This window comes from Pseudomonas sp. GD04158, from assembly GCF_029834875.1.
GTDB lineage: Bacteria > Pseudomonadota > Gammaproteobacteria > Pseudomonadales > Pseudomonadaceae > Aquipseudomonas > Aquipseudomonas hydrolytica.
Genome location: NZ_JAODYT010000030.1, coordinates 1 through 51,773, shown reverse-complemented (window position 1 = coordinate 51,773; position 51,773 = coordinate 1). Strand labels below are relative to the sequence as shown.

General features: G+C 61.0%; 58 protein-coding genes, 4 tRNA genes and 1 pseudogene. 60 read left to right on the top strand and 3 right to left on the bottom strand.

Features of this window, described 5'->3' with window-relative positions; genetic code table 11:
• Positions 1-96 precede the first annotated feature (96 nt).
• The 51 genes from birA (at position 97) to bfr (ending at position 39,072) form a co-directional block, all read left to right on the top strand.
• A complete protein-coding gene (birA, locus tag N7333_RS13455; protein ID WP_129484224.1) occupies positions 97-1,062 on the top strand; it encodes a bifunctional biotin--[acetyl-CoA-carboxylase] ligase/biotin operon repressor BirA in 966 nt (321 codons plus the stop codon).
• Positions 1,052-1,798 carry a pantothenate kinase gene (locus N7333_RS13450; RefSeq protein WP_012019785.1) on the top strand — a complete coding sequence of 249 codons (747 nt, stop codon included), beginning with the start codon at positions 1,052-1,054 and terminating at the stop codon, positions 1,796-1,798. Before birA ends, N7333_RS13450 begins: the two co-directional genes overlap by 11 nt.
• Positions 1,799-1,806: 8 nt before the next feature.
• Positions 1,807-2,484 carry an SPOR domain-containing protein gene (locus tag N7333_RS13445; protein WP_004373453.1) on the top strand — a complete coding sequence of 226 codons (678 nt, stop codon included), beginning with the start codon at positions 1,807-1,809 and terminating at the stop codon, positions 2,482-2,484.
• Positions 2,485-2,625: 141 nt separating this feature from the next.
• Positions 2,626-2,710 (top strand) — tRNA-Tyr (locus tag N7333_RS13440).
• Positions 2,711-2,734: 24 nt separating this feature from the next.
• A tRNA-Gly gene (locus N7333_RS13435) sits at positions 2,735-2,808 on the top strand.
• A gap of 26 nt (positions 2,809-2,834) precedes the next feature.
• Positions 2,835-2,910, top strand: a tRNA-Thr gene (locus N7333_RS13430).
• Between the two features lie 84 nt (positions 2,911-2,994).
• Positions 2,995-4,188 carry an elongation factor Tu gene (gene tuf, locus N7333_RS13425; protein WP_004373450.1) on the top strand — a complete coding sequence of 398 codons (1,194 nt, stop codon included), beginning with the start codon at positions 2,995-2,997 and terminating at the stop codon, positions 4,186-4,188.
• A gap of 53 nt (positions 4,189-4,241) precedes the next feature.
• A tRNA-Trp gene (locus N7333_RS13420) sits at positions 4,242-4,317 on the top strand.
• A gap of 42 nt (positions 4,318-4,359) precedes the next feature.
• On the top strand, positions 4,360-4,728 hold the full coding sequence (gene secE / locus N7333_RS13415) for a preprotein translocase subunit SecE (RefSeq protein WP_004373448.1): 369 nt from the start codon (positions 4,360-4,362) through the stop codon (positions 4,726-4,728).
• 9 nt (positions 4,729-4,737) lie between these two features.
• Complete coding sequence (nusG, locus tag N7333_RS13410; RefSeq protein WP_004373446.1) at positions 4,738-5,271, top strand: transcription termination/antitermination protein NusG; 534 nt, start codon at positions 4,738-4,740, stop codon at positions 5,269-5,271.
• Between the two features lie 119 nt (positions 5,272-5,390).
• Positions 5,391-5,822 (top strand): 50S ribosomal protein L11, encoded by a 432-nt coding sequence (gene rplK / locus N7333_RS13405; protein ID WP_004373444.1) that lies wholly within the window; start codon positions 5,391-5,393, stop codon positions 5,820-5,822.
• Complete coding sequence (gene rplA / locus N7333_RS13400) at positions 5,822-6,517, top strand: 50S ribosomal protein L1 (RefSeq protein ID WP_024309661.1); 696 nt, start codon at positions 5,822-5,824, stop codon at positions 6,515-6,517. Before rplK ends, rplA begins: the two co-directional genes overlap by 1 nt.
• A 211-nt stretch (positions 6,518-6,728) precedes the next feature.
• Positions 6,729-7,229: a 50S ribosomal protein L10 gene (gene rplJ, locus N7333_RS13395; protein ID WP_003463333.1), complete on the top strand. Its 501-nt coding sequence runs from the start codon at positions 6,729-6,731 to the stop codon at positions 7,227-7,229.
• An 80-nt stretch (positions 7,230-7,309) separates the two neighbouring features.
• Positions 7,310-7,681: a 50S ribosomal protein L7/L12 gene (rplL, locus tag N7333_RS13390; RefSeq protein WP_004373436.1), complete on the top strand. Its 372-nt coding sequence runs from the start codon at positions 7,310-7,312 to the stop codon at positions 7,679-7,681.
• Positions 7,682-7,903: 222 nt separating this feature from the next.
• Complete coding sequence (rpoB, locus tag N7333_RS13385; protein ID WP_252576692.1) at positions 7,904-11,977, top strand: DNA-directed RNA polymerase subunit beta; 4,074 nt, start codon at positions 7,904-7,906, stop codon at positions 11,975-11,977.
• 63 nt (positions 11,978-12,040) lie between these two features.
• The gene (gene rpoC / locus N7333_RS13380) at positions 12,041-16,240 is read left to right on the top strand and encodes a DNA-directed RNA polymerase subunit beta' (RefSeq protein WP_004373432.1); all 4,200 of its coding nucleotides are present in this window, start codon (positions 12,041-12,043) and stop codon (positions 16,238-16,240) included.
• A gap of 146 nt (positions 16,241-16,386) precedes the next feature.
• Complete coding sequence (gene rpsL, locus N7333_RS13375; RefSeq protein WP_004373429.1) at positions 16,387-16,758, top strand: 30S ribosomal protein S12; 372 nt, start codon at positions 16,387-16,389, stop codon at positions 16,756-16,758.
• 104 nt (positions 16,759-16,862) lie between these two features.
• On the top strand, positions 16,863-17,333 hold the full coding sequence (gene rpsG, locus N7333_RS13370) for a 30S ribosomal protein S7 (protein WP_003246741.1): 471 nt from the start codon (positions 16,863-16,865) through the stop codon (positions 17,331-17,333).
• A gap of 30 nt (positions 17,334-17,363) precedes the next feature.
• Positions 17,364-19,511 carry an elongation factor G gene (fusA, locus tag N7333_RS13365; RefSeq protein ID WP_129484233.1) on the top strand — a complete coding sequence of 716 codons (2,148 nt, stop codon included), beginning with the start codon at positions 17,364-17,366 and terminating at the stop codon, positions 19,509-19,511.
• Positions 19,512-19,541: 30 nt separating this feature from the next.
• The gene (tuf, locus tag N7333_RS13360; RefSeq protein WP_004373450.1) at positions 19,542-20,735 is read left to right on the top strand and encodes an elongation factor Tu; all 1,194 of its coding nucleotides are present in this window, start codon (positions 19,542-19,544) and stop codon (positions 20,733-20,735) included.
• A gap of 155 nt (positions 20,736-20,890) precedes the next feature.
• Positions 20,891-21,202 (top strand): 30S ribosomal protein S10, encoded by a 312-nt coding sequence (rpsJ, locus tag N7333_RS13355; RefSeq protein ID WP_003243886.1) that lies wholly within the window; start codon positions 20,891-20,893, stop codon positions 21,200-21,202.
• An 83-nt stretch (positions 21,203-21,285) separates the two neighbouring features.
• A complete protein-coding gene (rplC, locus tag N7333_RS13350) occupies positions 21,286-21,915 on the top strand; it encodes a 50S ribosomal protein L3 (protein WP_003243888.1) in 630 nt (209 codons plus the stop codon).
• A 14-nt stretch (positions 21,916-21,929) separates the two neighbouring features.
• Positions 21,930-22,532 carry a 50S ribosomal protein L4 gene (gene rplD, locus N7333_RS13345; protein ID WP_003243889.1) on the top strand — a complete coding sequence of 201 codons (603 nt, stop codon included), beginning with the start codon at positions 21,930-21,932 and terminating at the stop codon, positions 22,530-22,532.
• On the top strand, positions 22,529-22,828 hold the full coding sequence (rplW, locus tag N7333_RS13340; RefSeq protein WP_252576690.1) for a 50S ribosomal protein L23: 300 nt from the start codon (positions 22,529-22,531) through the stop codon (positions 22,826-22,828). The genes rplD and rplW overlap by 4 nt, the downstream gene beginning before the upstream one ends.
• 14 nt (positions 22,829-22,842) lie before the next feature.
• Positions 22,843-23,667: a 50S ribosomal protein L2 gene (gene rplB, locus N7333_RS13335; RefSeq protein ID WP_003243893.1), complete on the top strand. Its 825-nt coding sequence runs from the start codon at positions 22,843-22,845 to the stop codon at positions 23,665-23,667.
• A 16-nt stretch (positions 23,668-23,683) separates the two neighbouring features.
• A complete protein-coding gene (rpsS, locus tag N7333_RS13330; RefSeq protein ID WP_003243896.1) occupies positions 23,684-23,959 on the top strand; it encodes a 30S ribosomal protein S19 in 276 nt (91 codons plus the stop codon).
• Positions 23,960-23,970: 11 nt separating this feature from the next.
• Positions 23,971-24,303 carry a 50S ribosomal protein L22 gene (gene rplV, locus N7333_RS13325; protein ID WP_003103908.1) on the top strand — a complete coding sequence of 111 codons (333 nt, stop codon included), beginning with the start codon at positions 23,971-23,973 and terminating at the stop codon, positions 24,301-24,303.
• Between the two features lie 13 nt (positions 24,304-24,316).
• Entirely contained in the window at positions 24,317-25,003 is a 687-nt protein-coding gene (gene rpsC / locus N7333_RS13320) for a 30S ribosomal protein S3 (protein ID WP_003243898.1), read from the top strand.
• A gap of 12 nt (positions 25,004-25,015) precedes the next feature.
• A complete protein-coding gene (gene rplP / locus N7333_RS13315) occupies positions 25,016-25,429 on the top strand; it encodes a 50S ribosomal protein L16 (RefSeq protein WP_003243901.1) in 414 nt (137 codons plus the stop codon).
• A complete protein-coding gene (rpmC, locus tag N7333_RS13310) occupies positions 25,429-25,620 on the top strand; it encodes a 50S ribosomal protein L29 (RefSeq protein WP_003243902.1) in 192 nt (63 codons plus the stop codon). Before rplP ends, rpmC begins: the two co-directional genes overlap by 1 nt.
• Before the next feature lie 2 nt (positions 25,621-25,622).
• A complete protein-coding gene (rpsQ, locus tag N7333_RS13305; protein ID WP_003243904.1) occupies positions 25,623-25,889 on the top strand; it encodes a 30S ribosomal protein S17 in 267 nt (88 codons plus the stop codon).
• Between the two features lie 23 nt (positions 25,890-25,912).
• On the top strand, positions 25,913-26,281 hold the full coding sequence (gene rplN / locus N7333_RS13300; RefSeq protein ID WP_003243907.1) for a 50S ribosomal protein L14: 369 nt from the start codon (positions 25,913-25,915) through the stop codon (positions 26,279-26,281).
• A gap of 11 nt (positions 26,282-26,292) precedes the next feature.
• Positions 26,293-26,607, top strand: coding sequence for a 50S ribosomal protein L24 (rplX, locus tag N7333_RS13295; protein WP_003243909.1), 315 nt, complete (start codon positions 26,293-26,295; stop codon positions 26,605-26,607).
• 19 nt (positions 26,608-26,626) lie between these two features.
• Positions 26,627-27,166 carry a 50S ribosomal protein L5 gene (gene rplE, locus N7333_RS13290; RefSeq protein ID WP_003243911.1) on the top strand — a complete coding sequence of 180 codons (540 nt, stop codon included), beginning with the start codon at positions 26,627-26,629 and terminating at the stop codon, positions 27,164-27,166.
• 14 nt (positions 27,167-27,180) lie between these two features.
• Positions 27,181-27,486, top strand: a complete 306-nt coding sequence (gene rpsN, locus N7333_RS13285) for a 30S ribosomal protein S14 (RefSeq protein ID WP_003243912.1) — start codon at positions 27,181-27,183, stop codon at positions 27,484-27,486.
• Between the two features lie 192 nt (positions 27,487-27,678).
• The gene (gene rpsH / locus N7333_RS13280; protein WP_003243915.1) at positions 27,679-28,071 is read left to right on the top strand and encodes a 30S ribosomal protein S8; all 393 of its coding nucleotides are present in this window, start codon (positions 27,679-27,681) and stop codon (positions 28,069-28,071) included.
• A gap of 12 nt (positions 28,072-28,083) precedes the next feature.
• Entirely contained in the window at positions 28,084-28,617 is a 534-nt protein-coding gene (gene rplF, locus N7333_RS13275) for a 50S ribosomal protein L6 (protein ID WP_003243917.1), read from the top strand.
• A gap of 11 nt (positions 28,618-28,628) precedes the next feature.
• The gene (gene rplR / locus N7333_RS13270; RefSeq protein WP_003243919.1) at positions 28,629-28,979 is read left to right on the top strand and encodes a 50S ribosomal protein L18; all 351 of its coding nucleotides are present in this window, start codon (positions 28,629-28,631) and stop codon (positions 28,977-28,979) included.
• Positions 28,980-28,982: 3 nt separating this feature from the next.
• Complete coding sequence (gene rpsE / locus N7333_RS13265; RefSeq protein WP_003243920.1) at positions 28,983-29,483, top strand: 30S ribosomal protein S5; 501 nt, start codon at positions 28,983-28,985, stop codon at positions 29,481-29,483.
• Between the two features lie 2 nt (positions 29,484-29,485).
• Complete coding sequence (rpmD, locus tag N7333_RS13260; RefSeq protein WP_003243922.1) at positions 29,486-29,665, top strand: 50S ribosomal protein L30; 180 nt, start codon at positions 29,486-29,488, stop codon at positions 29,663-29,665.
• Between the two features lie 2 nt (positions 29,666-29,667).
• Entirely contained in the window at positions 29,668-30,099 is a 432-nt protein-coding gene (gene rplO / locus N7333_RS13255; protein WP_003243924.1) for a 50S ribosomal protein L15, read from the top strand.
• Entirely contained in the window at positions 30,100-31,428 is a 1,329-nt protein-coding gene (gene secY, locus N7333_RS13250; RefSeq protein ID WP_003243925.1) for a preprotein translocase subunit SecY, read from the top strand.
• A gap of 28 nt (positions 31,429-31,456) precedes the next feature.
• Positions 31,457-31,573 carry a 50S ribosomal protein L36 gene (rpmJ, locus tag N7333_RS13245; protein WP_002555468.1) on the top strand — a complete coding sequence of 39 codons (117 nt, stop codon included), beginning with the start codon at positions 31,457-31,459 and terminating at the stop codon, positions 31,571-31,573.
• Positions 31,574-31,706: 133 nt separating this feature from the next.
• Positions 31,707-32,063 (top strand): 30S ribosomal protein S13, encoded by a 357-nt coding sequence (rpsM, locus tag N7333_RS13240; RefSeq protein WP_012019780.1) that lies wholly within the window; start codon positions 31,707-31,709, stop codon positions 32,061-32,063.
• A 30-nt stretch (positions 32,064-32,093) separates the two neighbouring features.
• Entirely contained in the window at positions 32,094-32,483 is a 390-nt protein-coding gene (gene rpsK / locus N7333_RS13235) for a 30S ribosomal protein S11 (RefSeq protein WP_003243933.1), read from the top strand.
• A 17-nt stretch (positions 32,484-32,500) separates the two neighbouring features.
• The gene (gene rpsD, locus N7333_RS13230; RefSeq protein ID WP_003243935.1) at positions 32,501-33,121 is read left to right on the top strand and encodes a 30S ribosomal protein S4; all 621 of its coding nucleotides are present in this window, start codon (positions 32,501-32,503) and stop codon (positions 33,119-33,121) included.
• 22 nt (positions 33,122-33,143) lie between these two features.
• Positions 33,144-34,145 (top strand): DNA-directed RNA polymerase subunit alpha, encoded by a 1,002-nt coding sequence (rpoA, locus tag N7333_RS13225; RefSeq protein ID WP_003243938.1) that lies wholly within the window; start codon positions 33,144-33,146, stop codon positions 34,143-34,145.
• A 44-nt stretch (positions 34,146-34,189) separates the two neighbouring features.
• Positions 34,190-34,576 carry a 50S ribosomal protein L17 gene (rplQ, locus tag N7333_RS13220; protein WP_003243945.1) on the top strand — a complete coding sequence of 129 codons (387 nt, stop codon included), beginning with the start codon at positions 34,190-34,192 and terminating at the stop codon, positions 34,574-34,576.
• A gap of 201 nt (positions 34,577-34,777) precedes the next feature.
• On the top strand, positions 34,778-36,157 hold the full coding sequence (locus tag N7333_RS13215; RefSeq protein ID WP_129483037.1) for a Na+/H+ antiporter NhaC family protein: 1,380 nt from the start codon (positions 34,778-34,780) through the stop codon (positions 36,155-36,157).
• A gap of 182 nt (positions 36,158-36,339) precedes the next feature.
• The gene (gene katG / locus N7333_RS13210; protein WP_129483036.1) at positions 36,340-38,490 is read left to right on the top strand and encodes a catalase/peroxidase HPI; all 2,151 of its coding nucleotides are present in this window, start codon (positions 36,340-36,342) and stop codon (positions 38,488-38,490) included.
• Between the two features lie 117 nt (positions 38,491-38,607).
• Positions 38,608-39,072 (top strand): bacterioferritin, encoded by a 465-nt coding sequence (gene bfr, locus N7333_RS13205; RefSeq protein WP_003243949.1) that lies wholly within the window; start codon positions 38,608-38,610, stop codon positions 39,070-39,072.
• A 151-nt stretch (positions 39,073-39,223) separates the two neighbouring features.
• On the opposite strand, the gene N7333_RS13200 is transcribed toward bfr, so the two are convergent.
• Positions 39,224-40,492, bottom strand: a complete 1,269-nt coding sequence (locus N7333_RS13200; RefSeq protein ID WP_012019777.1) for a M14 family zinc carboxypeptidase — start codon at positions 40,490-40,492, stop codon at positions 39,224-39,226.
• 98 nt (positions 40,493-40,590) lie between these two features.
• Entirely contained in the window at positions 40,591-43,431 is a 2,841-nt protein-coding gene (gene uvrA, locus N7333_RS13195) for an excinuclease ABC subunit UvrA (protein ID WP_129483035.1), read from the bottom strand.
• Between the two features lie 134 nt (positions 43,432-43,565).
• Here uvrA and N7333_RS13190 point away from each other — a divergent pair, with 134 nt between their 5' ends.
• Genes N7333_RS13190 through N7333_RS13175 form a run of 4 tightly spaced genes read left to right on the top strand, consistent with a single transcriptional unit; the run spans position 43,566 to position 47,274 of the window.
• On the top strand, positions 43,566-44,960 hold the full coding sequence (locus tag N7333_RS13190; RefSeq protein WP_129483034.1) for an MFS transporter: 1,395 nt from the start codon (positions 43,566-43,568) through the stop codon (positions 44,958-44,960).
• Between the two features lie 9 nt (positions 44,961-44,969).
• Entirely contained in the window at positions 44,970-45,458 is a 489-nt protein-coding gene (locus N7333_RS13185; protein ID WP_003243957.1) for a single-stranded DNA-binding protein, read from the top strand.
• A gap of 18 nt (positions 45,459-45,476) precedes the next feature.
• A complete protein-coding gene (locus N7333_RS13180; protein ID WP_129483033.1) occupies positions 45,477-46,361 on the top strand; it encodes a sugar nucleotide-binding protein in 885 nt (294 codons plus the stop codon).
• Complete coding sequence (locus N7333_RS13175; RefSeq protein WP_129483032.1) at positions 46,354-47,274, top strand: NAD-dependent epimerase/dehydratase family protein; 921 nt, start codon at positions 46,354-46,356, stop codon at positions 47,272-47,274. Before N7333_RS13180 ends, N7333_RS13175 begins: the two co-directional genes overlap by 8 nt.
• Positions 47,275-47,534: 260 nt before the next feature.
• Here the strand turns inward: N7333_RS13175 and N7333_RS13170 are convergent, their stop codons facing one another.
• Positions 47,535-48,218, bottom strand: a complete 684-nt coding sequence (locus N7333_RS13170) for an OmpW family outer membrane protein (protein ID WP_003243965.1) — start codon at positions 48,216-48,218, stop codon at positions 47,535-47,537.
• Positions 48,219-48,410: 192 nt separating this feature from the next.
• Here N7333_RS13170 and N7333_RS13165 point away from each other — a divergent pair, with 192 nt between their 5' ends.
• From N7333_RS13165 to N7333_RS13145, 5 genes and pseudogenes are all read left to right on the top strand, one after another.
• Positions 48,411-49,184, top strand: coding sequence for a DUF3450 domain-containing protein (locus N7333_RS13165; RefSeq protein WP_129483031.1), 774 nt, complete (start codon positions 48,411-48,413; stop codon positions 49,182-49,184).
• Positions 49,181-50,530: a MotA/TolQ/ExbB proton channel family protein gene (locus N7333_RS13160; protein ID WP_129483030.1), complete on the top strand. Its 1,350-nt coding sequence runs from the start codon at positions 49,181-49,183 to the stop codon at positions 50,528-50,530. Before N7333_RS13165 ends, N7333_RS13160 begins: the two co-directional genes overlap by 4 nt.
• Positions 50,523-51,071: a MotA/TolQ/ExbB proton channel family protein gene (locus N7333_RS13155; protein ID WP_003243970.1), complete on the top strand. Its 549-nt coding sequence runs from the start codon at positions 50,523-50,525 to the stop codon at positions 51,069-51,071. The genes N7333_RS13160 and N7333_RS13155 overlap by 8 nt, the downstream gene beginning before the upstream one ends.
• An 11-nt stretch (positions 51,072-51,082) precedes the next feature.
• Entirely contained in the window at positions 51,083-51,493 is a 411-nt protein-coding gene (locus tag N7333_RS13150) for a biopolymer transporter ExbD (RefSeq protein ID WP_012019771.1), read from the top strand.
• Positions 51,493-51,773, top strand: a pseudogene (locus N7333_RS13145) (energy transducer TonB); the annotation flags it as partial. The gene N7333_RS13150 and the pseudogene N7333_RS13145, both read left to right, overlap by 1 nt.

Here is a 51,773-nt window from a genome sequence, read left to right as displayed (position 1 = left end):
ACGTTTTGTCCTGAGATCCTGGTGGCAGAGGCTGTTTTCTATGCAAGCGCGGGGCTCGTCGTTATCATGCCAGCCTTGTTCTTGGCGGGGCCTGGCATGCTGGCATTGTTGAAACTTCTGCAGGATGGGCGCTTTCATTCCGGCGAGGCCTTGGGGGGCGTGCTGGGTATCAGTCGTAGCGCGATCTGGAAGCAATTACAGAGTCTGGAGGCTGAGCTGGGGATCGAAGTGTTCAAGGTTCCCGGTCGCGGTTACCGGTTGTCTGCCCCTATGACATTGCTGAATGCCAAAGAGATTGAGCGAAACGCCGGTGATACGGGGTGGCCTGTTTTCGTTGAGGCCAGCCTGGATTCGACCAATGCGGAAGTGTTTCGCCGTCTCGAGTCCGGCTGTGGAGCGCCCTTCGTCCTGCTTTCCGAGCGACAGACCGCCGGACGTGGGAGGCGAGGGCGTGCCTGGGCGAGCCCCTTCGCGGAAAATCTTTACTGCAGTTTGGCGTTGCGGGTCGATGGCGGTATGCGCCAGGTCGAGGCTCTCAGCCTGACGGTCGGCTTGGCGGTGGCAAAGGCGCTGCGGGCCAGCGGTCTGGAGGCTGCCGGACTCAAATGGCCGAATGACATTCTGGTCGATGGCCAAAAGATTGCCGGCATACTGCTGGAGCTTTCCGGAGATCCGGCAGATGTCTGTCATGTCGTCATAGGCGTTGGGATCAACGTGAACATGGCGGTCGATGCGACGGCGGCGATAGATCAGCCTTGGACGTCGATGCGTCAGCATCTAGGGCGAATGATCGATCGAAATGAGCTGGCGGGCGAGGTGCTTCGTCAGTTGACGCGCTATGTGTCTCTTCATTGGCAGAGTGGTTTTTCCAGCGTGCGCGATGAATGGGAGGTGCTCCATCTGTGGCGCGGCCGTCCGGTGGCGCTACTGGCTGGCACCAACGCGACGCTGGGGGTGGTGCTGGGTGTCGACGATCGTGGCGCCATTCGTCTCGAGGTGGATGGTGTCGAACAGGTTTTCAGTGGCGGTGAGTTGAGCCTGAGGTTGCAGCATGATTCTTGAGCTCGACTGCGGTAACAGTTTCATCAAGTGGCGAGTGATTTCGCCTGGCGGCCGTGAGCGTATCTGTGCAGGCATCGTCGACTCCGACGACGGGCTTTTCGAGGCTCTTGCCGGTTCCGGTGTGAAGGTACAGCGCTGCCGCCTGGTCAGCGTGCGCAGCGATGCAGAGACCGAGCAGTTGGTCACTCGATTGAAAGCCTCACTAGGTGTCGAGGTGGTCTGCGCGCAGTCCTCCAGCCAGGTGGGTGGCGTTCGCAACGGCTATCACGACTATCAGCGTCTGGGGTTGGACAGGTGGTTGGCGCTGCTTGGTGGTTATCATCTGGGGCAGCGGGCCTGCTTGGTGGTCGACTTGGGCACCGCTGTGACGGCTGATTTCGTTTCCGCCGATGGCGAGCATCTCGGAGGGTTCATTTGCCCGGGGCTGCCCCTCATGCGAGATCAGTTGAGCACCCATACCCGGCGCATTCGCTATGACCGGGAGGTTGCGCTGGCAGCATTGCAAGAGCTCGAACCTGGTCGCTCAACTGCAGAGGCTGTAGAGCGTGGCTGCTTGCTGATGTTGAGAGGGTTCGTCGCCGAGCAGCTGGCTCAGGCGCGCTCGCGCTTTCCCGGTGGCTTCGAGGTCTTCCTGACGGGAGGGGACGCTGAGCTGGTGCGGGATGCGGTGCCAGAGGCTCAGGTCGTTCCTGATCTGGTTTTCGTTGGGCTGGCTATCGCCTGCCCCTTGAGTTGAGACAAGGCATGCGCTGGATTCTTCTGCTGCTCATATTGCTCAATGCCTTTTATTACGTGTGGCATCAACAGCAGGCTCCCTTGCGGGCCAAGGAAGTGGCGCCGGCGGGCGCCTATCAGGGTGCGAGGCAGGATATTCGCTTGCTGAGCGAGTCCAGCTCGCCGCGCGCCAGGGCGGATGAATCCGCGTCTGCCAGTGCATCTGCTGCTGTGTGTCTCTATCTCGGAAGCTTCGAGGCAGAAGAGAAGGCCAGAGTGGTCGAGCAGCGCCTGTTGAGTCTGGATATTCAGGCCGAGGTGCGTAGTGTTGATGCTGCGGCCGGGGTCGAGTATTGGGTCTATCTGCCGCCGCTCGCCTCCAGGCAGGCATCTCTTCGTCAGTTGCGAGAGCTTCAGGCGCGGCGCATCGACAGTTACATCATTACCCAGGGCGAGCTGGCCAATGGCATTTCTCTCGGGATATTTCCTCGCGGCGATTCGGCTGGCAGTGTCATGCAGCGCTTGCGGGAGGCGGGGTACGAGCCCCAGATGCGCGAACTGTCGCGTGCGCATCGCAGCTTCTGGGTGCGTGTAGCGCCTGAAAGCAGGCGCTTGGCCGATGAGTTTTTACTTGGGCGTTTGGCTGGAGACTTTGCTGGTTTGCAGCATCAATTAATGCCGTGTGAAGGCGTTGCATTGCTCCAGTAGTTTGCATAGAATGGCGCCCGCTTCGCAGGGTGGTCAAAGTTGGTTCCCGACGAAGATGTTGTCAAAGTAGCTAACCTCAAGATTTTAATGAGAAAAAGCTTGACAGCAGGGTGGCAGATCTAGAAAATGCCGCCTCACTTTGGAGGGGTTCCCGAGCGGCCAAAGGGATCAGACTGTAAATCTGACGTCATCGACTTCGAAGGTTCGAATCCTTCCCCCTCCACCAGATTCGGCGTGAGCTGCAGGCTCCGCGGGTATAGTTCAGTGGTAGAACCTCAGCCTTCCAAGCTGATGATGCGGGTTCGATTCCCGCTACCCGCTCCAGTTTGTGGTTGGCGCAATAGAGTTTGGCTCATGTAGCTCAGCTGGTAGAGCACACCCTTGGTAAGGGTGAGGTCAGCGGTTCAAATCCGCTCATGAGCTCCATCTAATGAAGGCAGATATGAAAGTATCTGCCTTTGTTTTAATGGCGGCATGGCTTGCTCAATTCTTCGCTAGGAGACGGTCAAGATGGCTAAAGAGAAATTCGAACGTAACAAACCGCACGTCAACGTCGGCACCATCGGTCACGTTGACCACGGTAAGACCACTCTGACCGCTGCCCTGACTCGCGTCTGCTCCGAAGTATTCGGTTCGGCTCGTGTTGATTTCGACAAGATCGACAGCGCTCCGGAAGAAAAAGCTCGTGGTATCACCATCAACACCGCGCACGTAGAGTACGACTCCAACATTCGTCACTACGCGCACGTTGACTGCCCGGGTCACGCTGACTATGTGAAGAACATGATCACCGGTGCTGCCCAGATGGACGGCGCGATCCTGGTCTGCTCGGCTGCCGACGGCCCCATGCCGCAAACCCGTGAGCACATCCTGCTGTCCCGTCAGGTTGGCGTTCCGTACATCGTTGTCTTCCTGAACAAGGCTGACATGGTTGACGACGCCGAGCTGCTGGAGCTGGTCGAGATGGAAGTTCGCGACCTGCTGAGCACCTACGATTTCCCGGGTGACGACACTCCGATCATCATCGGCTCCGCGCTGATGGCGCTGAACGGCGAAGACACCAACGAGCTGGGCACCAGTGCCGTCAAGAAGCTGGTTGAGACTCTGGATACCTACATTCCTGAGCCGGTTCGTGCCATCGATCGTCCGTTCCTGATGCCGATCGAAGACGTGTTCTCGATCTCCGGCCGCGGTACTGTAGTAACCGGTCGTGTCGAGCGCGGTATCGTCAAAATCCAGGAAGAAATCGAAATCGTTGGTCTGCGTCCGACCACCAAGACCACCTGCACCGGCGTTGAGATGTTCCGCAAGCTGCTGGACGAAGGTCGTGCTGGTGAGAACTGCGGCGTGCTGCTGCGCGGCACCAAGCGTGATGAAGTCGAGCGTGGTCAGGTTCTGGCCAAGCCGGGCACCATCAAGCCGCACACCAAGTTCGAAGCTGAAGTGTACGTGCTGTCCAAGGAAGAAGGTGGTCGTCACACCCCGTTCTTCAAGGGCTACCGTCCGCAGTTCTACTTCCGTACCACTGACGTGACCGGTTCGTGCGAACTGCCGGAAGGCGTTGAGATGGTAATGCCGGGCGACAACATCAAGATGGTTGTTACCCTGATCAAGCCGATCGCCATGGAAGACGGCCTGCGTTTCGCGATCCGCGAAGGCGGTCGTACCGTCGGTGCCGGCGTGGTTGCCAAGATCATCGAGTAATCGGTTGATCTGTTCCTCTCGGGCCGGCATAATGGTCGGCCTGATTTTGCTTTAGGTCAGTAGCTCAATTGGCAGAGCGGCGGTCTCCAAAACCGCAGGTTGGGGGTTCGATTCCCTCCTGACCTGCCATTTTCTAACGAATCTGGCGTGTCTTTCACAGGATCCTCTCGAATGAATGTTAAGGCTGAAGCCAAAGACTCTCGCTTTGATCTGGTCAAGTGGCTGGTTGTCGCTGCCCTGGTTGCTGTGGGTGTCGTGGGTAATCAGTACTTCTCTGCTGAGCCGGTTCTGTATCGTGTTCTGGGTCTGGTGGCGTTGGCTGCTGTTGCTGCGTTCGTGGCATTTCAGACTGCTCGTGGTCAGGCCTTTGCGGTGCTGCTGAAAGAAGCGCGCGTCGAGATTCGTAAAGTTGTTTGGCCGACCCGCCAGGAGACCATGCAGACCACTCTGATCGTGGTTGCAGTGGTTCTGGTAATGGCGCTGCTGCTGTGGGGGCTCGATTCCCTGCTCGGTTGGCTTGTTTCCCTGATTGTTGGTTAAGGGTGTCTCGTGGCTAAGCGTTGGTACGTCGTGCATGCTTACTCGGGTTACGAGAAGCATGTCATGCGCTCGCTCATCGAGCGCGTGAAGCTGGCTGGCATGGAAGATGACTTCGGTGAGATTCTCGTTCCCACTGAAGAAGTGGTCGAGATGCGCAATGGTCAGAAGCGCAAGAGTGAGCGCAAGTTCTTCCCTGGCTATGTTCTGGTGCAGATGGAAATGAACGAGGCGACTTGGCACTTGATCAAGGATACGCCGCGCGTCATGGGTTTCATTGGTGGCACTGCCGACAAGCCGGCGCCGATCACCGAAAAAGAAGCCGAAGCCATCCTGCGTCGTGTTGCCGACAGTGGTGACAAGCCCAAGCCGAAGACGCTGTTCGAGCCGGGCGAGATGGTTCGTGTTGTCGATGGTCCGTTCGCCGATTTCGGTGGCGTGGTCGAAGAAGTGAATTACGAGAAGAGCCGCATCCAGGTTGCTGTGACCATCTTCGGTCGCTCCACCCCGGTCGAGCTGGAGTTCAGTCAGGTCGAAAAGGCATAACTGACATAAGCATCCCTCACCCCGCAGCCTTAGGCTGCGGGGTTTTGTCGTCACTGGGATAAATGCGTAAGTAACCTCGGGGAGCCGTCAGGCGTTCGAACCCGAAATTGGAGTAGCTAATGGCTAAGAAGATTCAGGCTTATATCAAGCTGCAGGTTAAAGCCGGTCAGGCAAACCCGTCGCCACCCGTCGGTCCCGCTCTGGGTCAGCACGGCGTGAACATCATGGAATTCTGCAAGGCGTTCAACGCCAAGACTCAGGGCATGGAACCTGGTCTGCCGACTCCTGTGATCATCACCGTTTACAGCGACCGCAGCTTCACCTTTGAAACCAAGAGCACCCCGGCATCGGTACTGCTGAAGAAGGCCGCTGGCCTGACCAGCGGCTCCGCTCGTCCGAACACCGTCAAAGTAGGCACCGTTACCCGTGCTCAGCTGGAAGAGATCGCCAAGACCAAGCAGGCCGATCTGACTGCCGCTGACCTGGATGCGGCCGTGCGCACCATCGCCGGCTCCGCTCGTAGCATGGGCCTGAACGTGGAGGGTGTGTAATGGCTAAGTTGACCAAGCGCCAAAAGGCCATCGCGGCCAAGGTTGAAGCCGGCAAGGCCTACACCTTCGAAGAAGCTGCCAGCCTGCTGGCCGAGCTGTCTGCCGTCAAGTTCACCGAGTCCTTCGACGTCGCCGTGAACCTGGGCGTAGACCCGCGTAAATCCGACCAGGTCGTACGTGGCGCCACCGTTCTGCCGAACGGCACTGGCAAGACCGTACGCGTTGCCGTGTTCACCCAGGGTCCGGGCGCTGAAGCTGCCCTGGCTGCCGGTGCCGACAAGGTTGGTATGGACGATCTGGCTGCCGAAATGAAGGCCGGCGATCTGAACTACGACGTGGTCATCGCTTCCCCGGACGCCATGCGCGTCGTTGGCCAGCTGGGCCAGGTACTGGGTCCGCGCGGCCTGATGCCGAACCCGAAAGTCGGCACCGTGACTCCGGACGTCGCTACCGCCGTGAAGAACGCCAAGGCTGGTCAGGTGCGTTTCCGTACCGACAAGAACGGCATCATCCACACCTCCGTCGGCAAGGTCGGCTTCGAAGCCGCCGCGCTGAAGCAGAACGTGGAAGCCCTGCTGTCCGACCTGAAGCGTCTGAAGCCGTCGACCTCGAAAGGTATCTACGTCAAGCGCGTGACCCTGAGCACCACCATGGGTCCGGGTCTGATCATCGATCAGGCTTCGCTCGACGCGTAAGTGATTGGGCCGGCAGCCGTGTGCTGCCGGCTTTGAAAGATTGGGGTCCCTGCCTGGCGGGGGCTATCCAAGACCGTAGGTGACTCACGTTTTAAATGTCAGGTTCGCCTGATGGCCTACGCAGATGGTGCTCCCGATTCGTTACCGAATCAGACACCAAAACGCCGCCGAACCTCGGTTTGGCGAAACGGTAAAATCCAGGAGTAAACCCGTGGCAATTAAACTCGAAGACAAGAAGGCCATCGTCGCTGAAGTCAACGAGGCTGCCAAAGCCGGTCTGTCCGCTGTCGTGGCTGATGCCCGTGGCGTGACTGTCGGCGCAATGACCGGACTCCGTAAAGAGGCCCGCGAAGCTGGTGTGTACGTGAAAGTCGTGCGTAACACCCTGCTCAAGCGCGCCGTTGAAGGCACTCAGTTCGACGTGCTCAACGACGTGTTCAAAGGCCCGACCCTGATCGCTTTCTCCAACGAACACCCGGGCGCTGCTGCTCGTCTGTTCAAGGAGTTCGCCAAGGGTCAGGACAAGTTCGAGATCAAGGCAGCTGCGTTCGAGGGCAAGTACCTCGCAGCAAACCAGATCGACGTACTGGCAAGCCTGCCGACCCGCGACGAGGGCATCGCCCAGCTGATGAGCGTTATCCAAGGCGCCACCAGCAAACTCGCTCGCACTCTGGCAGCCATTCGCGACCAGAAAGAAGCTGCTGCTGCCTAAGGCGGCGTGAGCCCTTTCGAAATCAAACGTTTAATTTGATGGTCGCGTAGGCCGTCACCCCAATACAGGAATTGATAGTCATGTCTCTGACTAACGAGCAAATCATCGAAGCTATCGGCCAGAAATCCGTTATGGAAATCGTTGAGCTGATCAAGGCGATGGAAGAAACCTTCGGCGTTACCGCTGCTGCTGCCGTTGCCGCTGGCCCGGCTGCTGGCGCTGCTGCCGCTGTTGAAGAGCAAACCGAGTTCAACGTTGTCCTGGCTGAAGCCGGCGACAAGAAAGTGAACGTGATCAAGGCTGTTCGCGAGCTGACCGGTCTGGGCCTGAAAGAAGCCAAGGAGAAGGTCGACACCGCTCCTCAGGTCATCGCTGAAGGTCTGACCAAAGAAGCTGCTGAAGACGCCAAGAAGAAGCTGGAAGAAGCTGGCGCCAAGGTCGAGCTCAAGTAAGTTCGCACCTTGCGTCTACAGCCCGAGCGATTCGCACAAGGCTGACGGCTGGTGGCTTTTGCCACCGGCCTTTTTCCGTTCTAGGTTGGCTGTTCGTCAGCCGACCTGGAGCCGGGAAAGATCCCGCCCGAGAGGCGGTTGCAAACCGAGGGTTTGCACGATTTTCTGGTCATCGCCGCCGGCGCTGACCAAACAAGCAGGTGACCAAGCTGGGGAACGCTGATGGCTTACTCATACACTGAGAAAAAACGTATCCGCAAGGACTTTAGCAAGTTGCCGGATGTCATGGATGTGCCTTACCTCCTGGCCATCCAGCTGGATTCCTATCGCGAATTCCTGCAGCAAGGGGTGAGCAAGGAGCAGTTCCGTGACATCGGCCTGCATGCGGCCTTCAAATCCGTATTCCCGATCATCAGCTACTCCGGCAACGCCGCCCTGGAGTACGTCGGCTATCGCCTGGGCGAGCCGGCGTTCGACGTCAAGGAGTGCGTCCTGCGTGGCGTGACCTTCGCCGTGCCGCTGCGCGTGAAAGTACGTCTGATCATTTTCGACAAAGAATCGTCGAACAAAGCGATCAAGGACATCAAAGAGCAGGAAGTGTACATGGGCGAAATTCCGCTCATGACCGAGAACGGTACCTTCGTCATCAACGGTACCGAGCGCGTGATCGTTTCCCAGCTGCACCGTTCGCCGGGCGTGTTCTTCGACCACGACCGTGGCAAGACCCACAGCTCGGGCAAGCTGCTGTACTCCGCTCGCATCATCCCCTACCGCGGTTCCTGGCTGGACTTCGAGTTCGATCCGAAGGACGCGGTATTCGTGCGTATCGACCGTCGCCGCAAACTGCCGGCGTCCGTCCTGCTGCGCGCGCTCGGCTACAGCACCGAAGAGGTGCTGGATGCCTTCTACGACACCAACGTGTTCCACGTTAAGAACGAGAGCCTGAGCCTGGAGCTGGTGCCTCAGCGTCTGCGTGGCGAAGTCGCGGTTCTGGACATCAAGGACGCCAGCGGCAAGGTGATCGTGGAGCAGGGCCGTCGTATCACGGCTCGCCACATCAACCAGCTGGACAAGGCTGGCATCAAGGAGCTGGAAGTTCCGCTCGATTACGTCATTGGCCGTACCACTGCCAAGGCCATCGTGCACCCGGCTACCGGCGAGATCATCGCCGAGTGCAACACCGAGCTGACCGCCGACCTGCTGGCCAAGATGGCCAAGGCCAACGTCGTTCGCTTCGAGACCCTGTACACCAACGACATCGATTGCGGTCCGTTCATCTCCGATACCCTGAAGATCGACAGCACCACCAATCAGCTGGAAGCGCTGGTCGAGATCTACCGCATGATGCGTCCCGGCGAGCCGCCAACCAAGGACGCTGCCGAGACCCTGTTCAACAACCTGTTCTTCAGCGCCGAGCGTTACGACCTGTCCGCCGTGGGCCGCATGAAGTTCAACCGTCGTATCGGTCGCACCGAGATCGAAGGTTCGGGCGTGCTGAGCAAGGAAGACATCGTTGCCGTACTCAAGACCCTGGTCGACATCCGTAACGGCAAGGGCATCGTCGACGACATCGACCACCTGGGTAACCGTCGCGTGCGTTGCGTCGGCGAGATGGCCGAGAACCAGTTCCGCGTTGGTCTGGTGCGCGTCGAGCGCGCGGTCAAGGAACGTCTGTCCATGGCCGAAAGCGAAGGCCTGATGCCGCAGGACCTGATCAACGCCAAGCCGGTTGCGGCGGCGGTGAAGGAGTTCTTCGGTTCCAGCCAGCTCTCGCAGTTCATGGACCAGAACAACCCGCTCTCCGAGATCACCCACAAGCGCCGCGTCTCCGCACTCGGTCCGGGCGGTCTGACCCGTGAGCGCGCCGGCTTCGAAGTCCGCGACGTACACCCGACCCACTACGGCCGTGTGTGCCCGATCGAAACCCCTGAAGGTCCGAACATCGGTCTGATCAACTCGCTGGCTGCCTACGCCCGCACCAACCAGTACGGCTTCCTGGAGAGCCCGTACCGCGTGGTCAAGGAAGGCAAGGTCACCGACGAGATCGTGTTCCTGTCCGCCATCGAAGAAGCCGATCACGTGATCGCCCAGGCGTCCGCCACCCTGAACGACAAGGGTGAGCTGGTCGACGAGCTGGTAGCCGTACGTCACCTGAACGAATTCACCGTCAAGGCGCCGGAAGACGTCACCCTGATGGACGTATCGCCGAAGCAGGTAGTCTCGGTTGCCGCCTCGCTGATTCCGTTCCTCGAGCACGACGACGCCAACCGTGCACTCATGGGTTCGAACATGCAGCGTCAGGCTGTTCCGACCCTGCGCGCCGACAAGCCGCTGGTAGGTACCGGCATGGAGCGCAACGTCGCCCGTGACTCCGGCGTCTGCGTCGTGGCCCGTCGTGGCGGCGTGATCGACTCGGTCGATGCCAGCCGTATCGTGGTTCGCGTCAACGACGACGAAGTCGAGACTGGCGAAGCCGGTGTCGACATCTACAACCTGACCAAATACACCCGCTCCAACCAGAACACCTGCATCAACCAGCGTCCGCTGGTGAGCAAGGGTGATCAGGTAGCGCGTGGCGACATCATGGCTGACGGCCCGTCCACCGACATGGGTGAACTTGCGCTGGGTCAGAACATGCGCGTTGCGTTCATGCCGTGGAACGGCTTCAACTTCGAAGACTCCATCTGCCTGTCCGAGCGCGTGGTTCAGGAAGACCGCTTCACCACCATCCACATCCAGGAACTGACCTGTGTGGCGCGTGACACCAAGCTCGGCCCAGAGGAAATCTCCTCTGACATCCCGAACGTGGGTGAAGCGGCTCTGAACAAGCTGGACGAAGCCGGTATCGTCTACGTCGGCGCCGAAGTTGGTCCGGGCGACATCCTGGTCGGTAAGGTCACCCCGAAAGGCGAGACCCAGCTGACTCCGGAAGAAAAACTGCTGCGTGCGATCTTCGGTGAGAAGGCGTCCGACGTGAAGGACACCTCCCTGCGCGTGCCGACCGGCACCAAGGGCACCGTCATCGACGTGCAGGTCTTCACCCGTGATGGCGTCGAGCGCGACAGCCGCGCCCTGGCCATCGAGAAGCAGCAGCTGGACGAGATCCGCAAGGACCTCAACGAAGAGTTCCGCATCGTCGAAGGCGCGACCTTCGAGCGTCTGCGTTCGGCTCTGGTTGGCGCGATCGCCGAAGGCGGCGCGGGTCTGAAGAAAGGCACCGCGATCACCGACGAGTTCCTCGACGGTCTCGAGCGTGGCCAGTGGTTCAAACTGCGCATGGCCGACGACGCCCTGAACGAGCAGCTGGAGAAGGCCCAGGCCTACATCTCCGACCGCCGTCAGATGCTCGACGACAAGTTCGAAGACAAGAAGCGCAAGCTGCAGCAGGGCGATGACCTGGCGCCGGGCGTGCTGAAGATCGTCAAGGTCTACCTGGCCATCCGCCGTCGCATCCAGCCGGGTGACAAGATGGCCGGTCGTCACGGTAACAAGGGTGTGGTCTCGGTGATCATGCCGGTCGAAGACATGCCGCACGACGCCAACGGCACGCCGGTGGACATCGTCCTGAACCCGCTGGGCGTACCGTCGCGTATGAACGTCGGTCAGATCCTCGAAACCCACCTGGGCCTCGCGGCCAAGGGCCTGGGCGAGAAGATCAACCGCATGCTCGAAGAGCAGCGCAAGGTTGCCGAACTGCGCAAGTTCCTCGCCGAGATCTACAACGAGATCGGTGGTCGTCAGGAAAACCTCGACGAGTTCTCCGATACCGAGATCCTCGAGCTGGCGAAGAACCTCAAAGGCGGTGTACCGATGGCGACTGCCGTGTTCGACGGCGCCAAGGAAACCGAGATCAAGGCCATGCTGAAGCTGGCCGATCTGCCGGAAAGCGGCCAGATGCGCCTGTTCGACGGTCGTACCGGTAACCAGTTCGAGCGCCCGACCACCGTCGGCTACATGTACATGCTGAAACTGAACCACCTGGTGGACGACAAGATGCACGCGCGTTCCACTGGTTCCTACAGCCTGGTTACTCAGCAGCCGCTGGGTGGTAAGGCGCAGTTCGGTGGTCAGCGCTTCGGGGAGATGGAGGTCTGGGCGCTGGAAGCCTACGGCGCCGCCTACACCCTGCAGGAAATGCTGACCGTGAAGTCGGACGACGTGAACGGCCGTACCAAGATGTACAAGAACATCGTGGATGGCGATCACCGTATGGAGCCGGGCATGCCCGAGTCCTTCAACGTACTGATCAAAGAGATCCGTTCGCTCGGCATCGACATCGATCTGGAAACCGAATAACACGACGTGAATCGGCAGCGGGGCTAGTCCAGCTCGCTGCCCGCTCCGCCAGGAGGAAAGGCCTTGAAAGACCTACTGAATTTGCTGAAAAACCAGGGTCAGATCGAAGAGTTCGACGCCATCCGCATCGGGTTGGCCTCGCCTGAGATGATCCGTTCGTGGTCGTTCGGTGAAGTTAAAAAGCCGGAAACCATCAACTACCGTACCTTCAAGCCTGAGCGCGACGGCCTGTTCTGCGCCAAGATCTTTGGCCCGGTCAAGGACTACGAGTGCCTGTGCGGCAAGTACAAGCGCCTCAAGCACCGCGGCGTGATCTGCGAGAAGTGCGGCGTTGAAGTGGCCCTGGCCAAGGTTCGTCGTGAGCGCATGGCGCACATCGAACTGGCCTCGCCGGTTGCCCACATCTGGTTCCTCAAGTCGCTGCCGTCCCGTATCGGCCTGCTGATGGACATGACCCTGCGTGACATCGAACGCGTGCTCTATTTCGAGAGCTACGTGGTGATCGATCCGGGCATGACCACCCTCGAGAAGGGCCAGCTGCTGAACGACGAGCAGTACTTCGAAGCCCTCGAAGAGTTCGGTGACGACTTCGACGCGCGCATGGGCGCCGAGGCCGTCCGCGAGCTGCTGCACGCCATCGACCTGGATCACGAGATCGGCCGCCTGCGTGAAGAGATTCCGCAGACCAACTCCGAGACCAAGATCAAGAAGCTGTCCAAGCGCCTGAAGCTGATGGAAGCCTTCAAGGACTCCGGCAACCTGCCGGAGTGGATGGTGCTGACCGTTCTGCCGGTGCTGCCGCCGGACCTGCGTCCGCTGGTACCGCTGGATGGCGGCCGCTTCGCGACTTCGGACCTGAACGATCTGTATCGCCGCGTGATCAACCGTAACAACCGTCTGAAGCGCCTGCTCGATCTGTCGGCGCCGGACATCATCGTGCGCAACGAAAAGCGCATGCTGCAGGAAGCGGTCGACGCCCTGCTCGACAACGGCCGTCGCGGTCGCGCCATCACCGGCTCGAACAAGCGTCCGCTGAAGTCGCTGGCCGACATGATCAAAGGTAAGCAAGGTCGCTTCCGTCAGAACCTGCTCGGTAAGCGCGTGGACTACTCCGGTCGTTCCGTGATCACCGTGGGCCCGACCCTGCGTCTGCACCAGTGCGGTCTGCCGAAGAAGATGGCCCTGGAACTGTTCAAGCCGTTCATCTTCGGCAAGCTGGAAATGCGTGGTCTGGCGACCACTATTAAGGCCGCCAAGAAGATGGTCGAGCGCGAGCTGCCGGAGGTCTGGGACGTTCTCGCTGAAGTGATCCGCGAACACCCCGTCCTGCTCAACCGCGCACCGACCCTGCACCGTCTGGGTATCCAGGCGTTCGAGCCGGTACTGATCGAAGGTAAGGCGATTCAGCTGCACCCGCTGGTCTGCGCCGCGTACAACGCCGACTTCGACGGTGACCAGATGGCCGTTCACGTGCCGCTGACCCTGGAAGCCCAGCTCGAAGCGCGCGCGCTGATGATGTCGACCAACAACATCCTCTCGCCCGCCAACGGCGAGCCGATCATCGTGCCGTCGCAGGACGTGGTACTGGGTCTGTACTACATGACCCGTGAAGCGGTGAACGCCAAGGGTGAAGGTCGCGTCTTCGCCGACCTGCAGGAAGTCGACCGCGTGTTCCGCGCCGGCGAAGCGTCCCTGCACGCCCGCGTGAAAGTGCGTATCAACGAAACCGTCAAAGAAAAAGACGGTTCGATCACCAAGAACACCCGTATCGTCGACACCACCGTCGGCCGTGCGCTGCTGTTCCAGATCGTGCCGGCGGGCCTGTCCTACGACGTGGTCAACCAGCCGATGAAGAAGAAGGCGATCTCCAAGCTGATCAACCAGTGCTACCGCACCGTGGGTCTGAAGGACACCGTCATCTTCGCTGACCAGCTGATGTACACCGGTTTCGCCTACTCGACCATCTCCGGTGTGTCGATCGGCGTGAACGACTTCGTCATCCCGGAAGAAAAGGCGCGCATCATCGACGCCGCCACCGAGGAAGTGAAGGAAATCGAGTCGCAGTACGCCTCCGGCCTGGTCACCCAGGGCGAGAAGTACAACAAGGTGATCGACCTCTGGTCGAAGGCCAACGACGAAGTGTCCAAGGCGATGATGGCCAACCTCTCGAAAGAGCCGGTTGTCGATCGCGAAGGCAAGACCGTCGAGCAGGAGTCCTTCAACTCCATGTACATGATGGCGGACTCCGGTGCGCGTGGTAGCGCCGCCCAGATCCGTCAGCTGGCCGGTATGCGTGGCCTGATGGCCAAGCCGGACGGCTCCATCATCGAGACGCCGATCACCGCGAACTTCCGCGAAGGTCTGTCGGTTCTGCAGTACTTCATCTCCACCCACGGTGCTCGTAAGGGTCTGGCGGATACCGCACTGAAGACCGCGAACTCCGGTTACCTGACCCGTCGTCTGGTCGACGTGGCCCAGGATCTGGTGGTGACCGAGATCGATTGCGGCACCGAGCAGGGCCTGCTGATGACCCCGCACATCGAAGGTGGTGACGTCGTCGAGCCGCTGGGTGAGCGCGTACTGGGCCGTGTGATTGCCAAGGACGTGTTCAAGCCGGGCACCGAGGACGTCATCGTTCCGGCCGGCACCCTGATCGACGAGAAGTGGGTCGAGTTCATCGAGCTCAACAGCGTCGACGAAGTGGTCGTGCGTTCGCCGATCACCTGCGAAACCCGCTACGGCATCTGCGCCAAGTGCTACGGTCGCGACCTGGCTCGCGGTCACCAGGTCAACATCGGTGAAGCGGTCGGCGTCATCGCCGCCCAGTCCATCGGTGAGCCGGGTACCCAGCTGACCATGCGTACCTTCCACATCGGTGGTGCTGCAAGCCGTACCTCGGCTGCCGACAGCGTCCAGGTGAAGAACGGTGGTGCGATCCGTCTGCACAACCTGAAGCACGTCGAGCGTGTCGACGGCAACCTGGTAGCGGTTTCCCGCTCCGGCGAGCTGGCCGTGGCCGACGAGTTCGGTCGTGAGCGCGAGCGCTACAAGCTGCCGTACGGTGCCGTGATCTCCGTGAAGGAAGGTGACAAGGTCGACGCTGGCGCCATCGTCGCCAAGTGGGACCCGCACACCCACCCGATCGTGACCGAAATGAAGGGTATCGTGACCTTCGTCGGCATGGAGGAGGGCATCACCATCAAGCGTCAGACCGACGAACTCACCGGTCTGACCAACATCGAGGTTCTCGATCCGAAGGATCGTCCGGCTGCTGGCAAGGACATTCGTCCGGCCATCAAGATGGTCGACGCCAACGGCAAGGAACTGCTGCTGCCGGGTACCGACGTTCCCGCCCAGTACTTCCTGCCTGCCAACGCCCTGGTCGGCGTGGCGGACGGTGCGCAGATCGCGGTCGGTGACGTTATCGCCCGTATCCCGCAGGAAACCTCGAAGACTCGCGACATCACCGGTGGTCTGCCGCGCGTTGCCGATCTGTTCGAAGCTCGTCGTCCGAAGGAAGCTTCGATCCTGGCGGAAATCAGCGGCACCATCAGCTTCGGCAAGGAGACCAAGGGCAAGCGCCGTCTGGTCATCACCCCGACCGATGGCAGCGATCCGTACGAGGAGCTGATTCCGAAGTGGCGTCACCTGAACGTCTTCGAGGGCGAACAAGTGAACCGCGGCGAAGTCATCTCCGACGGCCCGAGCGATCCGCACGACATCCTGCGTCTGCTGGGTGTCAGCGCGCTGGCCAAGTACATCGTCAACGAGATCCAGGACGTTTACCGTCTGCAGGGCGTGAAGATCAACGACAAGCACATCGAGACCATCCTGCGTCAGATGCTGCGTAAGGTTGAAGTCACCGAGTCCGGCGATTCGTCCTTCATCAAGGGCGACCAGATGGAACTCACCCAGGTTCTGGGCGAGAACGAGCGTCTGGCCGAAGAGGACAAGTTCGTCGCCAAGTACACCCGCGTACTGCTGGGTATCACCAAGGCGTCGCTGTCCACCGAGTCCTTCATCTCGGCAGCGTCCTTCCAGGAAACCACCCGCGTCCTCACCGAGGCGGCGGTCACTGGCAAGCGCGACTACCTGCGTGGTCTGAAAGAGAACGTGGTCGTGGGTCGTCTGATCCCGGCCGGTACCGGTCTGGCCTATCACAGCGAGCGCAAGCGCAAGCGTGATGCCGACAAGCCGGTACGTGTCAGCGCCAGTGAGGTGGAAGCCGCACTGACCGAAGCGCTGAACTCCAGCGGAAATTGAGTCGAAGCCTCGCTAGTTCGCTAGCGGGGCTTTGCCTTGACTGGGGGCGTGAGTCTCTTTAGACTCATGCACCCCTAAATTTGGCAGGGCGTTTGGCTCTGCCATCTTTATTTGTGAGCGTCGAAAGACAACAGTGGAGCTAGTAGATGGCAACTATCAACCAGCTGGTACGTCAGCCGCGTAAGCGTATCGTCGAGAAATCCGACGTGCCTGCGCTGCAGAACTGCCCGCAGCGCCGTGGCGTGTGCACCCGCGTGTACACCACCACGCCGAAGAAACCTAACTCGGCACTGCGTAAAGTGTGCCGTGTGCGTCTGACCAACGGCTACGAAGTGTCTTCGTACATCGGCGGTGAAGGCCACAACCTGCAAGAGCACAGCGTCGTGCTGATCCGTGGCGGTCGTGTAAAGGACCTTCCGGGTGTGCGCTACCACACCGTGCGTGGTTCGCTGGATACCTCCGGCGTCAAAGACCGTAAGCAGGGTCGTTCCAAGTACGGTACCAAGCGTCCGAAATAAGGCCGCTTGATCCTTTTTATTTAGTTGAGTCGATAAGAGTAAGGTCGGGCGCGGCGTTCGCCGTTGGTCCCGAGCTAACCTGAAGACCGTTTGAGGGCTTATCAATGCCAAGACGTCGTGTAGCAGCCAAGCGTGAGATCCTGGACGATCCGAAATACGGAAGCCAGATCCTCGCCAAATTCATGAACCACGTGATGGAAAGCGGCAAGAAGGCCGTGGCCGAGCGCATCGTTTACGGTGCTCTGGACACTGTCAAAGCACGCAAGAACAGCGATCCCCTGGAGATCTTCGAGAAAGCTCTCGACGCCATCGCTCCGCTGGTCGAAGTCAAGTCCCGCCGTGTAGGCGGTGCTACCTACCAGGTTCCGGTCGAAGTTCGTCCGTCCCGTCGTAACGCCCTGGCCATGCGCTGGCTGGTGGACTACGCGCGCAAGCGCGGCGAGAAGTCCATGGCTCTGCGTCTGGCTGGTGAGCTGCTGGATGCTGCTGAAGGCAAAGGCGCTGCTGTCAAGAAGCGTGAAGACGTGCACCGTATGGCCGAGGCCAACAAGGCTTTCTCGCACTACCGCTTCTAATTCCGGCTCCACTAACCTTGCGAGGGCTTTATGGCTCGTAATACAGCAATTAACCGCTACCGTAACATCGGTATCTGTGCCCACGTTGACGCGGGCAAGACCACCACTACCGAGCGGATCCTGTTCTACACAGGCCTGAGCCACAAGATGGGCGAGGTGCATGATGGCGCCGCGACCACCGACTGGATGGTTCAGGAGCAGGAGCGTGGTATCACCATTACTTCTGCTGCGATCACCACCTTCTGGGAAGGTTCTCGTCGTCAGTACGACAAGTACCGCGTAAACGTCATCGATACCCCCGGTCACGTTGACTTCACCATCGAAGTAGAGCGCTCCCTGCGCGTACTCGACGGCGCTGTCGTTGTGTTCTGCGGTACCTCGGGCGTTGAGCCGCAGTCCGAAACCGTATGGCGTCAGGCCAACAAGTACGGTGTTCCGCGTATCGTCTACGTGAACAAGATGGACCGTGCCGGTGCCAACTTCCTGCGCGTCGTCGGTCAGATCAAGAACCGTCTGGGTCACACCCCGGTTCCGATCCAGATCGCCATCGGTGCCGAAGAGAACTTCGAAGGTCAGGTCGACCTGATCAAGATGAAGGCCATCTACTGGAACGACGATGACAAGGGTACTACCTACCGTGAGGAAGAAATTCCTGCCGAGCTGGTAGACCTGGCCAACGAGTGGCGCTCCAACATGGTCGAGGCAGCTGCCGAAGCCAGCGAAGAGCTGATGAACAAGTACCTGGAAGAAGGTGACCTGTCGGCCGAGGACATCAAGGCCGGTCTGCGCGCCCGTACTCTGGCGAGCGAGATCGTGCCGGCTGTCTGTGGCTCCTCCTTCAAGAACAAGGGTGTTCCCCTGGTTCTCGATGCCGTCATCGACTTCCTGCCTGCTCCGACCGAAATTCCGGCGATCAAGGGTATTCACCCTGATCTGGCTGACAAGCCGAAAGAGCAGATGGAAGAGTCCGACTACGACGAGCGTCATGCAGACGACAACGAGCCGTTCTCGGCTCTGGCGTTCAAGATCGCTACCGACCCGTTCGTTGGTACCCTGACCTTCGTTCGCGTTTACTCGGGCGTTCTGGAGTCTGGCCAGTCGGTCATCAACTCCGTGAAAGGCAAGAAAGAGCGCGTTGGTCGTATGGTGCAGATGCACGCCAACCAGCGTGACGAGATCAAAGAGGTACGCGCTGGCGACATCGCTGCTCTGATCGGCATGAAGGACGTCACCACTGGTGAAACCCTGTGCGATCCGGACAAGCCGATCATCCTCGAGCGTATGGACTTCCCGGAGCCGGTCATCTCGGTAGCTGTAGAGCCGAAGACCAAGGCCGACCAGGAGAAGATGGGTATCGCTCTGGGCAAACTGGCTCAGGAAGACCCGTCGTTCCGCGTCAAGACCGACGAAGAGACTGGTCAGACCATCATCTCCGGTATGGGTGAGCTGCACCTGGACATCCTCGTTGACCGCATGAAGCGCGAGTTCAACGTCGAGGCCAACATCGGTAAGCCGCAGGTTTCCTACCGTGAAACCATCACCAAGGACAGCGTCGAGATCGAAGGCAAGTTCGTTCGTCAGTCCGGTGGTCGCGGTCAGTTCGGTCACTGCTGGATCCGCTTCTCGGCTCCGGACGTGGACGACAAGGGCAACATCACCGAAGGCCTGGTGTTCACCAACGAGGTTGTGGGTGGTGTGGTTCCGAAGGAATACATCCCGGCGATCCAGAAGGGTATCGAAGAGCAGATGAAGAACGGCGTCGTTGCCGGTTATCCGCTGATCGGCCTGAAGGCGACCGTGTTCGATGGTTCCTACCACGACGTCGACTCCAACGAGATGGCGTTCAAGATCGCTGCCTCCATGGCGACCAAGCAGCTGGCCCAGAAGGGCGGCGGCAAGGTGCTCGAGCCGATCATGAAGGTGGAAGTGGTAACTCCTGAGGATTACATGGGTGACGTGATGGGTGACCTGAACCGTCGTCGTGGTCTGATCCAGGGTATGGAAGATTCGGTATCCGGTAAGGTTATCCGTGCCGAAGTTCCGCTGGGCGAGATGTTTGGTTACGCTACCGACGTTCGTTCCATGTCCCAGGGTCGCGCCAGCTACTCCATGGAATTCTCCAAGTACGCAGAGGCTCCGTCGAACATCGTCGAAGCTCTGGTTAAAAAACAAGGCTAATCCCGCCCTTTAAGTAAGAGGTTTACTGTCGTGGCTAAGGAAAAATTCGAACGTAACAAACCGCACGTCAACGTCGGCACCATCGGTCACGTTGACCACGGTAAGACCACTCTGACCGCTGCTCTGACCCGCGTCTGCTCCGAAGTATTCGGTTCGGCTCGTGTTGACTTCGACAAGATCGACAGCGCTCCGGAAGAAAAAGCTCGTGGTATCACCATCAACACCGCGCACGTAGAGTACGACTCCAACATTCGTCACTACGCGCACGTTGACTGCCCGGGCCACGCCGACTACGTGAAGAACATGATCACCGGTGCTGCCCAGATGGACGGCGCGATCCTGGTCTGCTCGGCTGCCGACGGCCCCATGCCGCAAACCCGTGAGCACATCCTGCTGTCCCGTCAGGTTGGCGTTCCGTACATCGTTGTCTTCCTGAACAAGGCTGACATGGTTGACGACGCCGAGCTGCTGGAGCTGGTCGAGATGGAAGTTCGCGACCTGCTGAGCACCTACGATTTCCCGGGTGACGACACTCCGATCATCATCGGCTCCGCGCTGATGGCGCTGAACGGCGAAGACACCAACGAGCTGGGCACCAGTGCCGTCAAGAAGCTGGTTGAGACTCTGGATACCTACATTCCTGAGCCGGTTCGTGCCATCGATCGTCCGTTCCTGATGCCGATCGAAGACGTGTTCTCGATCTCCGGCCGCGGTACTGTAGTAACCGGTCGTGTCGAGCGCGGTATCGTCAAAATCCAGGAAGAAATCGAAATCGTTGGTCTGCGTCCGACCACCAAGACCACCTGCACCGGCGTTGAGATGTTCCGCAAGCTGCTGGACGAAGGTCGTGCTGGTGAGAACTGCGGCGTGCTGCTGCGCGGCACCAAGCGTGATGAAGTCGAGCGTGGTCAGGTTCTGGCCAAGCCGGGCACCATCAAGCCGCACACCAAGTTCGAAGCTGAAGTGTACGTGCTGTCCAAGGAAGAAGGTGGTCGTCACACCCCGTTCTTCAAGGGCTACCGTCCGCAGTTCTACTTCCGTACCACTGACGTGACCGGTTCGTGCGAACTGCCGGAAGGCGTTGAGATGGTAATGCCGGGCGACAACATCAAGATGGTTGTTACCCTGATCAAGCCGATCGCCATGGAAGACGGCCTGCGTTTCGCGATCCGCGAAGGCGGTCGTACCGTCGGTGCCGGCGTGGTTGCCAAGATCATCGAGTAATCGACGATCCGCTTGAGAGAAAAGGGCCCTTCGGGGCCCTTTTCTTTTGAACTGGTTAAAAGTTGACACCCCCAGGGGGCATCCGTACAATTGCGCCTCCCTCGAGCGGGCGTAGTCCGTCTGTGGGGATTAGCAGCTTGGAATCTGAGGTCAAAATGCAAAACCAACAAATCCGTATTCGGTTGAAGGCTTTTGACCATCGCCTGATCGATCAATCTACCCAGGAAATCGTGGAAACCGCGAAACGTACTGGTGCTCAGGTGCGTGGTCCGATTCCTCTGCCTACTCGTAAGGAGCGGTACACCGTTCTGATTTCTCCGCACGTCAACAAAGACGCGCGTGATCAGTACGAAATCCGCACTCATAAGCGTGTTCTGGACATCGTCCAGCCGACGGATAAAACCGTTGACGCGCTGATGAAGCTCGACCTTGCGGCAGGCGTGGAAGTGCAGATCAGCCTCGGCTAAAACCTGGCGGTTTTAGTCGTGTAACGCTCTGAAATGGGCGGCCATAGCGGGTGAAAGCCCCGTACACTCATGAGGTTTACAACATGACTATTGGTGTAGTCGGTCGTAAGTGCGGCATGACCCGCATTTTCACCGAAGAAGGTGTCTCCATTCCGGTCACGGTCATCGAGATCGAGCCGAATCGCGTCACCCAGTTCAAAAACGAGGAGTCCGATGGCTACCGCGCAGTGCAGGTCACTGTCGGTGAGCGTCGCGCCTCGCGCGTCAGCAAGGCTCAGGCCGGTCACTTCGCCAAGGCGAACGTCGCGGCAGGTCGCACTGTTATGGAGTTCCGTCTTGAAGAAGGCGACTACCAGGCTGGCGATCTGATCAACGCTGAAATTTTCCAAGCTGGTCAACTGGTGGATGTCACCGGTCAGTCCAAAGGTAAAGGCTTTGCCGGTACCATCAAGCGTTGGAACTTCCGCGGCCAGGACAACACTCACGGTAACTCCGTTTCTCACCGTGTACCGGGTTCCATCGGCCAGTGCCAGACCCCGGGTCGTGTATTCAAGGGCAAAAAGATGTCCGGTCATATGGGCGCTGAGCGCGTGACCGTACAGTCCCTGGAAGTCGTTCGCGTAGACGCCGAGCGTAATCTGCTGCTGGTCAAGGGTGCCGTTCCGGGCGCTACTGGCGGCGACGTTATCGTTCGTCCGGCTGTCAAGGCGTAAGGGGAGAATCTGAGATGCAATTGAATGTAAATGGCGCTCAGGCGATCGAAGTGTCCGATGCGACCTTCGGTGGCGAGTTCAACGAGACCCTGGTTCACCAAGCAGTCGTAGCCTACATGGCTGGCGGCCGTCAGGGCACCAAAGGCCAGAAGTCCCGTTCCGACGTTTCCGGTGGCGGCAAGCGCCCGTGGCGTCAGAAGGGCACCGGTCGTGCTCGTGCTGGTACCACTCGTGGTCCGATCTGGCGTGGCGGTGGTGTGACCTTCGCAGCGTCCACCCGTAATCACGACCAAAAGCTGAACAAGAAGATGTACCGCGCTGCTCTGCGCTCCATCCTTGCTGAGCTGGTTCGTACCGACCGTCTGGTAGTGGTTGAAGACTTCGCTGTCGAAGCTCCGAAAACCAAGGCTCTGCTGAGCAAGCTGAACGGCCTGGGTCTGAACGATGTGCTGATCGTATCCGATGCGGTCGATCAGAACCTGTACCTGGCTGCCCGCAACCTGCCGCACGTCGACGTACGTGACGTCCAGGGTTCCGATCCGGTCAGCCTGATCGCGTACGAAAAAGTGCTGGTCACTGTTTCGGCCGTGAAGAAATTCGAGGAGCTGCTGGGATGAACCAGGAACGCGTATTCAAAGTGCTGCTTGGCCCGCACATCTCCGAGAAGGCCACGGTTCTGGCTGACAAGCAAGGTCAGTTCGTTTTCAAAGTCGCTACCGATGCGACCAAGCTGGAAATCAAGAAGGCCGTCGAAAGCCTGTTCAACGTGAAGGTTGAGCGCGTTACTACCCAGAACGTTCTGGGCAAGAGCAAGCGCACCGCTCGCGGTCTGGGCAAGCGTAACGACTGGAAGAAGGCAGTTATCTCCCTTCAGCCGGGCCAAGAACTCGATTTCACCAGCAGTGCTGAGTAAGGAAGGGGTGCATCATGGCAATCGTTAAATGCAAACCGACTTCCGCTGGCCGCCGTTTTGTGGTCAAGGTGGTCAATCAGGAGCTGCACAAAGGCGCTCCGTACGCTCCGCTGCTCGAGAAGAAGTCGAAGTCCGGTGGTCGTAACAACAACGGCCGTATCACCACCCGTCATATCGGTGGTGGCCACAAGCAGCATTACCGTCTGGTCGACTTCCGTCGCAACGACAAGGATGGCATCCCTGCCACTGTCGAGCGCGTGGAATACGATCCGAACCGTACTGCTCACATCGCTCTGCTGAAGTATGCCGACGGTGAGCGTCGCTACATCATCGCCCCGAAAGGCGTTGTAGCTGGCGATCAGCTGGTAGCCGGCAACATGGCGCCGATCAAGCCGGGCAACAGCCTGCAGCTGCGCAACATTCCGGTAGGTTCGACCGTTCACGGTATCGAGCTGAAGCCGGGCAAAGGCGCGCAGATTGCTCGTTCCGCTGGTGCTTCCGCTCAGCTGATCGCGCGTGAAGGTGCTTATGTGACTCTGCGTCTGCGCTCCGGCGAAATGCGCAAAGTCCTGGCTGAGTGCCGTGCGACCCTGGGCGAAGTCTCGAACTCCGAGCACAGCCTGCGTTCGCTGGGTAAGGCTGGTGCCAAGCGCTGGCGTGGCGTTCGTCCGACCGTTCGTGGTGTTGCCATGAACCCGGTTGATCACCCGCACGGTGGTGGTGAAGGTCGTACCTCCGGTGGTCGTCATCCGGTGTCGCCATGGGGCTTCCCGACCAAGGGCGCGAAGACCCGTGCTAACAAGCGCACCGACAACATGATCGTCCGTCGTCGCAAGTAAATAGAGGGATACGACAGTGCCACGTTCTCTGAAAAAAGGTCCTTTTATCGATCTTCACCTACTGAAGAAGGTCGAAGCGGCGGTGGAAAAGAACGATCGCAAGCCGGTTAAAACCTGGTCGCGTCGTTCCATGATCCTGCCGCAGATGGTCGGTCTGACCATCGCTGTGCATAACGGTCGTCAGCATGTCCCGGTCCTCGTGAACGAAGACATGGTCGGCCACAAACTGGGCGAATTTGCCGGCACCCGTACCTATCGTGGTCACGTTGCCGACAAGAAAGGCAAGCGTTAAGGGGTTTGGAAATGGAAGTAGCCGCTAAGTTGTCGGGCGCTCGCATCTCCGCCCAGAAAGCTCGCCTGGTCGCCGACCAGATCCGCGGGAAGAAGGTGGGCGAAGCGCTCAACCTGCTGGCTTTCAGCAGCAAGAAAGCCGCCGAGATCATGAAGAAAGTGCTGGAGTCGGCCGTTGCCAACGCCGAGCACAACGAAGGCGCAGACGTTGATGACCTGAAGGTCAGCACCGTTTTCGTCAACGAAGGGCGTTCGCTTAAGCGCATCATGCCGCGTGCCAAGGGCCGTGCTGATCGCATCGTCAAGCGGTCTTGCCATATCACTGTCAAGGTTGCGGACAAGTAACGGAGTCGATCAGATGGGTCAGAAAGTACATCCCGTTGGCATCCGCCTGGGAATCGTCAAGGATCACACCTCGGTCTGGTACGCAGATGGTCGCAATTACGCCGACTACCTGAACGCCGACCTGAAGGTTCGTGCATACCTGCAAGACAAACTAAAAAGCGCGTCCGTTAGCCGTATCGACATCGCTCGTCCGGCTCAAACCGCACGCATCACCATCCACACCGCTCGTCCCGGCATCGTGATCGGCAAGAAAGGTGAAGATGTTGAGAAGCTGCGTCAGGACCTGACCAAGCAAATGGGTGTGCCGGTGCACATCAACATCGAAGAGATCCGCAAGCCGGAGCTCGACGGTATGCTGGTTGCGCAGAGCGTAGCTCAGCAGCTGGAGCGTCGCGTTATGTTCCGTCGCGCCATGAAGCGCGCTGTACAGAACGCCATGCGCATTGGTGCCAAGGGCATCAAGATCCAGGTGAGCGGTCGTCTTGGCGGCGCTGAAATTGCCCGTACCGAGTGGTATCGCGAAGGTCGTGTGCCTCTGCACACCCTGCGTGCCGATATCGATTACGCCACCTACGAAGCGCACACCACTTACGGTGTGATCGGCGTCAAGGTTTGGATCTTCAAGGGTGAGGTCATCGGTGGCCGCACTGAAGAGCTGAAGCCGCAAGCGCCCGCTCCTCGTAAAGCTGCTAAGAAATAAGGAGTACGCATCATGTTGCAACCAAAGCGTACGAAGTTCCGCAAGCAGATGACCGGCCACAACCGTGGTCTGGCTCAGCGCGGTAGCAAGGTCAGCTTCGGCGAGTTCGCGCTGAAGTCTGTCGCCCGCGGTCGTCTCACCGCTCGTCAGATCGAGTCCGCTCGTCGTGCTCTGACCCGTCACGTTAAGCGTGGCGGCAAGATCTGGATCCGCGTCTTCCCGGACAAGCCGGTTACCAAGAAGCCTCTCGAAGTGCGTATGGGTAAAGGTAAGGGTGGCGTTGAATACTGGGTAGCCCAGATCCAGCCAGGCAAGGTCCTGTACGAGATCGAAGGCGTATCCGAAGAGCTGGCGCGCGAGGCATTTGCCCTGGCTGCTGCAAAGCTGCCGCTCGCCACCACCTTTGTTAAGCGGACGGTGATGTGATGAAAGCGACCGAACTTCGTGAAAAAAGCGCACAACAGCTGAACGAGCAACTGCTCGAGCTGCTGCGCGACCAGTTCAATCTGCGTATGCAGAAGGCGACTGGCCAGCTGGGGCAGTCTCACCTGCTCTCGCAAGTGAAGCGCGACATCGCTCGCGTCAAGACTGTCCTCAGCCAGCAGGCAGGTAAGTGATCATGGCCGAAGTTGAAAAAACAGTCCGTACGCTGACCGGCCGTGTTGTCAGCGACAAGATGGACAAGACCATCACCGTTCTGATCGAGCGTCGCGTCAAGCACCCGATCTACGGTAAATACGTCAAGCGTTCGACCAAGCTGCACGCTCACGACGAAAGCAACCAGTGCAAGATCGGCGACAAGGTTTCCATTCGCGAAACCCGCCCGCAGTCCAAGACCAAGTCCTGGGCTCTGGTTGAAGTCGTTGAACGCGCCGTCGAAGTCTAAGAGCTAAGGGTCGGAGAAATTTTATGATTCAGACTCAATCCATGCTCGATGTGGCTGACAACAGCGGTGCACGTCGTGTTATGTGCATCAAGGTGCTGGGCGGCTCGCATCGTCGCTACGCCGGCATCGGCGACATCATCAAGGTCACCGTCAAGGAAGCAATTCCGCGCGGCAAAGTGAAGAAAGGTCAGGTCATGACCGCAGTGGTCGTTCGTACCCGTCACGGCGTTCGCCGTGCCGATGGCTCGATCATTCGCTTCGACGGCAACGCTGCTGTTCTGCTGAACAACAAGCAAGAGCCGATCGGTACCCGTATCTTCGGGCCGGTGACCCGTGAACTGCGTTCCGAGAAGTTCATGAAGATCGTCTCGCTCGCCCCTGAAGTGCTTTAAGGAGATCCGACATGCAAAAGATTCGTCGTGACGACGAGATCATCGTGATCGCCGGCAAAGACAAAGGTAAGCGCGGTAAGGTGCTCAAGGTTCTCGCTGACGACCGTCTGGTCGTCGGTGGCATCAACCTGGTGAAGCGTCATACCAAGCCGAACCCGATGTCGGGCGTTCAAGGCGGTATCGTCGAGAAAGAAGCGCCGCTGCACGCTTCCAACGTTGCCATCTTCAACTCTGAAACCAACAAGGCTGATCGCGTTGGCTTCAAGATCGAAGACGGCAAGAAAATTCGTGTCTTCAAGTCCACCCAGAAGCCGGTTGGCGCTTGAGAATCCGTAGGTAAATACCATGGCACGACTGAAAGAGATTTACCGGAAGGAAATCGCGCCCAAGCTGAAGGAAGAACTGAAGCTGGCCAACGTGATGGAAGTTCCGCGCATCACCAAGATCACCCTGAACATGGGCCTGGGCGAAGCGATCGGTGACAAGAAAGTCATCGAGAACGCTGTTGCCGACCTCGAGAAGATCACCGGTCAGAAAGTCGTGGTGACTCATGCCCGCAAGTCGATCGCAGGTTTCAAGGTTCGTGAAGGTTGGCCGATTGGCGTCAAGGTCACTCTGCGTCGCGAGCGTATGTACGAGTTCCTGGATCGTCTGCTGTCCATCTCCCTGCCGCGCGTGCGTGACTTCCGCGGCCTGAATGCCAAGTCCTTCGATGGCCGTGGCAACTACAGCATGGGCGTGAAAGAGCAGATCATCTTCCCGGAAATCGATTACGACAAGATCGATGCGCTGCGTGGTCTGGACATCACCCTGACTACCACTGCCCGTAACGATGATGAAGGCCGCGCTCTGCTGCGTGCTTTCAACTTCCCGTTCCGCAACTGATCGGAGTCTGGACAATGGCCAAGACAAGCATGAAAAACCGCGAGCTGAAGCGTCAGCAAACGGTTGCCAAGTACGCCAAGAAGCGTGCCGAGCTGAAAGCGATCATCGCCAACCCGAACTCCACTCCGGAAGCTCGTTGGGAAGCTCAGGTCGCTCTGCAGAAGCAGCCGCGTGACGCCAGCGCCTCGCGCCTGCGTAACCGTTGCCGCATCACCGGCCGTCCGCACGGCGTTTACCGCAAGTTCGGTCTGTCGCGTAACAAACTGCGCGAAGCCGCCATGCGTGGTGACGTACCGGGCCTGGTGAAAGCCAGCTGGTAAGTAGCAGTAAAAAAGCGAAGCCGGCCTAGTGCCGGCTTTGTCTTTATATGAACAAGCCCCTTTTGGGGCTTGCTTCATTTTTGATCGGTCTCTAGAATGTCCGGCTCTCCTGAGCCTGGTATTTCCATGCCGAGCTTTTGGATGATCCCACAGCCCTCGGGCTGTTCTTTTTGTATCAGGAGCGTCTAGCCCATGAGTATGCAGGACCCGTTAGCGGACATGCTAACTCGTATCCGTAATGCCCAGATGGCTGAAAAGTCCGTCGTAAGCATGCCGTCTTCCACTCTGAAGGTGGCTGTAGCCAAGGTTCTGAAGGACGAAGGTTACATTGCGGGTTATGAAGTCAATGGCGAAGCCAAGCCGCAGCTGTCCATCGAGCTGAAGTACTTCGAAGGCCGTCCGGTCATCGAGGAAGTCAAGCGCGTGAGCCGTCCCGGCCTTCGTCAATACAAATCCGTCGATGACCTGCCGAAGGTACGCGGCGGTCTCGGTGTTTCCATCGTCTCCACCAACAAAGGTGTGATGACGGATCGCGCTGCGCGCGCTGCCGGTGTCGGCGGCGAAGTGCTCTGCACCGTGTTCTAAGGGGGGATAAGCATGTCTCGCGTTGCTAAGAACCCCGTTGTGCTGCCTGCCGGTGTCGAGGTCAAACTCGCCGGTCAGCAGCTTTCGGTCAAGGGTGCCAAGGGCGCTCTGGAACTGAACGTTCACTCTTCCGTAGAAGTGATCCAGGAAGGCTCCGAACTGCGTTTCGCCGCTCGTAACGGCGATCAGCAGAACAAGGCCATGGCCGGCACCACTCGTGCTCTGGTCAACAACATGGTCATCGGCGTCAGCCAAGGCTTCGAGCGCAAGCTGCAACTGGTCGGCGTAGGCTACAAGGCCCAGGCCAAAGGTCAGGTGCTGAACCTCGCGCTGGGCTTCTCTCACCCGATCGACTACGAACTGCCGGCAGGCGTCGTGGCTGAAACCCCTAACCAGACCGAGATCCTGATCAAGGGTATCGACAAGCAACTGGTGGGTCAGGTGGCTGCGGAGATCCGTGACTTCCGTCGTCCTGAGCCTTACAAGGGCAAAGGCGTTCGTTACGCGGATGAAGTCGTCCGTCGTAAAGAAGCCAAGAAGAAGTAAGGGGCTGAGATATGACCGACAAAAAAGTTACTCGTCTGCGTCGCGCTCGCAAAGCACGCCTGAAAATGCACGAGCTCGAAGCCGTGCGTCTGTGCGTGTATCGCTCTTCGCAACACATCTACGCCCAGGTCATTTCGGCCGACGGCAGCAAGGTTCTGGCCAGCGCCTCGACCTTGGACAAAGCACTGCGTGATGGCGCCACTGGCAACGTCGACGCCGCCAAGAAAGTAGGTCAGCTGGTTGCCGAGCGCGCGAAAGCCGCTGGTGTGACTCAGGTTGCATTCGACCGTTCTGGCTTCAAGTACCACGGTCGCGTCAAGGCGCTGGCCGATGCTGCTCGTGAAGGCGGGCTGGAGTTCTAAGTTATGGCAAATAACGACCAAAAGCGCGACGAAGGCTATATCGAGAAGCTGGTCCAGGTTAACCGCGTTGCCAAGACCGTAAAGGGTGGCCGTATCTTCACCTTCACCGCGCTGACCGTGGTGGGTGATGGCAAGGGCCGCGTCGGTTTCGGCCGTGGCAAGTCCCGCGAAGTACCGGCTGCCATCCAGAAGGCGATGGAAGCTGCGCGTCGCAACATGATCCAGGTGGATCTGAACGGCACCACTCTGCAGTACCCGATCAAGTCCGCTCATGGCGCCTCCAAGGTGTACATGCAGCCGGCTTCCGAAGGTACCGGTATCATCGCCGGCGGCGCCATGCGTGCCGTTCTGGAAGTGGCTGGTGTACAGAACGTTCTGGCCAAGTGCTACGGCTCGACCAACCCGGTGAACGTGGTTCATGCCACCTTCAAGGGTCTGAAGACCATGCAGTCTCCGGAATCCGTTGCAGCCAAGCGTGGCAAGAGCGTCGAGGAGATTCTCTAACCATGGCTAATACCGTCAAAGTGACTCTGATCAAGAGCACCAATGGCCGTCTGGCCAATCACAAAGCTTGCGTCAAGGGCCTGGGCCTGCGTCGCATCGGTCACACCGTAGAGGTTCTGGATACTCCGGAAAACCGCGGCATGATCAACAAGGCTTACTACCTGCTGAAGGTGGAGGGTTAATCATGCAACTGAACGATCTGCGTTCCGCGCCGGGTGCCCGTCGCGAGAAGCACCGTCCGGGCCGTGGCATCGGCAGCGGTCTGGGTAAGACCGGTGGCCGTGGCCACAAAGGTCAGACCTCCCGCTCCGGTGGTTCCATCGCTCCGGGCTTCGAGGGTGGTCAGCAGCCGCTGCACCGCCGTCTGCCGAAGTTCGGCTTCGTCTCCCTGAAGGCTATGGATCGCGCTGAAGTGCGTACCTCCGAGCTGAACAAGCTGGAAGGCGTTGTCACTCTGCAGGCTCTGAAGGATGCCAATCTGGTTGGCCAACACGTACAGCGCGTGAAAGTGATGCTGTCCGGTGAGGTTACCCGTGCGGTCACCCTGAAAGGCATCGCTGCCACCAAAGGTGCGCGTGCGGCTATCGAAGCAGCTGGCGGTAAGTTCGAGGACTAAATGGCTAAGCAAGGTGCTCTCTCAGCGCTGGCAGGTGGCGGGTTGTCCGAACTCTGGGCTCGTTTGCGCTTCCTGTTCATGGCGATCATCGTCTACCGGATAGGTGCGCACATCCCGGTTCCTGGCATCAACCCAGACCGACTGGCGGATCTGTTCCGGCAGAATGAGGGGACCATTCTTAGCTTGTTCAACATGTTTTCCGGCGGCGCGCTGGAGCGGATGAGCATCTTTGCACTGGGGATCATGCCGTACATCTCGGCATCGATCATCATGCAGCTGATGACCGCCGTCAGCCCGCAGCTGGAGCAGTTGAAGAAGGAAGGTGAAGCTGGCCGTCGCAAGATCAGCCAGTACACCCGCTACGGCACTCTCGTCCTGGCGTTCGTTCAGGCCATCGGTATGTCCGTTGGTCTGGCCAGTCAGGGCGTGGCGTTCTCGGTCGATTTCGGCTTCCATTTCGTGGCGATCACCACTTTCGTGGCGGGCGCGATGTTCATGATGTGGCTGGGCGAGCAGATCACCGAGCGCGGTGTCGGCAACGGTATCTCGATGCTGATCTTTGCAGGCATCGTGGCCGGTCTGCCGTCGGCGATCGGGCAGTCTTTCGAGTCTGCTCGTCAGGGCGATATCAACATCTTCGCTCTGATCGCCATCGGCCTGCTGGCAGTAGCGATCATCGGTTTCGTGGTGTTCATCGAGCGTGGTCAGCGTCGCATTGCGGTGCACTACGCCAAGCGTCAGCAGGGCCGCAAGGTCTTCGCTGCGCAGACCAGCCACCTGCCGTTGAAGGTGAACATGGCGGGCGTAATCCCGGCCATTTTCGCCAGCAGCCTTCTGCTGTTCCCGGCCTCGCTGGGTGCCTGGTTCGGTCAGTCCGAGGGTTTGGGCTGGCTGCAGGACATTTCGCAGGCTATCGCTCCTGGTCAGCCGTTGAACATTCTGCTGTTTAGTGCAGGGATCATTTTCTTCTGCTTCTTCTACACGGCACTGATGTTCAACCCGAAAGACGTGGCGGAAAACCTGAAGAAGTCCGGTGCCTTTATTCCGGGCATTCGTCCGGGCGAGCAGTCGGCGCGCTATATCGATGGCGTTCTGACCCGCTTGACCATGTTCGGTGCTCTGTACATGACGGCCGTGTGCCTGCTGCCCCAGTTCCTGGTGGTTGCGGCCAACGTTCCGTTCTACCTTGGCGGGACCTCGTTGCTGATCGTGGTTGTGGTTGTCATGGACTTCATGTCCCAAGTGCAATCGCACCTCGTGTCTCACCAGTACGATTCCCTGATGAAGAAAGCCAACCTGAAGGGCTATGGCAGCGGCATGCTCCGCTGATCCACCCGTAAGGTTCGAGGAGTTGGTAATGAAAGTTCGTGCATCGGTGAAAAAGCTGTGCCGTAACTGCAAAATTATCCGTCGCGAAGGTGTCGTGCGGGTGATCTGCAGCGCAGAGCCGCGTCACAAGCAGCGCCAAGGCTGAGTGTGAACCACGCGTGATAAGCCCGGCAGCTAGTGCGCTGCCGGGTTGATTATTTGTTTTTACAGCGTTAATATCTCGCGCCCTATTTCTTGGCTTCCGGGGCGTAGGTAGCTGTCAATTGGAGTTCCACTGAATGGCCCGTATTGCAGGCGTTAACATTCCGGATAACAAGCACACTGTTATCTCGCTGACCTACATCTATGGTGTTGGTCGCACCACTGCACAGAAAATCTGTGCCGCTACCGGCGTAAACCCGGCTGCGAAAATCAAGGATCTGACTGACGAGCAGATCGAACAGCTGCGTGGCGAAGTAGCCAAGGTGAATACCGAAGGCGACCTGCGTCGTGAAGTGAATATGAAGATCAAGCGCTTGATGGATCTGGGTTGCTACCGCGGCCTGCGTCATCGTAAAGGTCTGCCGGTTCGCGGTCAGCGTACCAAGACCAACGCTCGCACCCGCAAGGGCCCGCGTAAGCCGATCCGCAAGTAATCGCATTCGCGAATCGACAGGAATTTAGTCATGGCAAAACCTGCTGCTCGTACTCGTAAGAAAGTCAAAAAGACGGTGGTTGATGGCATCGCCCACATCCACGCGTCTTTCAACAACACCATCGTGACCATCACCGACCGTCAGGGCAACGCCCTGTCCTGGGCTACCTCGGGTGGTTCGGGTTTCCGCGGCTCGCGTAAGTCCACTCCGTTCGCTGCCCAGATCGCCGCCGAGCGCGCTGGTCAGGCCGCTCTGGAGTATGGCCTGAAGAACCTCGACGTGAACGTCAAGGGCCCGGGTCCAGGTCGCGAATCTGCCGTGCGTGCTCTGAACGCCTGCGGCTACAAAATCGCCAGCATCACCGACGTGACGCCGATCCCGCACAACGGGTGCCGTCCGCCGAAGAAGCGTCGCGTGTAAACAGGAGACAGTGAGAAATGGCTCGTTACATTGGTCCCAAGTGCAAACTGTCTCGCCGTGAAGGCACCGATCTCTTCCTGAAGAGCGGTGTTCGCGCGCTTGAATCTAAGTGCAACATCGAAGCAGCTCCCGGTATTCACGGTCAGCGTCGCGGTCGCCAGTCCGACTACGGCACCCAGCTGCGTGAGAAGCAGAAAGTGCGTCGTATCTACGGCGTTCTGGAGCGTCAGTTCAGCGGTTACTACAAGCAAGCTGCCAGCCAGAAGGGCGCCACCGGCGAAAACCTGCTGCAACTGCTGGAGTGCCGTCTGGATAACGTGGTTTACCGTATGGGCTTTGGTGCTACCCGTGCCGAATCCCGTCAGCTGGTTTCGCACAAAGCAATCAGCGTCAACGGTCAGACCGTAAACGTACCGTCCTACCAGGTTAAAGCTGGCGACGTCGTTGCTGTTCGCGAGAAATCGAAGAACCAGCTGCGCATCGCTCAGGCTCTTGAGCTCTGCGCCCAGCGCGGCCGCGTTGAGTGGGTAGAAGTAGACGCCGAGAAGAAGTCTGGTGTGTTCAAGAACGTACCGGCTCGTGGCGATCTGTCCGCTGACATCAACGAGAGCCTGATTGTCGAGCTCTACTCCAAGTAAGGGCTAGAAAATAGGTGCATCCATGCAGATTTCGGTAAATGAGTTCCTGACCCCCCGTCACATCGATGTGCAGGAGGTCAGTCCGACCCGCGCCAAGATCACCCTCGAGCCTCTCGAGCGTGGTTTCGGCCATACCCTGGGCAACGCGCTGCGTCGCATCCTGTTGTCCTCCATGCCTGGCTGTGCAGTAGTCGAGGCCGAGATCGACGGCGTACTCCACGAGTACTCCGCGATCGAAGGTGTGCAGGAAGATGTAATCGAGATCCTGCTCAACCTGAAAGGTCTGGCTATCAAGCTGCACGGCCGTGACGAAGTGACCCTGACTCTGGCTAAGAAGGGCCCGGGCGTAGTTACCGCTGCCGATATTCAGCTGGATCACGATGTCGAAATCGTCAATGGCGACCACGTCATCGCCAACCTGGCCGCCAATGGCTCGCTGAACATGAAGCTCACCGTAGCTCGTGGTCGCGGCTATGAGCCGGCTGACGCGCGTCAGAGCGACGAAGATGAAAGCCGCAGCATTGGTCGCTTGCAGCTGGATGCTTCGTTCAGCCCTGTGCGTCGGGTTGCTTACGTGGTGGAAAACGCCCGTGTCGAGCAGCGCACCAACCTGGACAAACTGGTTATCGACCTGGAAACCAACGGTACCCTGGATCCTGAAGAGGCCATCCGTCGTGCCGCGACCATCCTGCAGCAGCAGCTGGCCGCGTTCGTCGACCTCAAGGGCGACAGCGAGCCGGTAGTGGTCGAGCAGGAAGACGAGATCGATCCGATCCTGCTGCGTCCTGTCGATGACCTGGAACTGACCGTACGTTCGGCCAACTGCCTCAAGGCAGAGAACATCTACTACATCGGCGACCTGATTCAGCGCACCGAAGTAGAGCTGCTCAAAACCCCGAACCTGGGCAAGAAATCCCTGACCGAAATCAAGGATGTTCTGGCTTCTCGCGGTCTGTCCCTCGGTATGCGCCTCGATAACTGGCCGCCGGCAAGTCTGAAGAAAGACGATAAGGCCACTGCCTGATCGTCATCATCACCGAACGAACAAGTTTGGTAAGGAATTGAACCATGCGTCATCGTAAAAGTGGCCGTCACCTCAGCCGCACCAGCGCTCACCGCAAGGCCATGTTCCAGAACATGGCGGTCTCGCTGTTCGAGCACGAGCTGATCAAAACTACCCTGCCGAAAGCCAAGGAGCTGCGTCGCGTTGCCGAGCCGCTGATCACCCTGGCCAAGGAAGACAGCGTTGCCAACCGTCGTCTGGCCTTCGATCGTACCCGTTCGAAAGCCATCGTCGGCAAGCTGTTCAACGATCTGGGCAAGCGCTACGCCACCCGTAACGGCGGCTACCTGCGCATCCTCAAGTGCGGTTTCCGCGCTGGCGACAACGCTCCGATGGCTTACGTTGAACTGGTCGACCGTCCGGTCGGCGGTTCGGTAGAAGCTGCCGAGTAAGTTGCTGGTTGTACGAAGAACCGGGCCTCGTGCCCGGTTTTTTGTTGCCCGTGATTCGTCGAGTCGCAGACGGGCAGTCTTGGATGCGTGAATATTTTTCCGCACGTCGTGTTTGATATTGTGTACGTCCTGGGGCTCGGGTAAGGTGCGGCAGTCTCCGCTTCGCCGGTGTGCCGGCCCCAATAAGAACAATTGCTGATCATGTCCGAACCTACTGCTCTGAGTCTTATCCCGCCTGCCGTTGTCCTGACCCTCGCCATCTGGCTGCGTCGCCCCATCCTCGCCTTGCTGATCGGGGCCTGCAGCGGCCTGCTGCTGCTTTCGCCGCAGGATGCGCTGGGCAGCTTCGCGGAAATTTCCCTCAAGGTGATGCAGGACGAAACCATCGGCTGGCTGATCCTGGTGTGCGGCAGCTTCGGCGCACTCATCGCCCTGCTGGTGCGTACCGGTGGCGCGCTGGCCTTCGGCCGCAGCGCACTGAAGCTGGCCAAGGGGCGCCGCTCTTCGTTGCTGATGACCTTCGTGCTCGGCGTGGTGATCTTCGTCGACGACTACCTCAATGCCCTGACGGTGGGCGAGACCATGAAGCGCGTCACCGACCGCTTCAGAATCTCCCGCGAGAAGCTGGCCTACGTGGTCGACTCCACCGCCGCACCGATCTGCGTGCTGGTGCCGCTGTCCACCTGGGCGGTGTTCTTTGGCGGCCTGCTGGAGAACAACGGCATCGCCGAGACCGGTCAGGGCATCAACGTGTATATCCAGGCCATTCCCTACATGCTCTATGCCTGGGCTGCGGTGCTGCTGGTGGTGCTGGTGGCCGCTGGGCTATTCCCGGACATCGGGCCGATGCGCAAGGCCGAATTGCAGGCGCGCCACGGTTCCGCCGGTGCCATGCACGTTGGCGAGCTGAGCCCTGAGCACAACTACTCGATGAAGTCGCTGGAGGAGGAGTTCGAAGGCGCCGACAAGGAGAGCGGCAAGCTGCACAACTTCCTGGTGCCGCTGGCCATGCTGGTCGGCTTCACCGTGTATTTCGACATCGACGTGTGGATGGGCATGATCGCCACCATGCTGCTGACCCTGCCGTTCTATCTGGTGCAGCGCCTGATGCCGCTGTCGGAGATGCTCGATCAGATGGTCGACGGCTTCAAGACCATGTTGCCGGCCATCGGCATCTGCGTGGCGGCCTTCGTGTTCAAGGACGTCTGCGATCAGCTGATGCTGCCGCAGTACGTGGTCGAGACGCTCAAGCCCTACATGACGCCGCAGATGCTGCCGGCCATGGTGTTCCTGTGCATGGCGGTGCTGAGCTTCGCCACCGGCTCGTCCTGGGGCATCTTTGCCGTGACCATTCCCATCGTCATGCCTCTGGCCTATGCGCTGGGTGCGGACATTCCGCTGGTGATCGGCGCGCTGATGTCGGCCTCGGCCTTCGGCAGCCAGGCCTGCTTCTACAGCGACTCCACGGTGCTGGCGGCGCAGGGCTCGGGCTGCAATCTGATCAGCCACGCCATCACCCAGCTGCCCTACACCCTGGTGGCTGCCGCTCTGGCTTTCGTGGGATTCATCCTCGTCGCCTGAGCCTTGTTGCACGCAGTCGAAAACGGGCCCTGGTGGCCCGTTTTTTCATGTCGCTCTCGAAAGAAAATAACTATCGGGTCGTTACGCTTCATGAATTGGTTCGCCCAGCGAAGCGGGACTAGGCTTGTTGCATTGTCGGCCGCAGTCGAGGGGACCGACCCGATGAGGAGAAGGAGAGAACCATGTCCAACCAAGGTAAATGTCCGTTCAATCACGTCGCGGGGGGCGGCACGACCAACAAGGATTGGTGGCCGAACCAGCTGCGTGTGGACTTGCTGAACCAGCACTCCGACCGATCCAACCCGCTGGGCGAGAAGTTCAACTACGCCGAAGCATTCAAGAAGCTCGACTACAAGGCGCTGAAGGCCGATCTGGTCAAGCTGATGACCGATAGCCAGGATTGGTGGCCCGCCGACTTCGGCCATTACGGCCCGCAGTTCATTCGCATGGCCTGGCACTCCGCCGGCACCTATCGCACCACCGACGGCCGCGGCGGCGGTGGCCGTGGTCAGCAGCGTTTCGCCCCGCTGAACTCCTGGCCGGACAACGTCAACATCGACAAGTCGCGTCGCCTGCTGTGGCCGATCAAGCAGAAGTACGGCCAGTCCATTTCCTGGGCCGACCTGTACATCCTCGCCGGCAACGTCGCGCTGGAATCCATGGGGTTCCGCACCTTCGGCTTCGGTGCCGGTCGCGAGGACGTGTGGGAACCGGATCAGGACGTCAACTGGGGGGCCGAGATCGCCTGGCTGGGTGTCGATCCCAAGCGCGTCAACGATGAGCGTGAGCTGACCGCGCCGTTTGGCGCCACGCACATGGGCCTGATCTACGTGAACCCCGAGGGCCCCAACGCCAGCGGCGACTACCTGGCCGCGGCCAAGGATATTCGCGCCACCTTCTATCGCATGGCCATGGACGATGAAGAGATCGTCGCGCTGATCGCCGGCGGTCACACCTTCGGCAAGGCCCACGGCGCTGCGCCCGAGTCACACAAGGGCCCGGAGCCGGAAGGCGCGCCGATCGAAGCGCAGGGCCTGGGCTGGACCAGCAACTTCGGCAGCGGTTTCGGCAAGGACACCGTTTCCAGCGGTCTGGAGGTGACCTGGACGAAGACGCCGGCATTGTGGAGCAACAACTTCTTCGAGAACCTGTTCAAGTTCGAATGGGAGCTGACCAAGTCGCCTGCCGGGGCCAAGCAGTGGGTGGCCAAGGATGCGCCGGAGATCATCCCTGACGCGCATGTGCCGGGCAAATTCCACAAGCCGACCATGCTTACCACCGACCTCACCCTGCGTTTCGATCCCGAGTTCGGCAAGATTTCCAAGCGCTTCTACGAAGATCCGCAGGCCTTCGCCGATGCCTTCGCGCGCGCTTGGTACAAGCTGACGCACCGCGACATGGGACCGAAGGCCCGCTACCTCGGCCCGGAAGTGCCGAAAGAGGATCTGATCTGGCAAGACCCGCTGCCGGCTGCCATCCATAACCCGAGCGCTGCCGATATCGCCGATCTGAAAGCCAAGATCGCTGCATCCGGGCTGTCGGTCGGTGACCTGGTCTCCGTGGCCTGGGCTTCGGCCTCCACCTTCCGCGGTGGCGACAAGCGCGGCGGGGCCAACGGCGCGCGTCTGGCGCTGGCGCCGCAGAAGGACTGGGAAGCCAACCAGCGGGCGATCAAGGTGCTGCCGAAACTGGTGGAAATCCAGCAGGCTTCCGGCAAGGCGTCGCTGGCCGATGTGATCGTGCTGGCCGGTAACGTCGGTGTGGAGCAGGCGGCCAAGGCTGCCGGCGTGGCGGTGGACGTGCCCTTCGCTGCGGGCCGCGTCGATGCGCGCCAGGATCAGACCGACGTGGAGTCCTTCGATGTGCTGGAGTCGGCCGCCGATGGCTTCCGCAACTACAGCAAGGGCAACCTGGGTGTGCCTACCGAAACGATGCTGGTGGACAAGGCGCAGATGCTCACCCTGACCGCGCCGGAGCTGACCGCACTGGTCGGTGGCCTGCGGGTGCTGGGCGCCAACTACGATGGCAGCCAGCATGGCGTGTTCACCGACAAGGTGGGCGTGCTGTCGAACGACTTCTTCGTCAACCTGCTCGATATGAACACCGTCTGGAAAGCGGTGGATGACAGCAACGAAGTGTTCGAGGGCAGGGGGCGCAAGGATGGTCAGGTGAAGTACACCGCCACCCGTAACGACCTGGTGTTCGGCTCCAACTCCATCCTGCGGGCCTATGCCGAGGTGTACGCCAGCAGCGACGGCAAGGAGAAACTGGTCAAGGATTTCGTCGCCGCCTGGACCAAGGTGATGAACCTGGATCGCTTCGATCTGGCCTGACGCTGCGTCAATGAGGCGCAACGCCTCCCTCGTGGAGGCGTTGTGCTTTTGCTTGACCGAAAACCGCACCAGGTGGAGCATGGCCCCCTGCTTACGAATGCAACAAGGATTGCCGGCATGAAAGGCCATATCGAAGTCATCGACTACCTCAAGCAGCTGCTCAAGGGCGAGCTGGCGGCGCGCGACCAGTACTTCATCCATTCGCGGCTGTACGAGGACTGGGGCTTCAGCAAGCTCTACGAGCGCATCAACCACGAGATGGAAGAGGAAACCCAGCACGCCGATGCCCTGCTCAAGCGCATCATCTTCCTCGAGGGCGTGCCGGACATGGTGCCCAATGCCTTCACGTTCGGGCAGACCGTGCCCGAGGCGCTGAAGCTCGACCTGGCGCTGGAATACGAGGTGCGTGCGGCCCTGAGCAAGGGCATCGAACTGTGCGAGAAGCATCAGGATTATCAGACCCGCGACATCCTCCTGACCCAGCTCAAGGACACGGAGGAAGACCACGCCTACTGGCTGGAGATTCAGCTGCAGCTGATCGACAAGCTGGGGCTGGAGAAGTACCTGCAGAGTCAGATGTAAGCGCTGGTAGCGGCACTCGCCGTTTCCTCGATGAAAAAGCCGCGACGCCCTGAGGCGCGCGGCTTTTTTCTTGGCCAATCAGCCGTCCCGGTTGCGCTCCGGCGATCGGTGCGCGCGGCGCACCCTACGGGTTACGGGCCTTTCTGCGCCGCTATTCCTCGTGCGGATTGTCCAGCGGCTCGTCCACTTCCTGTCCGGGTGGCAGCAGACGATCCGTTTCGGCCGGGTCCTGTGTCAGCAGGCTGCCGTCTGCGGTGGCGACCAGGAGGGCTTCGAGCATCTCTCGGACATTGTTGCGCAACATGCCCTTGGACTTCTGGCCGCGGCTGTTCAGGCCCGTGATCTCCATCAGGATATTGCCGCCCAGAGGACCCTCGGCGCCGCTGGCCAGGCGTTCGCTCGCGAGCAGGGCGTAGGCGTTGCGCGCTATCCCCGGGTCACCACCGCCGCGGCGGATGCTGCCGTCCGGGCGTTCGTAGTAATAGTTGGTGATTTCCATATTGCCGAGCTGCATCGAGCGCTTCTTCATCACCAGGGCCATCTGCTTCGACAACGCCACCGCCGCGGGCGCGACGGCGGCATTGGTCGGCCAGACGATCGAGCCGGTGACCTGACGGCCCGGGCGATTGGCTTCGGGATCTGCTTCGTCGAGCACCACGGCCGGATTCTGATTGTGCACGTCGACCAGCCACATCGGCTGGTACTTGTCGTAGGCGTTGCGTACCGCCACGGCTTCGGGCACCGGATTGAGGCCCGGGTCGAAATGGCGCTGATCGGCCAGCCCGGGATTGCAGAGGATCTGGGGGCTCTGGCTCCAGTCCGGCCAGTGATAGCGATTGATGTCGTAGCTCCAGCGGCGTTCGCCATTCTCGGCGGTATAGGCCGTGACGTTGGCGCCGAGACCCTGGTCGAGCCGCTGCGGGTCGACGCTGCCGTCGTCGCGCAGGCAGGTGGCGCTGGTTTGGGGGGCGCTGAAATCCATGTTGCCGCGGCTGGCCCGGGCTGTGCCGTCGGGATTCACACGAGGGATGAAGATCACCTGCAGGTGGTCCAGCACCTGCCTGGAAAAGGCGCCGCCGGCTGCCAGCTTGCGCATCAGGTCCAGGGCGGCCTCGGTGCCGTGGGGCTCGTTGCCATGCTGCTGGGTGATGATCATCACCGCCGGATTACCCGTTTGCCCCAGGCGGGCCAGCCAGATGGGGCGACCCTCTCCGCTGCTGCCCGCTTGCTCCAGGGTGAGCGAACCACCGGAGCGGCGGGCCAGACCGGCGAGTTGATCGTAGAGTTGCGCATTGCTCATGAAGCCTTCGAGCGAGACCTGCTGCTGCTCGTTGATCCATGGGCCGTTCGGCTGGGCGGCTGTGGCGCCCAGGGGTAGCAGGCTCGCACCGAGTAGCAGGGAAGCGAAAGTCAGACGCATAGGGGGGACTCTCCTTGTGATAGGCGATTGTCCCGCCTGCACTGCCCGGGGGACCCCAGTTTGACCTGGCCCGGGCGTGGAGGTTGCGTCGAAGCTGCTTAGCTGGCGGTGCGCTCGCGCTCCAGCAACGGCTTGAGGAAGTGCCCGGTGTGCGACGCGGGATTGGCCGCGACCTCTTCCGGTGTGCCGGTGGCGATGATCATGCCGCCCTTGGAGCCGCCCTCGGGGCCGAGGTCGACGATCCAGTCGGCGGTCTTGATCACGTCCAGGTTGTGCTCGATCACCACCACGGTATTGCCGTGGTCGCGCAGACGATGGAGTACGTCGAGCAGTTGCTGGATATCGGCGAAGTGCAGGCCGGTGGTGGGTTCGTCGAGGATGTACAGGGTCTTGCCGGTGTCGCGTTTGGACAGTTCGCGGCTCAGCTTGACCCGCTGCGCCTCGCCACCGGACAGGGTGGTCGCCGACTGCCCGAGCTTGATGTAGGACAGGCCCACGTCCATCAGCGTCTGCAGCTTGCGGGCGATGGCCGGCACGGCATCGAAGAAGGCGCGGGCGTCCTCGATGGTCATGTCCAGCACCTCGGTGATGCTCTTGCCCTTGTACTTCACCTCCAGGGTTTCGCGGTTGTAGCGCTTGCCCTTGCACACGTCGCACGGCACATAGATGTCTGGCAAGAAGTGCATTTCCACCTTGATCACGCCGTCGCCCTGGCAGGCCTCGCAGCGCCCGCCCTTGACGTTGAAGGAGAAGCGGCCCGGGCCATAACCGCGCGAACGCGACTCCGGCACGCCGGCGAACAGCTCGCGGATCGGCGTGAACAGGCCGGTGTAGGTGGCCGGGTTGGAGCGCGGCGTGCGGCCGATCGGGCTCTGGTCGATGTCCACTACCTTGTCCAGGTGCTGCAGGCCGTCGAACGCTTCGTAGGGCGCCGCTTCCAGGCTGGTGGCGCCGTTGAGCGCGGTGGCAGTGATGGGGAACAGGGTGTTGTTGATCAGCGTCGACTTGCCCGAACCGGACACGCCGGTGACGCAGGTGAGCAGGCCGACCGGGATCTCCAGATCGACCTTGCGCAGGTTGTTGCCGCGTGCGCCCTTGAGCTTCAGCGATTTTTTCTTGTCGCGCGGGGTGCGGGTGGCCGGGTAGCGGATCCTGGTGCGCCCGGACAGGTAGCTGCCGGTCAACGACTCGGGGTCGGCCATCACCTCGTCCGGCGTACCCTGGGAGACGATCTGCCCGCCATGCACGCCGGCGCCGGGGCCGATGTCCACCACGTAGTCGGCCAGGCGGATGGCGTCCTCGTCGTGCTCGACCACGATCACCGTGTTGCCCAGGTTGCGCAGGTGGGTGAGGGTGGCCAGCAGGCGCTCGTTGTCGCGCTGGTGCAGGCCGATGGAGGGCTCGTCGAGGATGTACATGACGCCCACCAGGCCGGCGCCGATCTGGCTGGCCAGGCGGATGCGCTGCGCCTCGCCACCGGACAGGGTGTCGGCGCTGCGATCAAGGGTCAAATAGTCGAGGCCGACGTTGACCAGGAACTGCAGGCGCTCGCGGATTTCCTTGAGGATCTTCTCGGCGATCTCGCCACGGCGGCCGGTCAGGTGCAGATCACCGAAGTAATCGCAGGCATCGCCCACCGGCAGGCCGGTCACCGCCGGCAGGGTCTTCTCGCCGACCCAGACGTGCCGCGCTTCGCGGCGCAGGCGCGTGCCGCGGCAGTCCGGGCAGGGCTGGGTGCTGAGGAACTTGGCCAGTTCCTCGCGCACGCTGGCCGATTCGGTCTCGCGATAGCGGCGCTCGAGGTTGGGGATGATGCCCTCGAAGGGGTGCGAGCGTTTGACGATGTCGCCGCGGTCGTTGAGGTACTTGAAGTCGACGCTCTGCGTACCGCTGCCGAACAGGATCACCTTCTGGTGCTCGGCGGCCAGCTCGTCGAACGGCTGCTCCAGGCTGAATCCATAGTGGTTGGATAGCGAGCCGAGCATCTGGAAGTAGTAGACGTTGCGCCGATCCCAGCCGCGGATGGCGCCTTCGGCCAGGGTCAGTTCGCCGTTGACCAGGCGCTTGGCGTCGAAGAACTGCTTCACGCCCAGGCCGTCGCAGGTCGGGCAGGCGCCGGCCGGGTTGTTGAAGGAGAACAGCTTGGGTTCCAGCTCGCTGATCGAATGGCCGCAGTGCGGACAGGCGAAGCGCGCGGAGAAGATGATCTCTTCGCCTTCTTCGTCGTCCATGGGCGCGATCAGGGCAATGCCGTCTGCCAGGCCGAGGGCGGTCTCGAAGGATTCGGCCAGGCGCTGCTGCAAGTCCTCGCGCACCTTGAAGCGGTCCACCACCACGTCGATGCTGTGCTTCTTCTGCTTGTCCAGCTTGGGCAGCTCGTCCAGCTCATGCAGCTTGCCGTTGACCCGGGCGCGGACGAAGCCCTGCGCGCGCAGTTCCTCGAACACCGACAGGTGCTCGCCCTTGCGCTCGCGCACGACAGGGGCGAGCAGCATCAGCTTGCGGCCTTCCGGCAGGGCCAGCACCTGATCGACCATCTGGCTGACGGTCTGCGCTTCCAGCGGCACGTCGTGGTCCGGGCAGCGCGGCGTACCGACGCGGGCATAGAGCAGGCGCAGGTAGTCGTAGATCTCGGTGATGGTGCCCACCGTCGAACGCGGGTTGTGCGAGGTGGACTTCTGCTCGATGGAGATGGCCGGGGAGAGGCCTTCGATGGTGTCGACGTCGGGTTTTTCCATCATCGACAGGAACTGCCGGGCGTAGGCCGACAGGGATTCGACGTAACGGCGCTGGCCCTCGGCGTACAGCGTGTCGAAGGCCAGGGAGGATTTGCCGGAGCCGGACAGGCCGGTGATCACGATCAGCTTGTCGCGCGGCAGGGTCAGGTCGATGTTCTTGAGGTTGTGGGTGCGGGCACCACGAATGAGGATCTTGTCCAATTACATCAGCCTCGCTTGGCGAGCGGAAAACGGTCGAGTATAGGGCTTGCTGTTGTCCTGCGGCAAAGTGCGCTCCTGTATCGGTACGGTGAGGACTGCTAGAATCGCCGGCTGATTTTCTCGGGACTTCTTTGATGCACGATCTGCACAGCGAGCGCATGAGCAGTGGCGAGACCCGCGCGGCCGGCGGCCTGGCGCTGGTGTTTGCATTTCGTATGCTGGGCATGTTCATGGTGCTGCCGGTACTGGCCACCTACGGCATGGACCTGGCCGGCAGCACGCCGGCACTGATCGGCCTGGCCATCGGTGCCTATGGTTTGACCCAGGCTGTGCTGCAAATTCCCTTCGGCATGCTCAGCGACCGCATCGGCCGACGTCCGGTGATCTATGTCGGCCTGCTGATCTTCGCTGCCGGCAGCGTGCTGGCGGCCAACGCCGACTCGATCTGGGGCGTGATCGCCGGGCGCGTGCTGCAGGGCGCCGGGGCGATCTCGGCGGCGGTGATGGCGCTGCTCTCGGACCTGACCCGCGAACAGCACCGCACCAAGGCCATGGCCATGATCGGCATGAGCATCGGCCTGTCGTTCGCCGTGGCCATGGTGGTCGGGCCGCTGCTGACGCGCGCCTTCGGTCTGGCCGGGCTGTTCTGGGCCACCGCGGCGATGGCGCTGCTGGGCATCCTGATCGTCGCCGGGGTCGTGCCGAAAGAGGCCGGGCCGCTGCAGCACCGCGAGTCCGGGGTAGCGGCGCAGGCCCTGTGGCCGACCCTCCGGCATGGCGACCTGCTGCGTCTGGACTTCGCCATTCTGGCCCTGCACGCGGTGCTCATGGCCAGCTTCGTCGCCTTGCCGCTGGCGCTGGTAGAGCAGGGCGGGCTGGTCAAGGAAGAGCACTGGTGGGTCTACCTCACCGCGCTGCTGATCGGCTTCTTCGGCATGGTGCCGTTCATCATCTACGGCGAGAAGAAGCGCCAGATGAAGCGCGTGCTGCTCGGCGCGGTAAGCGTATTGCTGCTCTGCGAGCTGTACTTCGCCCTGTTCGGCACCAGCCTGCGCGCACTGGTGCTGGGGATCGTGCTGTTCTTCACCGCCTTCAACCTGCTGGAGGCTTCGCTGCCGTCACTGGTCAGCAAGGTGGCGCCGGCCGGCGGCAAGGGCACGGCGATGGGCGTCTACTCCACTAGCCAGTTCCTCGGGGCGGCGCTGGGTGGCATTCTCGGCGGCTGGCTGTATCAGCAGGCGGGGCTCGTCGGTGTGTTCATCGGCTGCGCTGCGCTCTGTGCAATTTGGCTGGCCATTGCTGTTACTATGCGCGAACCGCCGTATGTGACCAGTTTGCGCCTGCCGCTCGACGCCGCGGCATTGGCCGATGTCGGACTGGTCGAGCGCCTCAAGGCGACGCCGGGAGTGGCGGATGCCGTGGTGGTGGTCGACGAAGCGGCCATCTATATCAAAGTGGATACCCAACAAGTGGATCGCACGTCTCTGCAGCGCCTGATCGCATCGGCGCCAGCGGCGAGCGGAGCCTAGGAGAACGTTATGGCCCGTGGGGTTAACAAAGTCATTCTGGTCGGCACCTGCGGCCAGGACCCTGAAACACGCTACCTGCCCAGCGGCAACGCGGTGACCAACCTGAGCCTGGCCACCAGCGAGCAGTGGACCGACAAGCAGACCGGGCAGAAGGTCGAGAAGACCGAGTGGCACCGTGTCGCCCTGTTCGGCAAGGTCGCCGAGATCGCCGGCGAGTACCTGCGCAAGGGTTCGCAGGTGTACATCGAAGGCAAGCTGCAGACCCGCGAGTGGGAAAAGGACGGCATCAAGCGCTATACCACCGAGATCATCGTCGACATGCAGGGCACCATGCAGCTGCTCGGCGGCCGTCCGAGCGGTGACGAAGGCGGCGCGCCGCGTCAGTCGCGTCCGGCTCCTCAGCGCGAGCAGCAGGCTCCTCGTCAGGAGCGCCCGGCTCCGCAGCAGGCCCAGCCCGCGCCGGACTACGACAGCTTCGACGACGACATCCCGTTCTAAGCGGGCGGGCTCTAGCCTATGCGAATGCGCCTGATGCTGCTGGGCGGCGGTAGTGCCCTGGGGCATGCGCTGATTCGGCTCGGCGCCGAGGAGGACATCGGCTTCCTGGCGCCCAGGCCGCCCGAGTCGGGCTGGGATGCCGCCAGCCTGACCGAGCTGCTCGATGAAACCCGCCCCGATGCCCTGGTCAACCTGGCCTATTACTTCGACTGGTTCCAGGCCGAATCGGTGGCCGAGTCGCGCCTGCAGACTCAGGAGCGTGCAGTGGAGCGCCTGGCCGAGCTGTGCCAGCACCACGGCATCGTTCTGCTGCAGCCTTCCAGCTATCGGGTCTTCGACGGCTCGCGTGCCACCGCCTACAGCGAGAAGGAAGAACCGGTGCCACTTGGCCTGCGTGGCCAGGCACTGTGGCGCCTGGAGCAGAGCGTGCGGGCGATCTGCCCGCGGCATGTGCTGCTGCGCTTCGGCTGGCTGCTCGACGACAGTCGCGAAGGCCTGCTCGGGCGCTTTCTGCAGCGCGCCGAGCGCGACGACGCGCTGTACCTGGCCGATGACCGGCGCGGCAATCCGACACCGGTGGATGACGCGGCGCGGGTGATTCTCGCGGTGCTCAAGCAGCTCGATTGCGAGTCTCCCCTGTGGGGCACCTACCACTACGGTGGTCACGAGGCGAGCACCTCGCTGAGTCTGGGCCAGGCGGTGCTGAGCGAGGCGCGTCACTACCGCAGTAATCTGGTCGAGGACATTGCGCCACAGGCGCACTCCGCGCGTCCGGACGCAGCCGATGAGCCGCAACACGCGGTGCTGGCCTGCAAGAAGATTCTTCACACCTTCGGCATCAAGCCGCGCGCCTGGCGTGCCGGTCTGCCGAGCCTGTTGGACCGTTATTACCGTCATGGCTGAAATTCTCGTAACCGGCGGCGCCGGCTTTATCGGCTCGCACCTGGTCGACGCCCTGTTGGCCGCCGGTCATGGCGTGTGCGTGCTGGACAATCTGTCCATGGGCAAGCGCAGCAACCTGCCGCTGGACAACCCCCGTCTGCGTTTCATCGAAGGGGATGTCGCCGATGCGGCACAGGTCGAGCAGGCCATGGCCGGCTGCGATGCCGTGGCGCATCTGGCAGCGGTGGCCTCGGTACAGGCGTCGGTGGACGACCCGGCGGCCACGCATCAGAGCAACTTCATCGGTACCCTCAACGTCTGCGAGGCCATGCGTCGGCACGGCGTGCGCCGCGTGCTGTACGCCTCCAGCGCGGCCATCTACGGCAACAATGGCGAAGGTCTGGCCATCGATGAAGACACCCCCAAGGCGCCGCTCACGCCCTATGCCGTGGACAAGCTGGCCAGCGAGCAGTATCTGGATTTCTACCGCCGTCAGCATGGGCTGGAGCCGGCGGTGTTTCGTTTCTTCAATATTTTCGGGCCGCGCCAGGATCCCTCTTCGCCCTATTCGGGGGTGATCAGCATCTTCACCCAGCGCGCCCAGCAGGGGCAGCCGATCAGCGTGTTCGGCGATGGCGAGCAGACCCGCGATTTCTTCTATGTCGGCGATCTGATCGAGTTGCTGTTGCAGGGCCTGTTCGGCGAGGTTGTCGAGCAACCGGTGAATGTCGGCTGGAACCAGGCGGTCAGCCTCAAGCAGCTGCTGGCGGAGATCGGTGCGCTCTGCGGCGGCCTGCCTCCGGTTACCCACCTGCCGGCGCGTGCCGGCGATATCCGCCACTCGCGTGCCGACAATGTGCGCCTGCGGGCGCATTACCGTCTGCCGCAGCAGACGCCGCTGCGTGAAGGCTTGCGCCAACTGCTCGGGCTGTAAGCCGCTTGGGACGCGGGACGCCTCGACCCTCATCGGTATCGCGAAGACCCTGTGGCTGAGCCGTTCCGCATGCGGTGTGTGCAGCGAAAGATACGCCCTCATCGGTGCGCGCGGCGCACCCTACGCGTAGTCGGGCTATCGGCGTGCTATCTGAGGCACGCACCGTAGGGTGCGCCGTGCGCACCAAAGCTTGCCCGGGCTGTACATCGGGTAAATGAAAAAGCCGGCATCTGCCGGCTTTTTCGTTTTCGCGCGGGCTGTCAGAACTTGTAGCCCAGGCCGACCATGTAGACGAAGGGATCGACATCCACATCGACCTTGACCTTGTCGCCGGCCAGGTAGGTGGTGCCGGTGGTGTCGATGTCGATGTAGCGCACCTGGGCATTGAGCATCAGCTTGTCGGTGAGCATGTAGTCCATGCCGACCTGGCCGGCCAGGCCCCAGGAGTCCTTCATGTCGAGGCCGCGGAAGCCCTTGCCTTCGGCTTCGCTGCTCAGCTCGGTGTCGAAGAACCAGGTGTAGTTGATGCCGATACCGACATAGGGCTGGAAGGCCGAGCTCTTGTCTAGCGGGTAGTAGACGGCGCTGAGGGTCGGCGGCAGGTGCTTGAGGCTGCCCAGCTTGCCGTTGAGGCCGGCGAAGGCGCCGGGCATGCCCTTGACGCCTACGTCATGGCTGAACGGGGTGGCTGCCAGCAGTTCGATGCCGAAATGGTCGGTGACCATGTAGGCGAAGTTCAGACCCAACTGGGTATCGCTGTCCAGGGTGGCACCACTGCCGGGGACCTTACCGAGCACGGCGTGGTCGATATTGCCGCTGTCTTCGCGCGGGTCGACGGTGATTGCACCGGCACGCAGGATGATGTCGCCGGCCTGGTGAGCCTGGGCGACAGGGGCGGCGATGGCGAGGGCCAGCAGGGAGGCAGTGAACAGCGATTTGTACATGGCGAGCTCCAGTTCGAGTCGGTTGTGTCTTTGGCTGGGTTCAATGCTAAGCCACGCAACAATTCGCTTTTTGACCTGGCTCAATAGATCGGCGGGCTCTGCCGAGCTGTTTTGTCCATTGATTCGAATGCGTACGTAGATGATAATGTTTCTCTTTTTGCAGCAAGCCCGTCTGTCGAGGACCCTCTCCGCATGAATCGCTTCCCCCTCCGCTCCCTGGCCGCCGCCCTGATGCTGGCCAGCGGTTCGCTGGCTGCCGCACCGCTCGATGCGGCGCTGGACGAAAGCCAGCGTCTGGCCGCCGAGGCCAAAGCCTCTCAGGGCCGTGTCGAGCAGCTGGACGACGCCAGCCGCGAGATGCTCAATGAGTACCGTAACGCCTTGCAGCAGGCCGAGGCTTTGAAAGGTTATAACAGTCAACTTCGTGACCTGGTCGAAGCCCAGCGTCAGGAGCTGGCCAGTTATCAGAAGCAGCTCGATGGCATCGAGCGTACCCAGGAAGCGGTGAGCCCGCAGATGGTCAAGATGGTCGAGGTGCTGGGTGAGTTCATCGCCGCCGACCTGCCGTTTCTGCCCGAAGAACGTGAAGACCGTCTGGCTCAACTGCAGGACCTGCTGCCGCGCGCTGACGTGAGTCTGGCCGACAAATACCGCCGTATCCTCGAGGCCTACCAGATCGAGAGCGATTATGGCCGCACGCTCGAAGCCTGGCGCGGCGAGCTGAATCAGGCAGACGGTGGTTCGCGCAGTGTCGAGTTCCTGCGCCTGGGCCGCAGCATGCTCTATTACCAGACCCTCGATGCGCACGAGAGCGGCTGGTGGAACCCACAGACCAAGGCATGGGAAGTGCTCGACGGCAGCGCACGTCGTCCGTTGACCCAGGCCATCGCCATCGCCCGTCAGCAGCAGGCGCCTGCCGTGCTGTCCCTGCCGATCAAGACCTTGGCCGAGGAGGCCGCACAATGAGTCGTCGTGTTGTAGCCGTACTGGCGCTCAGCCTGTTGCCGGCACTGGCCGCCGTGGCCGAAACCCTCAACCCTGACCAACTGCTTCAGCGCATCCGCAGCGAGCGCGCTGCCGAAGTCAGCGCCATGCAGGAACGCGAACAGGCGTTTCTCTCCAAGCGCAGCGAGCAGGCTCAGTTGCTGGCTGCCGCGCGCTCCGCACTGAATACCCAGAAGGCCGAAAGCGAGCGTCTGAAGGCCGAGTTCGACCGCCAGGAGGCCGAGCTGGCCGAGCAGGAGAAACTGCTGGCGCAGCGCGTCGGTCATCTTGGCGAGTTGTTTGGCGTGGTGCGCCAGAGCGCCGGCGATGTTGCCGGGCAATGGCAGGACAGCCTGCTCAACGCCCAGTACCCGGAGCGCCTCAAGCGCCTCAAGGCATTGGCTGAAAGCCGCTCGCTGCCGTCCGCCGAGGATCTCGACGGCTACTGGATGCTGCTGCTCGAAGACCTGGCCGCCAGCGGCCGTATCGAGCGCCTGCAACTGCCGGTGGTGAGTGCCGATGGTTCGCGCCAGGAGCAACAGGTGCTGCGTGTGGGGGGCTTCGCTGTGTATGGCGAGGATGCCTTCCTGCGCTACGACGCCGATGCCGGGCAGCTGGTGGCGCCGCCGCGTCAGCCGTCCGGCCTGGGCCAGGTCAGGGACTACCTGAGCAGCTCCGACACGCTCGCCACGCTGCCCATCGACCCGAGCCGTGGCAGCCTGCTGGCGCAGCTGCAGCAGCAGCCGACCCTGTGGGATCGTCTGCAACAGGGTGGTCTGGTCGGTTGGGTGATCGTCGTGCTGGGCGCTTTCGGCCTGCTTCTGGCTGTGTGGCGCATGGTCTATCTGGGCCGCGTCGGCGGCGGCGTCAAGGCGCAGATGCATGACCTCAGCGCGCCGCGCAATGACAACCCGCTGGGTCGGGTGATCGGTGTGCTGGGCGCCAAGCCGCAACTGGCTGACCTGGAGACCCTGGAGCTGAAGCTGGACGAGGCGATCCTGCAGGAGACCCCGCCGCTGGAAAAAGGCCAGGGCCTGCTCAAACTGCTCGCCGCCGTGGCGCCGCTGCTCGGTCTGCTGGGCACCGTGACCGGCATGATCGTCACCTTCCAGGCCATCACCCAGAGCGGTGGCGGCGACTCGCGTCTGATGGCCGACGGCATTTCCCAGGCCCTGGTGACCACCGTGCTGGGCCTGGTGGTGGCCATCCCGCTGCTGTTCCTGCATAGCCTGCTGGCCAGCCGCAGCAAGGGCCTGATCCAGATCCTGGAGCAGCAGAGCGCCGGTCTGATCGCCCTGCATCTGTCGGGAGCGCCGCGCCGTGACTGATCTGTTCGCCTTCTGGCTGCGCGTGGTCGACAGTGCCTATGCACTGCTCGATTTCATGAGCGCCGGCGGCGTGGTGATGTGGGCGCTGGCGCTGCTCTGCGTGGTGTTCTGGACCCTGGTGTTCGAGCGCTTCTGGTACATGCGGCGGATCTTCCCGCGCTGGGTGCAGGAACGCCGCGAGGCCTGGCAGCAGGTGCTGGCCGATGACAACGGCAACTGGCAGCGCGCCGTGCGCCTGGCCTGGCTGGCGCAGGCGCGTCAGCAACTGGCAGCGCCGCTGCGCCTGGGCAAGACCCTGGTGGCGCTGTATCCGCTGCTGGGGCTGCTCGGCACCGTGCTGGGCATGATCGCCGTGTTCGACGTGCTCGCCCTCAACGGCACCGGCAACCCACGCGGCATGGCCGCAGGCGTCTGGCAGGCGACCCTGCCGACCATGGCCGGCATGGTCCTGGCCATCCCCGGATTGTTCAGCCTGGCACGCCTCGAGCGCGAAGCCAGCCAGGCCATCGAGCGGCTGGCCGACCAGCTGCGTCACGACTGAGATCGCCCAACATGAGAATGCGTCGTCACCACCAGCAGGACGAAGACACCGGCATCGACCTCACGCCGATGCTCGACGTGGTCTTCATCATGCTGATCTTCTTCATCGTCACCAGCTCGTTCATTCGCGAGTCCGGGGTCGAAGTACAGCGCCCGCAGGCGGAAACCGCCAATCCGCAGGACAAGGGCAACATCCTCATCGCCGTCACCGCCGACGGGCAGATCTGGATGGACAAGCAGTCGGTGGACATCCGCAGCGTGCGCGCCCATGTCGAGCGCATGCGCGTCGATCAGCCGGAAGGTGCCGTAGTGGTGCAGGCCGACAAGGATGCGCGTACCGGCCTGGTCGTCCAGGTGATGGATCAGGCGCGTCTGGCCGGTGTGCAGGATGTCGCGCTGGCTGCCGGTAGCGGAGTCAACTGATGCGCCTGCCGCTGTCTTTTCTCGGCGCCTGCCTGATGGCCCTGGGGCTGTTCGCCCTGATGCTGTACATGGTCGCGCCGCCGAGCGCCAAGGTCAGCCAGGACCCGGTCAGCGTGGCCAACTTCGTGCGCATGGACGGCAACACCAGCGAGACCGCCAGCCGTACCCGTCAGCAGGCACCGCAGCCGCCGCAGCCGCAAACACCGCAGCCCCCTACGCCGCCGACGCCGCAAACGGCCACGCCGAATGCCAACCTGCCGGCGCTGGACATCCAGCTGCC

Excerpts from the sequence above, each read along its gene's own strand:
- birA (WP_129484224.1), top strand. The coding sequence starts at position 97 with ATGCTGGCATTGTTGAAACTTCTGCAGGATGGGCGCTTTCATTCCGGC.
- N7333_RS13450 (WP_012019785.1), top strand. The coding sequence starts at position 1,052 with ATGATTCTTGAGCTCGACTGCGGTAACAGTTTCATCAAGTGGCGAGTG.
- N7333_RS13445 (WP_004373453.1), top strand. The coding sequence starts at position 1,807 with ATGCGCTGGATTCTTCTGCTGCTCATATTGCTCAATGCCTTTTATTAC.
- tuf (WP_004373450.1), top strand. The coding sequence starts at position 2,995 with ATGGCTAAAGAGAAATTCGAACGTAACAAACCGCACGTCAACGTCGGC.
- secE (WP_004373448.1), top strand. The coding sequence starts at position 4,360 with ATGAATGTTAAGGCTGAAGCCAAAGACTCTCGCTTTGATCTGGTCAAG.
- rplK (WP_004373444.1), top strand. The coding sequence starts at position 5,391 with ATGGCTAAGAAGATTCAGGCTTATATCAAGCTGCAGGTTAAAGCCGGT.
- rplA (WP_024309661.1), top strand. The coding sequence starts at position 5,822 with ATGGCTAAGTTGACCAAGCGCCAAAAGGCCATCGCGGCCAAGGTTGAA.
- rplL (WP_004373436.1), top strand. The coding sequence starts at position 7,310 with ATGTCTCTGACTAACGAGCAAATCATCGAAGCTATCGGCCAGAAATCC.
- rpoB (WP_252576692.1), top strand. The coding sequence starts at position 7,904 with ATGGCTTACTCATACACTGAGAAAAAACGTATCCGCAAGGACTTTAGC.
- rpsL (WP_004373429.1), top strand. The coding sequence starts at position 16,387 with ATGGCAACTATCAACCAGCTGGTACGTCAGCCGCGTAAGCGTATCGTC.
- rpsG (WP_003246741.1), top strand. The coding sequence starts at position 16,863 with ATGCCAAGACGTCGTGTAGCAGCCAAGCGTGAGATCCTGGACGATCCG.
- fusA (WP_129484233.1), top strand. The coding sequence starts at position 17,364 with ATGGCTCGTAATACAGCAATTAACCGCTACCGTAACATCGGTATCTGT.
- rpsJ (WP_003243886.1), top strand. The coding sequence starts at position 20,891 with ATGCAAAACCAACAAATCCGTATTCGGTTGAAGGCTTTTGACCATCGC.
- rplC (WP_003243888.1), top strand. The coding sequence starts at position 21,286 with ATGACTATTGGTGTAGTCGGTCGTAAGTGCGGCATGACCCGCATTTTC.
- rplD (WP_003243889.1), top strand. The coding sequence starts at position 21,930 with ATGCAATTGAATGTAAATGGCGCTCAGGCGATCGAAGTGTCCGATGCG.
- rplW (WP_252576690.1), top strand. The coding sequence starts at position 22,529 with ATGAACCAGGAACGCGTATTCAAAGTGCTGCTTGGCCCGCACATCTCC.
- rplB (WP_003243893.1), top strand. The coding sequence starts at position 22,843 with ATGGCAATCGTTAAATGCAAACCGACTTCCGCTGGCCGCCGTTTTGTG.
- rplV (WP_003103908.1), top strand. The coding sequence starts at position 23,971 with ATGGAAGTAGCCGCTAAGTTGTCGGGCGCTCGCATCTCCGCCCAGAAA.
- rpsC (WP_003243898.1), top strand. The coding sequence starts at position 24,317 with ATGGGTCAGAAAGTACATCCCGTTGGCATCCGCCTGGGAATCGTCAAG.
- rplP (WP_003243901.1), top strand. The coding sequence starts at position 25,016 with ATGTTGCAACCAAAGCGTACGAAGTTCCGCAAGCAGATGACCGGCCAC.
- rpmC (WP_003243902.1), top strand. The coding sequence starts at position 25,429 with ATGAAAGCGACCGAACTTCGTGAAAAAAGCGCACAACAGCTGAACGAG.
- rpsQ (WP_003243904.1), top strand. The coding sequence starts at position 25,623 with ATGGCCGAAGTTGAAAAAACAGTCCGTACGCTGACCGGCCGTGTTGTC.
- rplN (WP_003243907.1), top strand. The coding sequence starts at position 25,913 with ATGATTCAGACTCAATCCATGCTCGATGTGGCTGACAACAGCGGTGCA.
- rplX (WP_003243909.1), top strand. The coding sequence starts at position 26,293 with ATGCAAAAGATTCGTCGTGACGACGAGATCATCGTGATCGCCGGCAAA.
- rplE (WP_003243911.1), top strand. The coding sequence starts at position 26,627 with ATGGCACGACTGAAAGAGATTTACCGGAAGGAAATCGCGCCCAAGCTG.
- rpsN (WP_003243912.1), top strand. The coding sequence starts at position 27,181 with ATGGCCAAGACAAGCATGAAAAACCGCGAGCTGAAGCGTCAGCAAACG.
- rpsH (WP_003243915.1), top strand. The coding sequence starts at position 27,679 with ATGAGTATGCAGGACCCGTTAGCGGACATGCTAACTCGTATCCGTAAT.
- rplF (WP_003243917.1), top strand. The coding sequence starts at position 28,084 with ATGTCTCGCGTTGCTAAGAACCCCGTTGTGCTGCCTGCCGGTGTCGAG.
- rplR (WP_003243919.1), top strand. The coding sequence starts at position 28,629 with ATGACCGACAAAAAAGTTACTCGTCTGCGTCGCGCTCGCAAAGCACGC.
- rpsE (WP_003243920.1), top strand. The coding sequence starts at position 28,983 with ATGGCAAATAACGACCAAAAGCGCGACGAAGGCTATATCGAGAAGCTG.
- rpmD (WP_003243922.1), top strand. The coding sequence starts at position 29,486 with ATGGCTAATACCGTCAAAGTGACTCTGATCAAGAGCACCAATGGCCGT.
- rplO (WP_003243924.1), top strand. The coding sequence starts at position 29,668 with ATGCAACTGAACGATCTGCGTTCCGCGCCGGGTGCCCGTCGCGAGAAG.
- secY (WP_003243925.1), top strand. The coding sequence starts at position 30,100 with ATGGCTAAGCAAGGTGCTCTCTCAGCGCTGGCAGGTGGCGGGTTGTCC.
- rpmJ (WP_002555468.1), top strand. The coding sequence starts at position 31,457 with ATGAAAGTTCGTGCATCGGTGAAAAAGCTGTGCCGTAACTGCAAAATT.
- rpsM (WP_012019780.1), top strand. The coding sequence starts at position 31,707 with ATGGCCCGTATTGCAGGCGTTAACATTCCGGATAACAAGCACACTGTT.
- rpsK (WP_003243933.1), top strand. The coding sequence starts at position 32,094 with ATGGCAAAACCTGCTGCTCGTACTCGTAAGAAAGTCAAAAAGACGGTG.
- rpsD (WP_003243935.1), top strand. The coding sequence starts at position 32,501 with ATGGCTCGTTACATTGGTCCCAAGTGCAAACTGTCTCGCCGTGAAGGC.
- rpoA (WP_003243938.1), top strand. The coding sequence starts at position 33,144 with ATGCAGATTTCGGTAAATGAGTTCCTGACCCCCCGTCACATCGATGTG.
- rplQ (WP_003243945.1), top strand. The coding sequence starts at position 34,190 with ATGCGTCATCGTAAAAGTGGCCGTCACCTCAGCCGCACCAGCGCTCAC.
- N7333_RS13215 (WP_129483037.1), top strand. The coding sequence starts at position 34,778 with ATGTCCGAACCTACTGCTCTGAGTCTTATCCCGCCTGCCGTTGTCCTG.
- katG (WP_129483036.1), top strand. The coding sequence starts at position 36,340 with ATGTCCAACCAAGGTAAATGTCCGTTCAATCACGTCGCGGGGGGCGGC.
- bfr (WP_003243949.1), top strand. The coding sequence starts at position 38,608 with ATGAAAGGCCATATCGAAGTCATCGACTACCTCAAGCAGCTGCTCAAG.
- N7333_RS13200 (WP_012019777.1), bottom strand. The coding sequence starts at position 40,492 with ATGCGTCTGACTTTCGCTTCCCTGCTACTCGGTGCGAGCCTGCTACCC.
- N7333_RS13190 (WP_129483034.1), top strand. The coding sequence starts at position 43,566 with ATGCACGATCTGCACAGCGAGCGCATGAGCAGTGGCGAGACCCGCGCG.
- N7333_RS13185 (WP_003243957.1), top strand. The coding sequence starts at position 44,970 with ATGGCCCGTGGGGTTAACAAAGTCATTCTGGTCGGCACCTGCGGCCAG.
- N7333_RS13180 (WP_129483033.1), top strand. The coding sequence starts at position 45,477 with ATGCGAATGCGCCTGATGCTGCTGGGCGGCGGTAGTGCCCTGGGGCAT.
- N7333_RS13175 (WP_129483032.1), top strand. The coding sequence starts at position 46,354 with ATGGCTGAAATTCTCGTAACCGGCGGCGCCGGCTTTATCGGCTCGCAC.
- N7333_RS13170 (WP_003243965.1), bottom strand. The coding sequence starts at position 48,218 with ATGTACAAATCGCTGTTCACTGCCTCCCTGCTGGCCCTCGCCATCGCC.
- N7333_RS13165 (WP_129483031.1), top strand. The coding sequence starts at position 48,411 with ATGAATCGCTTCCCCCTCCGCTCCCTGGCCGCCGCCCTGATGCTGGCC.
- N7333_RS13160 (WP_129483030.1), top strand. The coding sequence starts at position 49,181 with ATGAGTCGTCGTGTTGTAGCCGTACTGGCGCTCAGCCTGTTGCCGGCA.
- N7333_RS13150 (WP_012019771.1), top strand. The coding sequence starts at position 51,083 with ATGAGAATGCGTCGTCACCACCAGCAGGACGAAGACACCGGCATCGAC.